Annotated in this window: 61 protein-coding genes and 1 riboswitch (1 of these 62 running past the window's edge); of the genes, 26 read left to right on the forward strand and 35 right to left on the reverse strand. The window is 71.3% G+C overall.

The window, feature by feature from the left end:
* Positions 1-27: 27 nt before the first annotated feature.
* Positions 28-858, reverse strand: a complete 831-nt coding sequence (locus tag ACFV9D_RS04225; protein WP_385140613.1) for an alpha/beta fold hydrolase — start codon at positions 856-858, stop codon at positions 28-30.
* A gap of 115 nt (positions 859-973) precedes the next feature.
* On the opposite strand from ACFV9D_RS04225, the gene sigJ reads away from it, so the two are divergent.
* The gene (sigJ, locus tag ACFV9D_RS04230; protein WP_385140616.1) at positions 974-1858 is read left to right on the forward strand and encodes an RNA polymerase sigma factor SigJ; all 885 of its coding nucleotides are present in this window, start codon (positions 974-976) and stop codon (positions 1856-1858) included.
* Between the two features lie 250 nt (positions 1859-2108).
* Entirely contained in the window at positions 2109-2849 is a 741-nt protein-coding gene (locus ACFV9D_RS04235; RefSeq protein WP_385140619.1) for a GntR family transcriptional regulator, read from the forward strand.
* A gap of 326 nt (positions 2850-3175) precedes the next feature.
* Here ACFV9D_RS04235 and ACFV9D_RS04240 read toward each other — a convergent pair whose 3' ends face one another.
* Complete coding sequence (locus ACFV9D_RS04240; protein WP_385140622.1) at positions 3176-4333, reverse strand: ROK family transcriptional regulator; 1158 nt, start codon at positions 4331-4333, stop codon at positions 3176-3178.
* A 110-nt stretch (positions 4334-4443) separates the two neighbouring features.
* Here ACFV9D_RS04240 and ACFV9D_RS04245 point away from each other — a divergent pair, with 110 nt between their 5' ends.
* Positions 4444-4812, forward strand: a complete 369-nt coding sequence (locus ACFV9D_RS04245) for a hypothetical protein (RefSeq protein ID WP_385140625.1) — start codon at positions 4444-4446, stop codon at positions 4810-4812.
* Positions 4813-4911: 99 nt separating this feature from the next.
* On the opposite strand, the gene mug is transcribed toward ACFV9D_RS04245, so the two are convergent.
* The 7 genes from mug to katG form a co-directional block, all read right to left on the reverse strand.
* The gene (gene mug / locus ACFV9D_RS04250; protein WP_385141524.1) at positions 4912-5472 is read right to left on the reverse strand and encodes a G/U mismatch-specific DNA glycosylase; all 561 of its coding nucleotides are present in this window, start codon (positions 5470-5472) and stop codon (positions 4912-4914) included.
* Positions 5469-6911: an adenylosuccinate lyase gene (purB, locus tag ACFV9D_RS04255; protein ID WP_385140627.1), complete on the reverse strand. Its 1443-nt coding sequence runs from the start codon at positions 6909-6911 to the stop codon at positions 5469-5471. Before purB ends, mug begins: the two co-directional genes overlap by 4 nt.
* A 170-nt stretch (positions 6912-7081) precedes the next feature.
* Positions 7082-7861, reverse strand: coding sequence for an SGNH/GDSL hydrolase family protein (locus ACFV9D_RS04260; RefSeq protein WP_385140629.1), 780 nt, complete (start codon positions 7859-7861; stop codon positions 7082-7084).
* A gap of 91 nt (positions 7862-7952) precedes the next feature.
* Positions 7953-8972, reverse strand: a complete 1020-nt coding sequence (locus tag ACFV9D_RS04265) for a hemolysin family protein (RefSeq protein WP_385140632.1) — start codon at positions 8970-8972, stop codon at positions 7953-7955.
* A complete protein-coding gene (locus tag ACFV9D_RS04270; RefSeq protein WP_385140635.1) occupies positions 8969-10309 on the reverse strand; it encodes a hemolysin family protein in 1341 nt (446 codons plus the stop codon). The genes ACFV9D_RS04265 and ACFV9D_RS04270 overlap by 4 nt, the downstream gene beginning before the upstream one ends.
* Before the next feature lie 142 nt (positions 10310-10451).
* Positions 10452-10889 carry a GNAT family N-acetyltransferase gene (locus ACFV9D_RS04275; protein ID WP_385140637.1) on the reverse strand — a complete coding sequence of 146 codons (438 nt, stop codon included), beginning with the start codon at positions 10887-10889 and terminating at the stop codon, positions 10452-10454.
* Positions 10890-11048: 159 nt separating this feature from the next.
* Complete coding sequence (katG, locus tag ACFV9D_RS04280; protein WP_385140639.1) at positions 11049-13265, reverse strand: catalase/peroxidase HPI; 2217 nt, start codon at positions 13263-13265, stop codon at positions 11049-11051.
* A gap of 230 nt (positions 13266-13495) precedes the next feature.
* Here katG and ACFV9D_RS04285 point away from each other — a divergent pair, with 230 nt between their 5' ends.
* The 3 genes from ACFV9D_RS04285 (at position 13496) to ACFV9D_RS04295 (ending at position 14609) form a co-directional block, all read left to right on the forward strand.
* Positions 13496-13906, forward strand: a complete 411-nt coding sequence (locus ACFV9D_RS04285; RefSeq protein WP_385140642.1) for a Fur family transcriptional regulator — start codon at positions 13496-13498, stop codon at positions 13904-13906.
* 107 nt (positions 13907-14013) lie between these two features.
* On the forward strand, positions 14014-14241 hold the full coding sequence (locus tag ACFV9D_RS04290; protein WP_385140645.1) for an antitoxin: 228 nt from the start codon (positions 14014-14016) through the stop codon (positions 14239-14241).
* Positions 14238-14609 carry a fic family toxin-antitoxin system, toxin component gene (locus ACFV9D_RS04295; protein ID WP_385140648.1) on the forward strand — a complete coding sequence of 124 codons (372 nt, stop codon included), beginning with the start codon at positions 14238-14240 and terminating at the stop codon, positions 14607-14609. The genes ACFV9D_RS04290 and ACFV9D_RS04295 overlap by 4 nt, the downstream gene beginning before the upstream one ends.
* 16 nt (positions 14610-14625) lie before the next feature.
* On the opposite strand, the gene ACFV9D_RS04300 is transcribed toward ACFV9D_RS04295, so the two are convergent.
* From ACFV9D_RS04300 to bioB, 5 genes are all read right to left on the reverse strand, one after another.
* Complete coding sequence (locus ACFV9D_RS04300; protein ID WP_385140650.1) at positions 14626-15291, reverse strand: class I SAM-dependent methyltransferase; 666 nt, start codon at positions 15289-15291, stop codon at positions 14626-14628.
* 84 nt (positions 15292-15375) lie between these two features.
* The gene (locus ACFV9D_RS04305; RefSeq protein WP_385140652.1) at positions 15376-15720 is read right to left on the reverse strand and encodes a VOC family protein; all 345 of its coding nucleotides are present in this window, start codon (positions 15718-15720) and stop codon (positions 15376-15378) included.
* Positions 15721-15738: 18 nt separating this feature from the next.
* Positions 15739-16455 carry a dethiobiotin synthase gene (gene bioD, locus ACFV9D_RS04310; protein WP_385140655.1) on the reverse strand — a complete coding sequence of 239 codons (717 nt, stop codon included), beginning with the start codon at positions 16453-16455 and terminating at the stop codon, positions 15739-15741.
* A gap of 27 nt (positions 16456-16482) precedes the next feature.
* Positions 16483-17763 carry an adenosylmethionine--8-amino-7-oxononanoate transaminase gene (locus ACFV9D_RS04315; RefSeq protein ID WP_385140657.1) on the reverse strand — a complete coding sequence of 427 codons (1281 nt, stop codon included), beginning with the start codon at positions 17761-17763 and terminating at the stop codon, positions 16483-16485.
* Positions 17756-19015 (reverse strand): biotin synthase BioB, encoded by a 1260-nt coding sequence (gene bioB, locus ACFV9D_RS04320; protein WP_385140660.1) that lies wholly within the window; start codon positions 19013-19015, stop codon positions 17756-17758. The genes ACFV9D_RS04315 and bioB overlap by 8 nt, the downstream gene beginning before the upstream one ends.
* Positions 19016-19159: 144 nt before the next feature.
* Between bioB and ACFV9D_RS04325 the strand changes: the two genes are divergently transcribed.
* Both ACFV9D_RS04325 and ACFV9D_RS04330 read left to right on the forward strand, forming a co-directional pair.
* Positions 19160-20326: an 8-amino-7-oxononanoate synthase gene (locus ACFV9D_RS04325; protein WP_385140662.1), complete on the forward strand. Its 1167-nt coding sequence runs from the start codon at positions 19160-19162 to the stop codon at positions 20324-20326.
* Positions 20327-20526: 200 nt separating this feature from the next.
* Positions 20527-20955, forward strand: coding sequence for an ATP-binding protein (locus tag ACFV9D_RS04330; protein WP_385140664.1), 429 nt, complete (start codon positions 20527-20529; stop codon positions 20953-20955).
* Here the strand turns inward: ACFV9D_RS04330 and ACFV9D_RS04335 are convergent.
* The 4 genes from ACFV9D_RS04335 to ACFV9D_RS04350 form a co-directional block, all read right to left on the reverse strand.
* Positions 20952-21377, reverse strand: coding sequence for an ester cyclase (locus ACFV9D_RS04335; protein ID WP_385140667.1), 426 nt, complete (start codon positions 21375-21377; stop codon positions 20952-20954). The genes ACFV9D_RS04330 and ACFV9D_RS04335 overlap by 4 nt on opposite strands.
* A 188-nt stretch (positions 21378-21565) precedes the next feature.
* On the reverse strand, positions 21566-22396 hold the full coding sequence (locus ACFV9D_RS04340) for a DUF5995 family protein (RefSeq protein ID WP_385140670.1): 831 nt from the start codon (positions 22394-22396) through the stop codon (positions 21566-21568).
* Positions 22397-22419: 23 nt separating this feature from the next.
* Positions 22420-23004, reverse strand: coding sequence for a hypothetical protein (locus ACFV9D_RS04345; RefSeq protein ID WP_385140674.1), 585 nt, complete (start codon positions 23002-23004; stop codon positions 22420-22422).
* Positions 23005-23060: 56 nt separating this feature from the next.
* Positions 23061-23966 (reverse strand): LysR family transcriptional regulator, encoded by a 906-nt coding sequence (locus tag ACFV9D_RS04350; protein ID WP_385140677.1) that lies wholly within the window; start codon positions 23964-23966, stop codon positions 23061-23063.
* 72 nt (positions 23967-24038) lie between these two features.
* Between ACFV9D_RS04350 and ACFV9D_RS04355 the strand changes: the two genes are divergently transcribed.
* Positions 24039-24668: a LysE family translocator gene (locus ACFV9D_RS04355; RefSeq protein ID WP_385140680.1), complete on the forward strand. Its 630-nt coding sequence runs from the start codon at positions 24039-24041 to the stop codon at positions 24666-24668.
* A gap of 113 nt (positions 24669-24781) precedes the next feature.
* On the opposite strand, the gene ACFV9D_RS04360 is transcribed toward ACFV9D_RS04355, so the two are convergent.
* From ACFV9D_RS04360 to ACFV9D_RS04370, 3 genes are all read right to left on the reverse strand, one after another.
* Positions 24782-25255, reverse strand: coding sequence for a C40 family peptidase (locus ACFV9D_RS04360; protein WP_385140683.1), 474 nt, complete (start codon positions 25253-25255; stop codon positions 24782-24784).
* 3 nt (positions 25256-25258) lie between these two features.
* Positions 25259-25456: riboswitch (cyclic di-AMP (ydaO/yuaA leader) on the reverse strand.
* 313 nt (positions 25457-25769) lie between these two features.
* Positions 25770-26075 carry a hypothetical protein gene (locus tag ACFV9D_RS04365; protein WP_385140686.1) on the reverse strand — a complete coding sequence of 102 codons (306 nt, stop codon included), beginning with the start codon at positions 26073-26075 and terminating at the stop codon, positions 25770-25772.
* A 7-nt stretch (positions 26076-26082) separates the two neighbouring features.
* On the reverse strand, positions 26083-26706 hold the full coding sequence (locus ACFV9D_RS04370; RefSeq protein ID WP_385140688.1) for an ATP-dependent Clp protease proteolytic subunit: 624 nt from the start codon (positions 26704-26706) through the stop codon (positions 26083-26085).
* Positions 26707-26765: 59 nt separating this feature from the next.
* On the opposite strand from ACFV9D_RS04370, the gene ACFV9D_RS04375 reads away from it, so the two are divergent.
* Entirely contained in the window at positions 26766-27050 is a 285-nt protein-coding gene (locus tag ACFV9D_RS04375; RefSeq protein WP_385140691.1) for a type II toxin-antitoxin system Phd/YefM family antitoxin, read from the forward strand.
* Between the two features lie 57 nt (positions 27051-27107).
* On the opposite strand, the gene ACFV9D_RS04380 is transcribed toward ACFV9D_RS04375, so the two are convergent.
* Positions 27108-28103, reverse strand: coding sequence for an ABC transporter permease (locus ACFV9D_RS04380; RefSeq protein ID WP_385140694.1), 996 nt, complete (start codon positions 28101-28103; stop codon positions 27108-27110).
* 106 nt (positions 28104-28209) lie between these two features.
* Between ACFV9D_RS04380 and ACFV9D_RS04385 the strand changes: the two genes are divergently transcribed.
* From ACFV9D_RS04385 to ACFV9D_RS04420, 8 genes are all read left to right on the forward strand, one after another.
* Complete coding sequence (locus tag ACFV9D_RS04385) at positions 28210-28839, forward strand: TetR/AcrR family transcriptional regulator (RefSeq protein WP_385140695.1); 630 nt, start codon at positions 28210-28212, stop codon at positions 28837-28839.
* 91 nt (positions 28840-28930) lie between these two features.
* Positions 28931-29233, forward strand: a complete 303-nt coding sequence (locus ACFV9D_RS04390; RefSeq protein ID WP_385140698.1) for an urease subunit gamma — start codon at positions 28931-28933, stop codon at positions 29231-29233.
* A 16-nt stretch (positions 29234-29249) separates the two neighbouring features.
* Entirely contained in the window at positions 29250-29627 is a 378-nt protein-coding gene (locus ACFV9D_RS04395; RefSeq protein WP_385140701.1) for an urease subunit beta, read from the forward strand.
* Positions 29620-31341, forward strand: a complete 1722-nt coding sequence (locus ACFV9D_RS04400; RefSeq protein ID WP_385140704.1) for an urease subunit alpha — start codon at positions 29620-29622, stop codon at positions 31339-31341. The genes ACFV9D_RS04395 and ACFV9D_RS04400 overlap by 8 nt, the downstream gene beginning before the upstream one ends.
* On the forward strand, positions 31341-32072 hold the full coding sequence (locus tag ACFV9D_RS04405; protein ID WP_385140707.1) for an urease accessory protein UreF: 732 nt from the start codon (positions 31341-31343) through the stop codon (positions 32070-32072). The genes ACFV9D_RS04400 and ACFV9D_RS04405 overlap by 1 nt, the downstream gene beginning before the upstream one ends.
* Positions 32073-32088: 16 nt before the next feature.
* Positions 32089-32766, forward strand: coding sequence for an urease accessory protein UreG (gene ureG / locus ACFV9D_RS04410; protein ID WP_385140710.1), 678 nt, complete (start codon positions 32089-32091; stop codon positions 32764-32766).
* Entirely contained in the window at positions 32763-33506 is a 744-nt protein-coding gene (locus ACFV9D_RS04415; RefSeq protein ID WP_385140713.1) for an urease accessory protein UreD, read from the forward strand. Before ureG ends, ACFV9D_RS04415 begins: the two co-directional genes overlap by 4 nt.
* Before the next feature lie 132 nt (positions 33507-33638).
* On the forward strand, positions 33639-35216 hold the full coding sequence (locus ACFV9D_RS04420; RefSeq protein WP_385140716.1) for an alpha/beta hydrolase: 1578 nt from the start codon (positions 33639-33641) through the stop codon (positions 35214-35216).
* Between the two features lie 68 nt (positions 35217-35284).
* Here ACFV9D_RS04420 and ACFV9D_RS04425 read toward each other — a convergent pair whose 3' ends face one another.
* Positions 35285-36316, reverse strand: coding sequence for an NAD-dependent epimerase/dehydratase family protein (locus ACFV9D_RS04425; RefSeq protein WP_385140719.1), 1032 nt, complete (start codon positions 36314-36316; stop codon positions 35285-35287).
* A 64-nt stretch (positions 36317-36380) separates the two neighbouring features.
* Positions 36381-37115 (reverse strand): lysophospholipid acyltransferase family protein, encoded by a 735-nt coding sequence (locus tag ACFV9D_RS04430; protein ID WP_385140722.1) that lies wholly within the window; start codon positions 37113-37115, stop codon positions 36381-36383.
* 85 nt (positions 37116-37200) lie between these two features.
* On the opposite strand from ACFV9D_RS04430, the gene ACFV9D_RS04435 reads away from it, so the two are divergent.
* Both ACFV9D_RS04435 and ACFV9D_RS04440 read left to right on the forward strand, forming a co-directional pair.
* Positions 37201-38226, forward strand: a complete 1026-nt coding sequence (locus tag ACFV9D_RS04435; protein WP_385140725.1) for a DUF3048 domain-containing protein — start codon at positions 37201-37203, stop codon at positions 38224-38226.
* Between the two features lie 64 nt (positions 38227-38290).
* Positions 38291-38641, forward strand: a complete 351-nt coding sequence (locus ACFV9D_RS04440; RefSeq protein ID WP_385140728.1) for a PRC-barrel domain containing protein — start codon at positions 38291-38293, stop codon at positions 38639-38641.
* A gap of 10 nt (positions 38642-38651) precedes the next feature.
* Here the strand turns inward: ACFV9D_RS04440 and ACFV9D_RS04445 are convergent, their stop codons facing one another.
* The 5 genes from ACFV9D_RS04445 to ACFV9D_RS04465 all read right to left on the reverse strand — a co-directional run bounded on the left by ACFV9D_RS04445 (position 38652) and on the right by ACFV9D_RS04465 (position 43229).
* A complete protein-coding gene (locus tag ACFV9D_RS04445) occupies positions 38652-38861 on the reverse strand; it encodes a hypothetical protein (RefSeq protein WP_385141559.1) in 210 nt (69 codons plus the stop codon).
* A gap of 114 nt (positions 38862-38975) precedes the next feature.
* Positions 38976-39926, reverse strand: a complete 951-nt coding sequence (locus ACFV9D_RS04450; RefSeq protein ID WP_385140731.1) for a cytochrome c oxidase assembly protein — start codon at positions 39924-39926, stop codon at positions 38976-38978.
* A 104-nt stretch (positions 39927-40030) separates the two neighbouring features.
* On the reverse strand, positions 40031-41056 hold the full coding sequence (locus tag ACFV9D_RS04455) for a 6-phosphofructokinase (RefSeq protein ID WP_385140733.1): 1026 nt from the start codon (positions 41054-41056) through the stop codon (positions 40031-40033).
* Positions 41057-41232: 176 nt separating this feature from the next.
* Positions 41233-41961 carry a type 1 glutamine amidotransferase gene (locus tag ACFV9D_RS04460; protein WP_385140736.1) on the reverse strand — a complete coding sequence of 243 codons (729 nt, stop codon included), beginning with the start codon at positions 41959-41961 and terminating at the stop codon, positions 41233-41235.
* 20 nt (positions 41962-41981) lie between these two features.
* Positions 41982-43229 (reverse strand): MurT ligase domain-containing protein, encoded by a 1248-nt coding sequence (locus ACFV9D_RS04465; RefSeq protein WP_385140739.1) that lies wholly within the window; start codon positions 43227-43229, stop codon positions 41982-41984.
* Between the two features lie 126 nt (positions 43230-43355).
* Here ACFV9D_RS04465 and def point away from each other — a divergent pair, with 126 nt between their 5' ends.
* Positions 43356-43916, forward strand: coding sequence for a peptide deformylase (gene def / locus ACFV9D_RS04470; RefSeq protein WP_385140741.1), 561 nt, complete (start codon positions 43356-43358; stop codon positions 43914-43916).
* Between the two features lie 141 nt (positions 43917-44057).
* On the opposite strand, the gene ACFV9D_RS04475 is transcribed toward def, so the two are convergent.
* Positions 44058-44705 (reverse strand): TetR family transcriptional regulator, encoded by a 648-nt coding sequence (locus ACFV9D_RS04475; RefSeq protein ID WP_385140743.1) that lies wholly within the window; start codon positions 44703-44705, stop codon positions 44058-44060.
* A 163-nt stretch (positions 44706-44868) separates the two neighbouring features.
* Between ACFV9D_RS04475 and ACFV9D_RS04480 the strand changes: the two genes are divergently transcribed.
* Positions 44869-46098: an acyl-CoA dehydrogenase family protein gene (locus tag ACFV9D_RS04480; RefSeq protein WP_385140746.1), complete on the forward strand. Its 1230-nt coding sequence runs from the start codon at positions 44869-44871 to the stop codon at positions 46096-46098.
* 120 nt (positions 46099-46218) lie between these two features.
* Positions 46219-46578 (forward strand): hypothetical protein, encoded by a 360-nt coding sequence (locus ACFV9D_RS04485; RefSeq protein ID WP_385140748.1) that lies wholly within the window; start codon positions 46219-46221, stop codon positions 46576-46578.
* 117 nt (positions 46579-46695) lie between these two features.
* On the opposite strand, the gene ACFV9D_RS04490 is transcribed toward ACFV9D_RS04485, so the two are convergent.
* Positions 46696-47079, reverse strand: a complete 384-nt coding sequence (locus tag ACFV9D_RS04490; RefSeq protein ID WP_385140751.1) for a DUF4232 domain-containing protein — start codon at positions 47077-47079, stop codon at positions 46696-46698.
* Between ACFV9D_RS04490 and ACFV9D_RS04495 the strand changes: the two genes are divergently transcribed.
* The gene (locus ACFV9D_RS04495) at positions 47069-47362 is read left to right on the forward strand and encodes a hypothetical protein (RefSeq protein WP_385140754.1); all 294 of its coding nucleotides are present in this window, start codon (positions 47069-47071) and stop codon (positions 47360-47362) included. The two genes, ACFV9D_RS04490 and ACFV9D_RS04495, sit on opposite strands and share 11 nt — an antisense overlap.
* A gap of 273 nt (positions 47363-47635) precedes the next feature.
* A complete protein-coding gene (locus ACFV9D_RS04500; RefSeq protein WP_385140756.1) occupies positions 47636-49009 on the forward strand; it encodes a cytochrome P450 in 1374 nt (457 codons plus the stop codon).
* Positions 49010-49123: 114 nt separating this feature from the next.
* Here ACFV9D_RS04500 and ACFV9D_RS04505 read toward each other — a convergent pair whose 3' ends face one another.
* Both ACFV9D_RS04505 and ACFV9D_RS04510 read right to left on the reverse strand, forming a co-directional pair.
* On the reverse strand, positions 49124-49912 hold the full coding sequence (locus ACFV9D_RS04505; protein WP_385140758.1) for a putative protein N(5)-glutamine methyltransferase: 789 nt from the start codon (positions 49910-49912) through the stop codon (positions 49124-49126).
* A 192-nt stretch (positions 49913-50104) separates the two neighbouring features.
* Entirely contained in the window at positions 50105-50590 is a 486-nt protein-coding gene (locus ACFV9D_RS04510; RefSeq protein WP_385140761.1) for a glutathione peroxidase, read from the reverse strand.
* A 37-nt stretch (positions 50591-50627) separates the two neighbouring features.
* Between ACFV9D_RS04510 and ACFV9D_RS04515 the strand changes: the two genes are divergently transcribed.
* The gene (locus tag ACFV9D_RS04515) at positions 50628-50840 is read left to right on the forward strand and encodes a DUF6011 domain-containing protein (protein WP_385140764.1); all 213 of its coding nucleotides are present in this window, start codon (positions 50628-50630) and stop codon (positions 50838-50840) included.
* Here the strand turns inward: ACFV9D_RS04515 and ACFV9D_RS04520 are convergent.
* Both ACFV9D_RS04520 and ACFV9D_RS04525 read right to left on the reverse strand, forming a co-directional pair.
* Positions 50837-51700 carry an acyl-CoA thioesterase gene (locus ACFV9D_RS04520; protein ID WP_385140766.1) on the reverse strand — a complete coding sequence of 288 codons (864 nt, stop codon included), beginning with the start codon at positions 51698-51700 and terminating at the stop codon, positions 50837-50839. The genes ACFV9D_RS04515 and ACFV9D_RS04520 overlap by 4 nt on opposite strands.
* 13 nt (positions 51701-51713) lie before the next feature.
* Positions 51714-52859, reverse strand: partial view of a DEAD/DEAH box helicase gene (locus ACFV9D_RS04525; protein WP_385140769.1) — the 3' portion only. Its footprint extends 1428 nt past the window's final position; 1146 of the gene's 2574 nt are visible here — the last part of the coding sequence; its start codon lies beyond the right edge, outside the window; its stop codon occupies positions 51714-51716.

Here is a 52859-nt window from a genome sequence, read left to right on the forward strand (position 1 = left end):
TTCACGAGGGCTCCGCGTGCGGACCGGTCAGCGGCTGCCGTCGAGGATCACCCGCGCGACGAGAGCCGGATCGTCGCTCATGGGGACGTGGCCGCAGCCGGGGAGCCGTACGAGCCGGGCACCGGGCACGGTGTGCTTGGCCCGGACGCCCTGGCGGCGCAGCAGCAGCCGGTCGCGGGTGCCCCACGCGATGGTGACGGGCACCGCGGAGACGTCGTCGCCGAACAGCACGGTCCGGCCGGCCTCCAGCGTCTCCCGGAAGCCGGTGGCCTCGCGCAGCGCGAGCGTCTCGGCGACCACCGCCTCGGGTGAACGGCGCCCGGGACGTGCGTAGATGGTGCTCGTCAGCGCCGTACGCCCGGCGGCGCTGCGGGACAGCCGCTCGATCAGCGGCACGGGCATCGAGAGCGCGGCGGCCCGCATCGCGCGCAGCGTGCCGAAGGCGTATCGGCGTTCGCTCTCCGACCAGAACCCGGCGGGGGAGAGCGCGGTGACCGAGCGGACCCGCTTCTCCCGGCCGAGTTCGAGGGAGAGGAGCCCGCCGAGGGAGTTGCCCGCCACATGCGGTCGTTCGATCCCGAGAGCCTCGCAGAAGGCACCGAGCACCGGAACGACCGTCGACAGGTCGTAGTCGAAGCCGTCCGGCAGCGCGGGTGAGGCGCCGAAACCGGGCAGGTCGACGGCCACGACATCGCGTTCGGCCGCGAGGATGTCGAGGACCGGCTCCCACGCCTGCCAGTGGTGACCGATGCCGTGGAGCAGCAGCAACGGCTCACCCGCACCCCTGCGTTCGTACGTCAGGGACACGGGCCGCGGACCGCGCGGGGATTCGATCGTGAACGAGATCTGCTCGGACATACGCCTGACTCCCTGACTTAGACACCCTGTCAGCAAGGATTACCGCTCAGTAGCCAGGAGTTCAAGGGCCAGGACGGAACTGGACAGACTCCGGCCGGTCGGCTGGGATGGGGGAGTGGCGACCGACACCCTGACCGACGTCTTCGAAGAACACCGGCCGATGCTCATCGGTGTGGCCTACCGCATGCTCGGCCGCGTCGCCGACGCCGAGGACGTGGTCCAAGAGGCCTGGCTGCGCTGGACGTCCGCGGAACGTGAGGACGTCCGCGAGCCGCGCGCGTTCCTCGTACGGATCACCACCCGCCTCGCGCTCGACCGGCTCCGCCAGGTCCAGGCGCGCCGCGAGTCCTACGTCGGGCCCTGGTTGCCCGAACCCGTCGTCACGGACTTCGGGCCGGCCGTCCCCGACACCGCCGAGCGGGCCGTGCTCGCCGACTCCGTCTCGCTCGCCGTGCTCGTCGTCCTCGAATCCCTCTCGCCGCTGGAGCGCGCCGTCTTCGTGCTCCGCGAGGCGTTCGGCTTCCCCTACGGGGAGATCGCCACCGCGCTCGACCGGTCCGAGGCCGCCGTGCGCCAGCTCGCGGGCCGGGCGCGCCGCCATGTCGACGAGGGCAGGCCGCGTTACGACGTCGACCCGGACGAGCGGCGCGACCTCACCGAGCGCTTCCTCGCCGCCGCGGCCGGCGGGGACCTCGACCAACTCCTCGCCCTGCTCGCCCCGGACGTCCGCCTCGTCGGCGACAGCGGCGGCAAGTCCAAGGCGCCGCTGCGGATCATCGAGAGCGCGGACAAGGTCGGCCGCTTCCTCCTGGGGGCGAGCCAGGGTGCGGAGGCCCTCTACGAGTTCCGCTTCCTCGAGGTCAACGGAGCGCCCGGGCTGCTCGCCCTCGTCGACGGCAAGCCCGACGCGGTCTTCCAGGTCGAGGTGCGGGACGGGCGCATCCAGTGCGTCTACATCGTCCGCAACCCGGACAAACTGCACGCCGTGGGTCACGCCTGACCTGCCGACGCCGTCTCCCCTGTGCCCCGCCTCCGGCCCGGAGGCGGGGCGCTTTGCTGCGCAGGGCTCACGGCGGCGCGAACGTCCTGTGAACGATCTACGCCAGAGGGCCGCATTCACGGGCATCCGGGTCAGGATTGGTCTTGACCAAGGGGGAGTGCCGCCTTATGGTCGCAGAGATAGTGCAGGAACCTTTAATAAACAAGGGCGCGGAAAACCGCCGGGGACACGGCGATTGCGGAGGATCAGGGTGGGGACCACGCAGCTGGAATCGGTGCCGGAGCCGAAGTACTGGCACCTCAAGACCGTGATCGGCGAGGCGCTCGACTCCGACTTCGCGGTCGGCGAGATCCTGCCCAACGAGCGCGAGCTTGCCGCGCGCTTCGGCGTCGCCCGTGCCACGCTCCGCCAGGCCCTGGAGCAGCTGGAGCTGGAGGGCCGCCTGCAGCGCCGCCGCGGCGTCGGCACGACCGTCGCCCCGCCCCGCGTCGGGGTGGACGTCTCCACCACGCAGCACGGCTGGCCCGGTGTGGCCGAGGAGACCTGGCAGTCCATGGACTCCGCCTCCGCCGTGGCCCCCGCCGCCGTCGCGCGGCTCCTGGACATCGAGCCCGACGAGCAGGTGCACGTCGTGCGCCGGCTGCGCGTCACGCACGGCCAGCCGGTCGCGGCCGAGCTGCTGTACGTGCCGTCCGGCTCCGTCCCCGAGCTGACCGCGATCGACACCCCGTCCGGCCCGGCCCGCGCCCGCAGCGTGCTGCGCGAACTCCAGCGCCTCGCCCTGGACGGCCAGGACCGCGCCGTGGAGCTCGGCTCGGCCCGCGCCGACGACGCCAAGGAACTGGACCGCCTCCCCGGCGCCCCGGTCCTCGTCGTCACGACCCGCTACCTCTCCGAAGGCCGCACGGCAGCGGTCTCGGTAGCCACGTACCGCGCCGACACCTGCCGCCTGACCTTCGGCGACTCCGGCGACCTGGTGATGGCGTCCTGAGGTAGCCACCCACCGGCTTCCGTACCCGACAGCGAGCCCGTGGGGCGCGCCGCACCTGCGGCCCGCCCCACGGGCTCGCCGCCGTTCCGCCCCGGAGGCGCAGCCGCGCCCGTCGGTTGAGGGAAACCGCCGCCAATGCCACGTCCTCGACCGCGCCGAGGCGGCTACCGTCCCGCCGTCGGGCCCTCGGATTCCGCGCCGCGCGCGGTTACGCGCGCGTCGGCCTGGTGTCGGCTCCGCGCGCAGCGGCCCTTCGGGCGCGGCGCCCCGCTCGGCAGCGGCGGCGCGTTCGCCGGAGGCGCCGCACTCCGCCCAGGAGCCGGCTTTCACCGGCGGGCCGTCACCGTGCCCTCCACCGCGAAGAGTTGTTCCTCCACGTGGTCCAGGGCGAGGCGCAGGGCGCCCGTGCCCACGGCCGCTTCGCCCAGCAGCGACAGGACCACGCGCGGGGGACGCAGGCAGAAGCGGGCCAACTCCTCGCGCAGGGGCTGCAGTACGCCGTCAAGACCCGCCGCCCAGCCGCCGATCACCACCAGTTCCGGGTCGAGCGCGAGGACCAGCGCCGCCACGTCGTGGACCAGGCGCTGGGTGAAACGCTCCACCGCCGCCTCGGCCCGCGCGTCGCCGCCCCGCGCCAGTGCGAAGACCTCCGCGACCGCCTGCTCGTCCAGCGGGTGCAGCGGCTCGTCCGTCGTCGACAGCAGGTGCTCGGGGGTGACCTCCCGGCCGAGCAGATGCAGCGCCCCGATCTCCCCGGCGGCGCCGCCGTAGCCACGGTGCAGCCGGCCCCCGATCAGGGAGCCCGCGCCCGGGCTCAGTCCGGCGAGTACGAAAACGATGTCGTCGGAGTCGGTCGCCGCGCCCTTCCAGTGCTCCGCGACCGCCGCCGCGTTCGCGTCGTTCTCCACCAGCACCGGGCACCGGAACGACCGGCGCAGCCGCTCGCCGAGCGCCAGGCCCGTCCAGCCGGGCAGCGCCGTGCCGAGCCGGACCGTGCCGTCCGCCTCGACGATCCCGGGCGTGCCGACGCCCACCGCCCGGAGATTGGAGCGGGCGACCCCCGCCCTGCGCAGCACATCGGCGACGACCACGCGGACCCGCTCCAGGCGCTCGTCCTCCGGCGCCGTCTCCGAGACCTCGCGGGACCCCGCGCCGATGATCCGGCCGTCCAGCCCCGAGAGCAGCGCGGCGACCCGGTGCGGGCCGATCTCGATGCCCAGCAGATGCCCGGCCTCCGCCCGGAAGCGGAACCTCCGGGCCGGGCGACCCTGGCGCCTGGCCTCGCCCTCCTCGGGCGCCGCCTCGACGACGAGACCTCCGACGATGAGCCCCTCGACCACGCCCTCGACGGTCGGCCGGGACAGCCCCGTGATCCGGGTCAGGTCCGTGAGCGTGAGCGCGTCGGCGCCCCGCAGAGCATGGAGTACCACCGCGGAGTTGATCCGCCGCAGCAGAGACGGATCCCCGCCGGTCAGCCGCCCCACAGTGTGTCCTTCCAGCTCGTACGCGTGTCTGGCGGATGTTACTCAATGGACCGGAGGGCGGCGAGCGCCGCCCGTGTCCGGCTGTCGGAGCCTGCCGGTTTACTGAAACCATGACGCTCGCACAGCACCTCACCGCCCTCGAACTGCTGCGCGCCCGCGCGTTCCCCGCAGAGGGCTACCACCTCACCGAGTTAGCGGTCGAGGACCCCACCGAGGAGCAGGCGGAGGCCGAACGGGAAGCGCTCGCGATCCTCCTCCAGGCCCGCTGGGGCCCACCCCGGCTCGTCGGCCTGTACGGACTGCTCGCCCGTGCCGGCGCGGGCGAGGCGATACCGGAGCCCTGGGCACGCATCTGCACGTCGGTGCCGGACGTCCAGCTCTGGCGCGTGGACGCCCGATGGGTCGTGCTCGGTCTCGCGCCCTGCGGAGAGGGGGAGTTCCGGCTCCTCGCCTGGGCCACCGAGGTCGACCCGCCGTGACCCGTGACCCGTGACCTGTGATCCGTGATCCGTGATCCGTGATCCGTGATCCGTGATCCGTGATCCGTGACCCATGACCTGTGACCGTGATCCGTATGCCTACGGCCGCCGGTCCGGTACCCCCGCCGCCTCGCGAAGCCGTCCGAACTCCTCCGCCATCGACGCCGGCGTCCAGTGCGCGTTCAGTCCGCTCGGGTTGGGCAGCGCCCAGATCCGGGTCTGCCCGATCGTCCGCTCCTGCGGACCGATGACCGCGCGCTTCTCCCCGAACGCCGTCCGGTACGCCGTGATGCCGACCACCGCCAGCCAGCGCGGGCGCAGGCGCTCGACCCGCTCGGTCAACAGCCGGCCGCCCTCCCGGAACTCCTCGTCGCTCAGCTCGTCGGCCCGCGCGGTCGCCCGCGCCACCACGTTCGTGATGCCCAGGCCGTACGAGAGAAGCTCCAACTGCTCCGAGGGCTTCAGCAGCCGCGGGGTGAAGCCGGACCGTTCGAGCACCGGCCAGAAGCGGTTGCCGGGACGTGCGAAGTGGTGGCCCGTCGCCGCCGACATCAGCCCCGGGTTGATCCCGCAGAAGAGGACGGAAAGGCCGCCCGCGACCACGTCGGGGATGACGCGGTCGCGGGCGGCCTGAAGCTCCTGCGGGGTGAACCGGGTCAGAGGATCGACCCGGGGGCGTAGGCGGCGGCCTCCGGGTGCTGCTTGACGATCTCCTCGATACGGGAGACCACGGCGGCGACCTGGTCGGCGGCGGCACCGGTGAACGACAGCTTGTCCGCCATCAGCGCGTCGAGCTGCGCGCGGTCCAGCGGGATCCGCTCGTCGGCGGCCAGCTTGTCGAGCAGCTCGTTGCGCTCGGCGCCCTGCTCGCGCATGGCGAGGGCGGAGGCGACGGCGTTCTCCTTGATGGCCTCGTGGGCGAGCTCACGGCCGACACCGGCGCGGACGGCGCCCATGAGGACCTTGGTGGTCGCCAGGAACGGCAGGTACCGGTCCAGCTCGCGCGCGACGACCGCCGGGAACGCGCCGAACTCGTCGAGCACGGTCAGGAAGGTCTCCAGCAGGCCGTCGAGGGCGAAGAACGCGTCCGGCAGCGCGACCCGGCGGACCACGGAGCAGGAGACGTCGCCCTCGTTCCACTGGTCGCCCGCCAGCTCGCCGGTCATCGAGGCGTAGCCGCGCAGGATGACCATGAGACCGTTGACGCGCTCGCAGGAGCGGGTGTTCATCTTGTGCGGCATCGCGGAGGAGCCGACCTGGCCGGGCTTGAAGCCCTCGGTGACCAGCTCGTGGCCGGCCATCAGGCGGATCGTCTTCGCGACCGAGGACGGCGCGGCGGCCAGCTGCACGAGCCCGGTGACCACGTCGTAGTCGAGCGAGCGCGGGTAGACCTGGCCGACCGAGGTGAAGGCGTGCGCGAAGCCGAGGTGCCCGGCGATGCGCTGCTCCAGGTCCGCCAGCTTGGTCGCGTCGCCGCCGAGCAGGTCGAGCATGTCCTGGGCGGTGCCGACCGGGCCCTTGATGCCGCGCAGCGGGTAGCGCGCGATCAGCTCCTCAAGACGGCCGTAGGCGACGAGCAGTTCGTCGGCGGCCGTGGCGAAACGCTTGCCGAGGGTGGTGGCCTGGGCGGCGACGTTGTGGGAGCGGCCGGCCATGACGAGCTCGGCGTACTCGCCGGACAGCTTGCCGAGGCGGGCCAGGACGGCGACCGTACGGTCACGCATCAGCTCGAGCGAGAGCCGGATCTGCAGCTGCTCGACGTTCTCGGTGAGGTCGCGGGAGGTCATGCCCTTGTGGACGTGCTCGTGACCGGCGAGGGCGTTGAACTCCTCGATCCGGGCCTTCACATCGTGCCGGGTGACCTTCTCGCGCTCGGCGATGGAGCCGAGGTCGACCTGGTCGAGGACGCGCTCGTAGTCGGCCAGGGCCGCGTCCGGGACCTCGATCCCGAGGTCCTTCTGGGCACGCAGCACGGCGAGCCACAGCTGCCGCTCCAGCTTCACCTTCTGCTCGGGGGACCAGAGGACGGCGAGCTCCGCGGAGGCGTAGCGGCCGGCCAGGACATTGGGGATACGGGGCTTCGCAGTCACAGCAGTCACGTGACCAGATTCTACTGGCGGTTTCTGCAGGCCAGCGCCACGGCCCGGTTCGTCTCTTGCTACGAGACGGCCGTCACGCGCGCGTGCGGCAACGGGCGGGCCCGGCCGGCGGCCAGGACCTGTCCGGCGGATCATGGCCGGGGCCGCGACGCCGATCCGCCGGACAGGCCCTACGCCGTCGGCGGCTCGTACGGAAGCAGTTCCGGCCGCTTGGCCGGGCGGCCGTCGCCCGAGGAGCGGCCGGTCAGCCGCCGTCCGATCCACGGGCCGAGGTGTTCCCTTGCGAACCGCGCGTCGCCGAGGCGCCGCGCCGCCCAGCCCGGTCGGAGCGCCGGCGGCAGCGGTGCCTGCCAGTCGTCCTCGGGGGCCAGTCCGAGCGTCTGCCACACGGCCTCGGCCACCCGCCGGTGCCCCTCGTCGGTCAGATGGAGCCGGTCCACGTCCCACATCCGCTGGTCGGCGAGCGCGGGCGCTCCGTACAGGTCGACCACCAGGGCGCCGTGGCGGGCGGCGAGCTCGTCGACGTACCCGAAGAGCTCCTCCATGCGGGGCCGGAAGCGCTCCATGACGGGGCCGTTGCGGCCGGGGCTGCGCATCAGGACCAGCTGCCCGCAGGACGGCGCCAGCGTCTCCACCGCCTGGGTGAGCAGACCCCGCACCCGTCCCATGTCGACCTTGGGCCGCAGCGTGTCGTTCAGGCCGCCGACCAGCGTCACCACGTCCGCCTTCATGGCGGCGGCCCGGTCCACCTGCTCCTCGACGATCTGCCCGATGAGCTTCCCCCGTACCGCGAGGTTCGCGTACCGGAAGTCGGGGGTACGGGCGGCCAGCCGGGTCGCGAGGAGGTCCGCCCAGCCCCGGTAGGTGCCGTCGGGCAGCCGGTCCGACATGCCTTCGGTGAAGCTGTCGCCGACGGCGACAAGACTGGTGTAGGTGGCATTCATTTCCATGGCGGAGCGATCATACCGTGCGGTATGCGGGTGGTGATCCGCCGGAGCCCCGGGGCGCATCGCGCACCCCGGGGCTCCGTGTCCACCGTCGCTACGGCGCCGCGGGCCGTCCGACCAGCTCCCGCAGGACGTCCTCCATGGTGACCAGGCCGGCCAGCTTGCCGTCCTCGTCCAGGACCGCCGCCAGGTGCGTACGGCTGCGGCGCATCGCCGTCAGCACGTCGTCCATCGGCGTGGCCGCCCGGACCCGGGCGATCGGCCGCATGGCCGAGACCGGGAAGGGCAGATCGCGCGGTGTCACGTCCAGGGCGTCCTTCACATGCAGATAGCCCAGGATCCGGCGGCCGGAGTCGACCACCGGGAAGCGGGAGAACCCCGACTCGGCGGACAGCGCCTCCAGCTCCTCGGGCGTCGTGCCGACCGCCGCGTAGACGACCTTCTCCACCGGCATGACCACGTCCCGTACCGGACGGCGGCCCAGTTCGAGGGCGTCGTGCAGTCGCTCCGCCGCACGGTCGTCCAGCAGACCGGCGACGCCCGCGTCGGTCACCATCCTGGCCAGGTCGTCGTCCGAGAACGTGGCCGAGACCTCGTCCTTGACCTCCACGCGCATCAGCTTGAGCAGCGCGTTGGCGAAGGCGTTGATCGTGAAGATCACCGGGCGCAGCGCACGGGTGATCGCCACCAGCGGCGGGCCGAGGACCAGCGCGGTACGCGTCGGCTCCGCCAGCGCGATGTTCTTCGGGACCATCTCGCCGAGCAGCATGTGCAGATAGGTCGCCAGGGCCAGCGCGATCACGAACGAGATCGGGTGCACCAGGCCGTGCGGCACGCCGACCGCGTCGAAGACGGGCTCGAGCAGATGCGCGATGGCGGGCTCGGCGACGATGCCGAGCACCAGGGTGGACAGCGTGATGCCGAGCTGCGCCGCGGCGAGCAGCGCCGAGACGTGCTCGAGACCCCAGATGACGCTGCGCGCCCGCCGGTCCCCGGACTCGGCCGCCGGCTCGATCTGACTGCGGCGTACGGAGATGAGGGCGAACTCCGCGCCGACGAAGAAGGCGTTCACGACCAGGGTCAGGAAGCCGATCAACAGCTGGATCGCGATCATCGGCCCGCCTCCCCGGTCTCCTGGTGCCCCTCGGTGGGCGGCGCGTGCATCAGCACCCGCGCCGCCCGGCGTCCGGAGGCGTCCACCACGTCGAGCTCCCAGCCGGCCAGCTGGACGCTGTCTCCGACGGCGGGGATCCGCCCCAGCGCCGTGGCGAGGACGCCCGCGAGCGTCTCGTACGGCCCGTCCGGCACCCGCAGGCCGATGGCCTCCAGCTGGTCCGTGCGCGCGGCGCCGTCGGCGGACCAGAGCTCGCGCCCGTCCGCGTCCACGCCCGCCCGCGCCAGGTCGGGCGTCTCGTGCGGGTCGTGCTCGTCGCGCACCTCGCCGACGACCTCCTCGACGATGTCCTCCAGCGTCGCGACGCCGGCCGTGCCGCCGTACTCGTCGATGACGACCGCCATCGTCTGCTTGCCCGACAGCCGGTCGAGCAGCCGGTCCACGGTCAGGGTCTCCGGGACGAGCAGCGGCTCGCGCAGCATGTCCCCGATGCGCCGGCGCGGCCGCTCGTCGGCCGGTATCGCCAGGACGTCCTTGATGTGGGCGATGCCCACCACCGCGTCGAGAGTGCCCCGGTAGACGGGGAAGCGGGACAGGCCGGTCGCGCGGGTCGCGTTGGCGACGTCCTCGGCGGTGGCCTGCACCTCCAGGGCCGTGACCTGGACCCGGGGGGTCATCACGTTCTCCGCGGTCAGCTCGGCCAGGTTCAGGGTCCGGACGAACAGCTCGGCGGTGTCCGCCTCCAGAGCGCCCGCCTTGGCGGAGTGGCGGGCCAGAGCCACCAGCTCCTTCGGGGAGCGGGCCGAGGCCAGTTCCTCGGTCGGCTCCATGCCGATCCGGCGCAGGATCCGGTTCGCGGTGTTGTTGAGATGACTGATCAGCGGCTTGAACGCGGCCGTGAAGACCCGCATGGGGGTCGCCACCCGCTTGGCGATGGCCAGCGGCGAGGAGATGGCCCAGTTCTTGGGGACCAGCTCGCCGACGACCATCAGGACGACGGTCGACAGGGCGGTGCCGATGACCAGGGCCGTCGAGGAGGCGACCGAGGAGGAGAGACCGAGGTCCTCCATCGGGCCGCTGATCAGCTTGGCGATCGAGGGTTCGGCGAGCATGCCGACGATCAGGTTGGTGACGGTGATACCGAGCTGCGCGCCGGAGAGCTGGAAGGTGAGCGACTTGACGGCCTTGAGGGCGCTCGCCGCGCCCTTCTCGCCGCGGTCCACGGCCCGTTCGAGTTCGGACCGCTCGACGGTCGTGAGCGAGAACTCGGCCGCGACGAAGGCACCGCAGGCGAGCGAGAGCAGCAGCGCCAGCACGAGCAGAAGCACTTCGATCATCGGTTCACCTCCGTCCCATGATCAGTCACGGGCAGAGGGATCGCTCGGTCGGTACTGGGAGGCTCGCCCATGGGCGGACGCTCACACCTTTCGGTCGTGCGGGATTGGAAACACCCATGGTAAAGGACGGGCAAAGCGGGTCTCACCTGCGTGGGGCGCCCGGCAGCGGCTTGACCCAACGCGTCCACTGCTTCTCGGGGCCGTACTCCGCCGCCCGCCAGGCGTGCTGCCCCAGTTCGTTGTGGTCCAGCACCATGGCGTCCGCGCGTCGCCCTCCGAGCCGTACGAAACGCTCCTCGGCCGCCGCGAGCAGCGCGCCGCCCACGCCCCGACGGCGGTGGTCCGGGTGGACGGCGAGCCGGTAGAGGTGGCAGCGCCAGCCGTCGAAGCCGGCGATCACCGTGCCGGCGAGCTCGTCGCCGCGCTCCGCGAGGATCAGGGCCTCGGGGTCGCGCACGACGAGCCGCTCGATGCCGTCACGGTCGTCGCTGATGCTGGTGCCTTCGGCAGCCACCTTCCAGAAGGCGAGGACGGCGTCGAGGTCGGCCGGCGTGGCGGCCCGGATGCGCAGTTCGGTCATGGACCGCATCCCACCACCGGCCCCGGCCGGCCGTCGACCGTGTTTCGCCATCCGGGCAGGTCGTACCGGCCGTCCTACAGGCAGCCCGTAGGAGGCAGGTCGCACGTCCAGGCCGACCCGTACGGGCCGGCCTGGACGTCACTGCGGGAGGCGTCGTGATCAGACGAGGTCGAAGCGGTCCAGCTCCATGACCTTGTGCCACGCCGCGACGAAGTCCTGCACGAACTTCTGCTTCGCGTCGTCGCTCGCGTAGACCTCGGCGAGCGCACGCAGCTCGGAGTTCGAGCCGAAGACGAGGTCGGCACGGGTGCCGGTCCACTTGACCTCGCCCGAGGCGTCGCGGCCCTCGAACTCGTCCTGCGCCGAGGACGTCGACTTCCACGTCGTGCCCAGGTCGAGCAGGTTGACGAAGAAGTCGTTGGACAGCGTGCCCGGCTTGTTCGTCAGGACGCCGTGCTTGGACTGGGCGTGGTTGGCGCCCAGGACGCGCAGACCACCGACGAGGACCGTCATCTCGGGCGCGCTGAGGGTCAGCAGGTTCGCCTTGTCGAGCAGCAGGTACTCGGCCGGCAGGCGGTTGCCCTTGCCGACGTAGTTGCGGAAGCCGTCGGAGGACGGCTCGAGAGCGGCGAACGACTCGACGTCCGTCTGCTCCTGCGCGGCGTCGACACGGCCCGGCGTGAACGGCACCTCGACGTCGAAGCCGCCGTCCTTGGCCGCCTTCTCGACGGCCGCGGAGCCCGCGAGCACGACGAGGTCGGCCAGCGAGACCTGCTTGCCGCCCGCGGCGTTGAAGGACGCCTGGACACCCTCGAGCGTACGCAGCACCTGCGCCAGCTCGTCGGGGTTGTTGACCTCCCAGTTGCGCTGCGGCTCCAGGCGGATGCGGCCACCGTTGGCGCCGCCGCGCTTGTCGCTGCCGCGGAACGAGGCGGCCGCGGCCCAGGCCGCGGAGACCAGCTGCGCGACCGTGAGGTCCGAGCCGAGGATCTGCTCCTTGAGGGAGGCGATGTCCGCGGCGTCGATCAGCTCGCCCTCGCGAGCCGGCAGCGGGTCCTGCCACAGCAGCACCTCGGCGGGAACCTCCGGGCCGAGGTAGCGCACGGCCGGGCCCATGTCGCGGTGCGTCAGCTTGTACCAGGCGCGCGCGAAGGCGTCCGCGAACTCCTCCGGGTTCTCGTAGAAGCGCCGCGAGATCTGCTCGTAGACCGGGTCGAAGCGCAGCGACAGGTCGGTGGTGAGCATCATCGGGAGGTGCTTCTTCGACGCGTCGTGCGCGTCGGGGATGATCGCCTCGGCGTTCTTCGCCACCCACTGGTGCGCACCGGCCGGGCTCTTCGTGAGCTCGTACTCGTACTCGAAGAGGTGCTTGAAGAAGTCGTGGCCCCACTGCGCGGGCGTGGTGGTCCAGGTGACCTCGAGACCACTGGTGATCGCGTCGGCGCCCTTGCCGGTGCCGTACGAGTTCGCCCAGCCGAGGCCCTGCGCCTCGATCGACGCGGCCTCGGGGTCGGCGCCGACGTTCTCCGCCGGCCCGGCGCCGTGGGTCTTGCCGAAGGTGTGGCCACCGGCGATGAGGGCCACGGTCTCCTCGTCGTTCATCGCCATGCGGCGGAACGTCTCGCGGATGTCGCGGGCCGCGGCGATCGGGTCCGGGGTGCCGTTGGGGCCCTCGGGGTTGACGTAGATGAGGCCCATCTGGACCGCGCCGAGCGGGTTCTCCAGCTCGCGGTCACCGGTGTAGCGCTCGTCGCCGAGCCAGGTGGTCTCGGGGCCCCAGTAGACATCCTCGTCGGGCTCCCACACGTCGGCGCGGCCGCCGGCGAAGCCGAAGGTCTTGAAGCCCATCGTCTCCAGGGCGACGTTGCCGGTGAGGATCATGAGGTCGGCCCAGGAGATGGACTGGCCGTACTTCTGCTTGACCGGCCACAGCAGGCGGCGGGCCTTGTCGAGGTTGCCGTTGTCCGGCCAGCTGTTGAGCGGGGCGAAGCGCTGCTGACCGGCGCCGGCGCCGCCGCGGCCGTCGCTGATGCGGTACGTACCGGCGCTGTGCCAGGCCATACGGATCATGAGCGGGCCGTAGTTGCCGAAGTCGGCGGGCCACCAATCCTGTGAGGTGGTGAGCACCTCGGCGATGTCCCGCTTCACGGCCGCGAGGTCGAGGGCGTTGAACGCCTCGGCGTAGTCGAACTCCTCGCCGAGCGGGTTCGCCACGGCGGGGTTCTTGGCGAGGATCTTCAGGTTGAGCCGCTCCGGCCACCACTGGCGGTTGCCGCCGCCCTGGGTCGGGTGCGCGGCGCGGCCGTGCGCGACCGGGCAACCGCCGGTCTCCTCCGGTACGGGGTCGGTGACGATTGCGTCGTGGTTCTCGGACATGGGAATCCTTCCGGACGGGGCGGATCGCGGAGCTCAGCCGGGGCGGTACCGGTGGGGATCGTGTCGCCCGACCGGTGCCATGTTGTCCCTTGGCTATTGCCGGAAGCGATCCTACGATGGACAGAGTCCAAGTCAAGAAGCGCGCCAATCCCCTACCCGATCGGAAACCCGTGCGCCACTGGTGAACTGCGCGTGTCCCGCCGAAGTCGAAGCTGAATGGGTGAACCGATATGAGTGACCTGCTGGAGCGACTGCGAGGGCGTGGCTGGCGACTGACCTCCCAGCGGCGTGTCGTCGCGGAGGTCCTCGACGGCGACCACGTGCACCTGACCGCCGACGAGGTGCACGTCCGCGCGGCGCAGCGACTGCCCGAGATCTCCCGGGCGACCGTCTACAACACCCTGGGCGAGCTGGTGTCCCTCGGCGAGGTCATCGAGGTCTCCACCGACGGCCGCGCCAAGCGCTACGACCCGAACGCCCACCACCCGCACCAGCACCTGGTCTGCGCCGGCTGCGGCACGATTCGCGACGTCCACCCCACCGGCGATCCGCTGGCCGACCTCCCGGCGGAGGAGCGGTTCGGCTTCGCGGTGTCGCAGGCCGAGGTCACCTACCGAGGGCTCTGCCCTTCCTGCACCTAGGGCCTGTTCGGCGGATCATGGCCGGAGCACGTTCACGGCGAAGCGGAACGGCGATGTCATGGCCGCTCCTCTTGTCGCTGCTAGCGCTCCGGCGCTAGCGTGGTCGTGTGGCCAAGACCCAACTGAACGTACGTGTGGACGAAACCACCGCCGACACCGCGCGCCGGCGGGCGCAACAGCGCGGAGTGAGCGTCAACCGCTACATCGAGGAACTCGTCCAGCAGGACGCGGGGGAATCGGGACGCGCCTTCGTCGAAGCCGCCGCCGACTTCATGAAGCAGTACGAGACCGTGTTCGCCGAGGAGTTCGGCGCGGAGCGTGACCGCACCGCATGAGCCTCACGGTCGACATCTCCTGGCTGCTCATGGTCGCCGAACACCAGACGCCCGGCGACCCCCAGGTCACCGACTGGGGCGCCCTCGTCGCCGCGGTCGGCCGGCACGACGCGGAGATCTTCGGCGTGCCCGTGTACAGCGACCCGCACGCCCGAGCCGCCGCACTGCTCCAACTCCTGCTGCACGTCCCGGCCTTGGAGCACTCCAACGCGATGTTCGCCTCCGCCGTCGCCTACGGCTACCTCGTCGCCAGCGGGCTGAAGGTCGTCACCTCGCCCGAACAGGTCCGCGACCTGGCCCGCCTGGTCAAGGAGGGCAAGGCGGACGTCCGGGCCATCGCCGCCGAGCTGCGCCAGTGGAGCATCTGAGCCGGCCGGTCGCCCCTCAGACGCGACGCGCCGAGCCCAACACGCAGTACGAGGAAGGCAGTCGGCGCCCCTTCTCCGGGACGGTGAAATTGCGGTACGCGATCGGTTCAAAACCCGCCGCCTCGATCGCCGCCAGCGGATCGCGCGCCGTGTGACAGCCGCCGAACAGCAGCGGCCACACCGTGCGGTCCAGCGCACGCTGAGCCCTGGCCATCCTTGGTGTCGGCGCCAACCCGTGCTCGAAGAAACGGAGTTCGCCACCCGGACGGAGCACCCGGTGCAGCTCGGCGAGCGCCCGCGCGACATCCCGTACCGTGCACAGCACCAGAGAGGCCACCGCCGCGTCGAAGGCCTCGCTCTTCACCGGCAGCGCCTCCGCCGCGCCCGGCACCACATCCACCGGCACATCGGCCCGCAGCGCGGCATCGGCCGCCAACCGGCGCAGATGACGCTCCGGTTCGATGGCCACGACCTCGGACACGGCGCCGGGATAGTGCGCGAAGTTCAGCCCGTTCCCCGCGCCGATCTCGATGACCCGACCGGACACACCGGTCAGCAGCTCCGTACGGAGGGCGGCGATGCCGCCCTTCGTATCGGCGGAGACGCTGAACCGCGCGTAGAAGCGGGCGAAGAGGGGATGGTGGACGGCGTCCCGGGGAACCCGGGTGGAACGCGGTGACATCGCGGACCTCCTCAGACGCGCACGGCAGACGCACACGGCGCAGACACGGACGGACGGGAGGATTCTGCCCGCGTACCGCCCTTCTCAGCCCGACACGAAGCAGAACTCGTTGCCCTCGGGGTCACGCATCACCTGAAAGGCCCCTTGTGGGTCGTTGACGATGTCTCCGACACGGGACGCGCCGAGGGTGATCGCCTCGTCGGCGGCCGCGCCGACGTCGGCCGCATGCAGATCCAGATGGACCCGGTTCTTCACGACCTTGCCCTCGGGCACCTGCTGGAAGGCGATCCGCACGAACCCCGGCGGCTCGACGTACGACCAGTCGGGGCTCCGGTCGACCGGAGCCCCGCCGAGAAGTCCGGCCCAGAACCGCACAAGACCCGCCGGATCGCCGCAGTCGAAGACGATCTCCGAAACGTGAGCGCGCATGGATCCAGCTTACGGAGGTCAGGGCCGGGCGCTCGCGGCGAACGCCTCGGCGTCCCAGACCCCGCCGAGCACCGGAGCCAGCCATCCGGCCGCGCCCGCCCGGAACGCGGCCGGGTCCAGCGCGCCCGCACCCTCCGGTACGGCGCCCAGCAGCGGCGCACCCGCCGCCTCCGGCAGATCGGCCAGATTGCAGCGCGCCGCCAGGTCGGGGGCCGTCGGCCAGCTGCCGACCACCACGCCCAACTGCTCGATGCCGCGCGCCGCAAGGGCCTCGGCCGTGAGCGCGGTCGAGTTCAGTGTGCCGAGCCCTGCCGGCGTCACCACCAGGACCGGGGCTCCGAGCAGACGGGCCACATCGGCGAGGGTGCCGCCCTCCTCGTCGAACCGGACGAGAAGGCCGCCCGCTCCCTCCACGAGGACCAGATCGTGCTCGACCGCCAGCTTCGCCGCCGCATCGGCGACCTCTCGCGGTCCGATCGGCGTCATCCCTGCCCGCCGGGCGGACGTGGCCGGGGCCAACGGCTCGGGGAACCGCCCCAGTTCGGCCGACGTCCGCGCCCCGGAGAGCCGGACGACCTCGTCCGCGTCCCCCCGCTCGCCCGGCCCGACACCGGTCTGCGCCGGCTTGAGCACGGCGACCGACCGCCCCTGGCCGGTGGCCACGGCGGCCACGGCCGCGGTCACGACCGTCTTGCCGATCTCCGTCCCCGTACCGCTGACGACGATGATGCCCATCGTGTGTCGAGTCCCTTCCTCGTCCGCTCAGCCCGCCGCCGCCGCGGCGTGGACGCCCGCGCAGATGCGGGCCAGATCCTCGTCGCCGGTCACGAACGGCGGCATCGTGTAGATCAGGTGCCGGAACGGGCGCAGCCACACGCCCGCCCGGACCGCCGCCTGCGTCGCCGCGGCCATGTCGACGTCGTGGTCGAGCTGCACGACGCCGATGGCACCGAGGACGCGCACGTCCCGTACCCCCGGCAGCGCGGCGGTCGCGGCGAGACCGTCCCGGAGTCCCGCCTCGATGCGCTTGACCTCCACCGTCCAGTCCTGGGACAGCAGCAGATCGATCGAGGCGCAGGCCACCGCGGAGGCCAGCGGATTGCCCATGAACGTCGGCCCGTGGGCCAGCACCGGGACCTCGCCGCGCGAGATCCCGTCCGCGACCCGCGTCGTGCAGAGCGTCGCCGCCATCGACAGATACCCGCCGGTCAGCGCCTTGCCCACACACATCACATCGGGGGAGACCCCGGCGTGGTCGGCGGCGAACAGCGCTCCCGTACGGCCGAAGCCGGTCGCGATCTCGTCGAACACGAGCAGCACGTCGTGCGCGTCGCAGGCCTCCCGCAGAACCCGCAGGTACTCGGGCGAGTGGAACCGCATCCCGCCCGCGCCCTGGACCACCGGCTCCACGATCACCGCGGCCAGCTCGTCCGCGTGCCGCCCGATCAGCTCCCGCAGATGCTCCGCGTACGACTCCTCGTACGCGACCGGCGGCGGGTCGGCGAAGAAGTGCTTCGGCAGCGCGCCCGACCACAGGTCGTGCATGCCGCCCTCCGGGTCGCACACCGCCATCGGCTGCCAGGTGTCCCCGTGGTACCCGCCGCGCCAGGTCAGCAGCCGACGCTTCGCGGGCCGTCCCACCGAGCGCCAGTGCTGCAGACACATCTTGATCGCGACCTCGACGGCCACCGAACCGGAGTCGCTCAGGAAGACATGCTGAAGCGGCTCGGGCGTGATCTCCACGAGCCGGGCGGCGAGCCGGACGGCCGGCTCATGGGTCAGCCCGCCGAACATGACATGGCTCATCCGGTCCAGCTGCCCCCGCGCCGCCTCGTTCAGCACCGGGTGGTTGTAGCCGTGGATCGCCGACCACCACGAGGACATGCCGTCGATCAACTCGGCCTGCCCGTGCGCCGGTTCGGCGAGCCTGAGCCGTACCCCGGACGCGGACTCGACGACCAGCGGCTCCGTACGGCCCGGCATGGGGCCGTACGGATGCCAGACGTGCGCCCGGTCCAGGGCCAGCAGCTCCTCGTTACGCATTCGGCGCGAGGTCCGTTCCGGCGCCGCGGCGGCGGACCGCCACCAGGTCGGTACGGGCCCCCGGCAGCTCTGCGGACGAGGCCTCGGCGGGCTCGACCGCCTCCGGCCCATGTCCACCGCACGGACCACAGCCGCCGCCCGCCTCCGCGTGCGAGCCGCACCCGCCGCCGGCCTCCGCGTGCGAGCCGCAGCCCGCCGACTTCTGAGAGCCGCATCCGCCGGCCGCACCCGCCGCGGCGAGCGCGTCCGCCCGGTGCGCGGGCAATGTGGTCGTGCCCGCGCCCTCCACCTCGAAGCCCGCGTCCGCGATCATGTCCAGGTCCGTCTTGCCGGCCTGGCCCTCGCTCGTCAGGTAGTCGCCCAGGAAGATCGAGTTCGCGATGTGCAGCGCGAGCGGCTGCATCGAACGCAGGTGCACCTCGCGGCCGCCCGCGATCCGCACCTCGACGTCCGGACAGACGAATCGGACCATCGCCAGGATCCGCAGGCAGCGCTGCGGGGTCAGGTTCCACTCCTTCGCGAGGGGCGTGCCCTCGAAGGGGATGAGGAAGTTGACCGGCACCGAGTCCGAGTCCAGCTCCCGCAGCGCGTAGACGACGTCGACCAGGTCCTCGTCGCTCTCGCCCATGCCCGCGATCAGACCGGAGCACGCCGACAGACCGGCGGCGTGCGCCTTCTGCACGGTGTCCACCCGGTCCTGGTAGGTGTGGGTGGTCGTGATCTCCCCGTACGTCCCCTCGGACGTGTTCAGGTTGTGGTTGTACGCGTCCGCGCCCGCCTCGCGCAGCCGCTCGGCCTGGCCGTCGGAGAGCAGGCCGAGGCACGCGCAGACCTCGACGCCCTCGTTCTGCTCCTTGATCGCCTCGATCGTCTTTCCGACTCGGTCCACGTCCCGGTCCGTCGGCCCGCGGCCGCTCGCCACCAGACAGACCCGCTTCGCGCCGCCCGCGACACCGGCGGCGGCCGCCTGGGACGCCTCGTCCGGCTTCAGCCAGGTGTACTTCAGGATCCCGGCCGTGGAGCCGAGCCGCTGGGAACAGTACGAGCAGTCCTCCGGGCACAGCCCGGACTTCAGATTCACCAGGTAGTTCAGCTTCACGCGACGCCCGAACCACTGGCGGCGCACCTTGCCGGCCGCGGCCACCACATCGAGCAGTTCGTCGTCGGAGGTCGCCAGCACGGCGAGCGCTTCTTCACGGCTCGGCAGCTCGCGCCGCAGCCCCTTGTCCACCAGCGTGTTCAGCAGGTCCATAAGGGCTGATCCTGGCCTACGGCACGCCCCGCGGCCAAGGAGGATCTGAACAAACGAGCCCGTTTGAGGTGTGTGCATGGCCACACCCTGACCTCGGCCGCGGACGGTTAGGGTCTGTGCGCTGCCTACAAAAGGATCTGCCCCATGCACCGGGACGAGGACACGCGCCGGAGCGCGTTCGACTGGACCGACGCCGAGGCGCGCCGCCGCGAGCGGGCGGGCCTTGTCCGTACGCTCAGGCCCCGCCCCGCCGAAACGGACCTGCTCGACCTGGCGAGCAACGACTACCTCGGACTGACCCGCCGGCCGGAGATCACGGAGGCGGCGGCCGAGGCGGCGCGGCGCTGGGGCGCCGGTGCGACCGGATCGCGCCTCGTCACCGGCACCACCCGGCTGCACACCCGCCTGGAGCGCGAACTCGCCGAGTTCTGCGGCTTCGAGGCGGCCCTCGTCTTCTCCTCCGGCTACACCGCCAACCTCGCCGCGCTCACCGCGCTGAGCAGCCGGGACTCGCTGATCGTCTCCGACGCCGGCAACCACGCCTCGATCGTCGACGGCTGCCGGCTCTCGCGCGCCGAGACGGCCGTCGTCCCGCACACCGACCCCGAGGCGGTACGCAAGACCCTGCGGGCCCACGAGGGCCGACGCGCCCTCGCCGTCACCGACTCCGTCTTCTCCGTGGACGGCGACAAGGCCCCGCTGACCGAACTCGCCGAGGCCTGCCGTGCCCATGGCGCCGCGCTCGTCGTGGACGACGCCCACGGCCTGGGGGTGCTCGGCGACGGCGGCCGGGGCGCCCTGCACGCCGCGGGTCTCGCTGGCGACGAGGACGTCGTCGCGACCCTCACCCTCTCCAAGTCGCTGGGCAGCCAGGGCGGCGCCGTCCTCGGACCCGCCCGGGTCGTCGAGCACCTGGTCAACGCGGCGCGGACGTTCATCTTCGACACCGGACTCGCCCCGGCCGCCGTCGGGGCCGCCCTCGCGAGCCTGCGGCTGATCGGTGCCGAGCCGGGCCTCGCCGAGGGTGCCCGTACCGTCGCCTCCACACTGCACCGGATGCTCACCGATGCCGGACTGACCGCCGCACGCCCTGACGCGGCCGTCGTCTCGGTGCGCGCCCCCTCACCCGAGGCCGCGCTGGGATGGGCGGCCGACTGCCGCGAGCAGGGGCTCGCCGTGGGCTGCTTCCGGCCCCCGTCCGTCCCGGACGGCATCTCGCGGCTGCGGCTCACCGCCCGCGCGGACCTGACGGACGCGCAGATCGACCGGGCGGTGGAGACGATCGTGCGCACCGCGCCACCGGGGCACTGAACGCGGCGCGCACGACCCCGGCCCGTCGAGGCCATGCCGTGTGCGCGGCTCAAATACGGTCTCTCGTAGCAGAGTTCACCGCTTCGAGCGACAAATATGCACATATCTTGGTGGATCGCCACACAGGGCGGCGTGTTCGGTGGCAGTCTGACGCGAAGTGCAATCCGGGCCGGGCCCGGTGGGAAAGGGACAGCGTCGCCATGGCAGACCACCAGGAAGCAACCGTCACTCTGCCGAGCGATCCCGCCTCGGTGTCCGCCGCCCGGAGATATGTCGCCGACGTCCTGACCGGCTGGGGGCTCGCGGAGGCCGACGACACCGCCGACACGGTCCGGCTGATCGTCTCGGAGCTCGCCACCAACGCCGTCCAGCACACCCTCGGCCAGTCACCCACCTTCACCGTCGACGTCCGCCTGGAGCGCGAGGAGCAGCTGCACATCGGCGTCACCGACAGCCACCCCCGCTGGCCCAAGCGGCTTCCGGCGGCGGTGCAGCAGGACAACGGCCGGGGGATGGTCATCATCCGCTTCCTGACGGCGGAGGCGGGCGGCCGACTCTCGGTCACCCCGACCGACGAGGGCGGCAAGACGGTCTGGATCAACCTCCCCTGGACGGCCTCCCCGAACTAGGCGACTGTCGCGCCGTCGATCTGCCGCATGAGACTCATCATGTCCGGAGCGACCCACTCCTCGGCGATCTTGTCGCCCTCGAAGCGGTAGATCTCGATGCTTCGGAAGCTGACCGGCCGGTCCGTCGCCACGACGCCCTGGAAGGTGCCACGATGCGTCCCGCGGAAGTGGACCCGCACCGCCACCTTGTCGTCGACACCGAACATGTCCTCGACATGGATCTGCAGGTCAGGGAATCCGTCCACCATGGACTGAGCCCCCAGCCGCCAGATCTCCCGACCGCGCAGCGGCTCGGGTGCCCCGGGGAGGTTGGCGATGAAGTCTTCCGTCATCATCTCGACACACGCGTCGAGATCGCCGCTCGCCAGCTTCTCGTAGGCGGAGCGCAGGAGGGCCCGCTGCTTCTCGACGGTGGTGTCCATCTCGGTGTCCTCTCTCTGGGGATCGCCCCGACGTGCGCGGCGATCGCTCGGGATCTGCATGGCTCTCAGTAGAAACCCTGCCGCTGCGTCAAGGTCAAGAAGAGCCACACCGAGGGGGCCCCAGGGCCCATGGGTTGACGACGCCGGTCGGCTTGGCAGCGGGCCCGGTCCCTACAGGCTTCGGCCTTCTACGCGATGGGCGTACTCGCTGCGGGCCAGCGCCGGCGGTCGGGAATCAACCTGCGCAGGATCCACAAGCCGGCGCGCAGCTTCCAGTCGCCGGGGGAGCGGATTTCGGAGATGAGCGCGGCGGTGCTCCTGCCGATCGACCGCGACGCTTCCTCGGTCGAATCCGGGTCCAAGAGTCTGTCGCAGTTGAACCAGGCCAAGCCCCGCGCTACCCGGATCCCGTAGTTGGTCAACAGTTCGTCACTACGGGTGAACAGCCTGTCCAAAGAGCTGAGCCCACGAATGTACCTGGACGAAAGGTCGTCCTGGACCCCGTCGATACAGGACGCCAGCATGTCGTTCATGCGGTGGAAGTCCGCGATGTGGCTGCGGTCGTCCGTGGACGTCGCCATGCGCCGCAATGCTTCCGGCAAGTCGTATGACATGTGCGCCATCATGGAAAAGAGCACGTCTTCCAGCATGTAGGAGTGCCGGAAACTCGAAGCGGCGAAGACATCTCGCCATGGTTGAGGGATGGAGTCCGGCAGATCACTGGGCTGAACTTCGCCTACGGAGCCACTGGCTCGTCCTGCCAGCCATTCGTCGATGCTGTCCATCGCGCTGAAGTAGGCCGATGCGAGCGTCTCGCACAGCTCGGCGACCCACGGCGGGTCGTTGAACACGGGGGTGCCTGTATCCAAGCCTGTGGCGAGCGTCGTCGTGAGGCGGTAGTAGGTGTAGGCGAACGCGGCCCGGTGATCCTGCGTGGTGTCGTACTGCCTGACCCGGTCGGCAAGCAGTCCGGCGACCAGGGTGACCTTTTCGGCGGGGAGCATGGACTCGGCGGTCATCGGGAGTATGTTCCTGCCGCCCGCTAAGCCGGCGCGCCGACTCGGCGGGTGTCCTCGGTCGCCGTGCCCCAGTCGCACACCAATTCCGCGAGGAGGCTCTGGCGGTCGGTTGCGACCTGATAGTTCGCGATCCAAGGGGTTCCGAGCAACGGCATGCGGTAGGTCGCGGCCATCCCTTCGTCGCGAATTTCCGCAGAGTAGGTGAAGGCCCGCGTGAGCAGGCCCGGCACAGGGCCGAGCCGCTCCTTTGCGCGCACAGTGACTCCAGTTCCGTTGCTCTCCAGTACGTACTGCTCGTCCAAGAGGTACAGGGTCACGCCGAACTTGGAGATCCTGAGCACATTGTCGGCCTGACCGAACTCGCCCTCGTTCGGCTTCGCCACGATCGTCGACTCCTGCCGAGGCGCACCGGTGAGCCGCTCGACGATGTGCATGGCGGTCGCGAGCAGCTTGTTCGTCAACCCGATGCGGCTGCGCATGAGACGACGCCAAGAGGTGACGCGGAAGGTGGCTTTTCCCTGCCAGGTGCCGGTCCCGATGTCGAAGTAATAGACGTGATTGGGCGCGTTCGTGCGGTGTCGAGGGATGCCCTCGGGCTCCATTGTCACGTTGCGTAGCATATCATCACGCCCTGTGAGCGATGGCTCTGGGCGACTCACAGGCCCTAGGCCCTGCCGAACCCGCCCCGCAGCAGTGCCCGCAGCGACCGCGCCGCCGGGCCCGACTCCTCGCCGCGGTGCGCCACCGAGATCGTCCGGTGGAACGACGTCGGTTCCAACGCCCGTACGCCCAGCGGCGACGACGCCATCGTGGCCACCATCTCCGGCACGACGGCCACCCCGAGACCCGCGCTGACCAGCGCGCACACCAGCGCGTAGCCCGGCGTCCGGCAGACGACCGAGGGGGTCGCGCCGGCCCGGGCGAGCGCACCCTCCACACCCCGCCTCGGCGGATGGTCCGGTGCGCTGCTGATCAATGGCTGGCCGGCCAGCTCCGCGATCGGCAGCCGGCCCGAACCTCCCGCCAGGACATGGCCCGGGGCCGTGACCAGGACCAACTCCTCGACCAGCAGGGGTTCGAGCACGACCCCCGGCGGCAGCGGGGCGGGCTCCGCGGGCTCGTAGGTGTGGGTGAGCGCCAGATCGACCTCGCCCTCGGCCACGGCGACCACCCCGCCGGGCGGCTCGTACTCGGCGACCGTCAGCTCCACGTCCGGATGGGCCCGGCGGAACGCGCTCAGGACCGGTGGCAGCAGATGGATGCCCACGGTCGTGAAGGTGCCGACCCGGAGCTGCCCGCCGGAGAGCCCGCTGAGCTGCGCCAGTTCATGACGCGCCCGCTCCATCTCGTCCAGGACCCGGCGGGCCCGGGCGGCGAGCAGCTCACCCGCGGGCGTCAGCCGTGCGCCGCGGTGATGCCGGACGAGCAGCGCGGCACCCGCCTCCCGTTCGAGTTTGGCGAGCTGCTGCGAGAGCGCGGGCGGGGTGTAGCCGAGCCGGGCGGCGGCCCGGGTGATCGAGCCGTCCTCGGCGACCGCCACCAGTGCCGCGAGCCGCACGAGATCCTGCATTAAGGATTCCTTTGGGCAGACCCAGAAGATTGCATCTACACACTAAAGGCTCGAGGCGGGCACGCTGGGGTCATGGACGGACAGCTGATCGCCTTCATCGGGGTCGCGGCGGGCATGGTGGCCATGCCGGGCGCGGACTTCACGGTCGTCGTACGGAGCGCGCTCGCCTCGCGGCGGGCCGGGGTGGCCAGCGCCGTCGGCGTGGCGGGCGGGCTCCTGGTGCACACCGCCCTCGCGGTGGCGGGGCTCGCGGCCGTACTGATCGCCGTGCCGGTGCTCTACCGCGTCCTGCAGATCGCCGGCGGCGCGTACGTGCTGTACCTCGGCGTGCAGGCGCTGCGCGGCGCGCTGCGGACGACCGCCGGCACGCCCGTGGACACCGCGGGCGAGCGGGCCGTCGGGCGGGCCCTGCGCCAGGGATTCCTGGCCAATGTGCTCAACCCGAAGGCACCGGTGCTGTTTCTGAGTCTGCTGCCGCAGTTCGTGCCGGACGGCGTCGCGGTCGTGCCGCGCACGCTGCTCCTGGCGTCGATCGTGGTGCTGCTGGCCCTGCTGTGGTTCCCGCTGGTGGCGGTCCTGGTGGACCGGCTCGGTCACTGGCTGCGGCGTCCGCGGACGGCCAGGACCGTGCAGGGGGTGACGGGCGGCGCGCTCGCCGCCCTCGGGCTGACCCTGCTCTCGGCGCCCCTCGCGGGGAATTGAGGCCGCTGCGTGAGGGTGCGGCGGCGCCACCGCACCCCCCCGTGACGGCACTCGTCAGCTGGTCAGCTGCTCAGCTGCTCAGCTGCTCAGCAGGCCGGCCGGTCGGGCGGTCATCAGACCCGTCCGTAATAGACCTTGGACGACCAGATCTTGTCGAGCTTCACCCAGGAACCCGTCTTGGGCGAGTGCCAGATCTTGTTGTTCCCGGCGTAGATGCCCACGTGGTAGACCCTTCCACCCGAGTGGAAGAAGACCAGGTCCCCCTGCTTCCTGCTGGAGGCGGAGATGTGCCGGGTCTTGTTGTACTGCTGCTGCGCGGTACGTGGCAGCGACTTGCCCGCCTTCTTGTACGAGTAGAGCGTGAGCCCCGAGCAGTCGAACCGAGTGGGTCCGGACGCTCCGTACTTGTAGGGCGATCCCTTCTTCGAGGCCGCGATACCGAGCGCCTTGCCGGCGTACGTGGTCGCGGCCTGGGCCTCCGACGCGGCGCCCGGCGCCAGCATCGTGCCGCCGACGGCGGCGAGGGTGAGAGCCGAGACGGCTCCGGCCCGGGACAGCAGGGACGGGACATGAATCTGCGCAGTCATGCGCAACCCTTCGTCAGCCGCCTGTGAAGGATGACCTGTCGGGTTCGGACTGGCGAAGTTGCCCGGCCGCGGCTGCGGCTTCACCCCGAGGAACGGCCCCACTGGCCGGCCGTCCCGTACTGCTCGGGTCCTCCACTCCTGCCGATCCACTCCTGTCGACCAGACATCCGGGACAGCGGCAGGACTCGGCGTCCGCCCGGACCGCCCCGCCGCGGTGGCGGGGGCTTGTCGTCGTCAGGGATCTTGACCCGAACTTGGTCGAAAACCGAGTTGAAACGGCGATATGTGAGGCTCCTCACGACTGATCCATTCGGGTGGACAGACAGGTTTCGTGATCTTCGGAGGTTTGGCTGATGAGCTCCGTACCAGGGGTGGAACGCCCGATTCCGCCAGATGTGTACACCTGTTGCGCAACTCACCCCGCACATAAGTCGATTCGTCGACTACGCCGAACGGGGGAGGATTTCCGTGGCCGCGATGCCCCAAGTGGACCTCGACACGACACGCCGAACTGTCAACTCGCCGGTGGTTCGGGGACGGTGACCCGCTCCGTGCGGCGCCCCCCGTCCAACACCCGCAGCGCGCGGGCCAATGTCTCCGCGTGCACCTCGCTCTCGCCGCGTACATGCATCGCCGTCAGCGCGTCGCGCAGGGCGGTCGCCCGTCCCACCAGGGCCTGAGCCGCTCTGAGTGCCCCATAAGTATGCGATGTCCTGGATGGATTGATGCGACCGAGGAGGTCGACGACTTCGAGATAGGCGTCGACGAACTCGCCCTCGGCGCGTGTCAGGGCGGGCAGCGGCGGCAGCTCGGGCACCATCCCCGGCTCACCTCGCCCCGGCGCCACCGGACGCCCCGCGGTTCTGGATCACGTGATCCACCAGGCCGTACGCGGTGGCGCCCGGTGCGTCGAGCACGGTGATGCGGTCGATGTCGGCGTCGATCCGCTCGCGGCTCTGTCCGGTGTGGGTGACCAGCATCCCGGCCACCATCGCGCGCAGCCGGAGCAATTCCCGTGCCTGGATGTCGAGATCGCTGGGCTGCCCCTGCAACGGCTCGTCCATCGTGGGCTGCTGGAGCACGACCCGGGCGCCGGGCAGCGCGAGCCGTTTCCCGGGCGCGCCGGCCGCGAGCAGCACGGCGGCGGTCGAGGCCGCCTGACCGAGGCAGGTGGTCTCCACATCACAGGTGACGACCTGCATCGTGTCGTAGATCGCGGACATGGCGCTGAGCGAGCCGCCGGGGGAGTTGATGTAGAGCGAGATGTCCCGGTCCGGGTCGGCGTACTCCAGGTGCAGGAGCTGGGCGATGACGTCGTTGGCCGAGGTCTCGTCGATCGGTGTGCCGAGGAAGACGATCCGCTCCTCCAGCAGCTTGGAGTACGGGTCGAGGGTCCGGCTGCCGTAGCTGGTGCGCTCGGTGAATTCGGGAAGGACGTAGCGGGCTTCCATGGGAGACTCCTCGCTCTCTTTCAAAATGTACAGGACGTACATTCCGTAAGATGAGGAGCATGGCTTACGAGATTCCGGTGACGCAAGCACGCGCAGAGCTCGCCGACCTGATCAACCGCGTGGTGTACGGCAACGAGCGCGTCGTCGTGACCCGGCACGGCAAGCCGCTCGTGGCGCTGGTCTCCGCCGCTGACCTGGAGAAACTCGAAGCGGATCACGAAACCGCCGAGGATTCGGTGGTCAGCTCCGTCTCCTCCGTCAGCACCCTCACGTCCGCTCCGGGTGAACAGGGACGCTTCGGCATCGCGGCGCGTCATCGCGACCCGGGTACCACCGGCGCATGAGAAAGCCGCGTGCCCCCGTCCGCTAGAGCGGGGGCACGCGGCCGTACGCGAACGGCGTCAGCCCACCGGAGTCGGCGCCGGTCCGGGGGCAGGGGCGGTCGCAGGCGCGGCCGCCGTCCGGTCGCGCCGCCCGCCGAGCACGAGAGCCGTCAGGCCGACGAGCGCCCACACCCCGAGGATCAGCAGCGGCGCGCCCGCGCCGGCGCCGTCGAAGAAGGCGACCGAGCGCAGCGCCGAACCGCCCGCGCCCGGCGGCAGCAACTGACCGAGCGCACCCACCGGGGCCGGCAGCAGCTCGGGCGCGCTCGTCACGCCCGAGAACGGGTTGCCGAGCAGGACCATCAGCACCGCCCCCAGGCCGAGGCCCGGCTTGCCGAGCAGCGCGGCGAGCCCCGCGAGCGTCGAGCCGATGGCGAGGACCATCAGCGCGAGGACGCCGGCCTCCGTCCACCAGGCGCCGGTGAGCGCACCGAGCCAGCTGTGGGCGAGCGAGGCGCCGACGATCCCGGCGAGCGCGGCCGCGCCCGCCAGGGCGAGGGCCGCCCGGCCGCGGCGCAGGCCGAGGACCGTCACCACGATGCCGGAGGCCACGCCGGCCAGGATCAGGGGGAACAGGCTCGCCCCGAACGCGCTGCCGCGAGGATCGCCCGCCGGCGCCGGGACGACGTCGGTCACCTTGAGCTGGGTGCCGGCTGGGGCCTGGGCGGTGACGGCCTCGCGCAGCAGCCCGGCGACGACCGGGCTCGCGGCGGAGGCGGTCAGCAGTTCGGGGCCTCGCGGTGTGACGATCACCGCGCCGTATACGACCCGGTCCTCGATCGCGGTACGGGCGGCGGCCTCGGAGTCGTAGTGGTGGACCTCGAAGGCCCCGTCGCGCTCGGTGAGGCGCTGCTCCAAGGGGGCGGTGGCGGTCGCGGGTCCCGCGACGCCGATGGGCAGGTCGCGGGGGGCGATCCGGGCGGCGGGCCAGGCGAAGGCCCACAGGGCCAGGGCCACGACGACCGGGATCAGCACCATCACCGCGAGGGTCTTGCGGGTGGCGGTGGCAGACATGACGCTCTCGATTCAAAGAGAAGGATCGTTCGTTTTACGCGGTGGGCTCACTGTCTCTCCGGCGTGGGCGCTTGTCAAGAATGAATGTTCGTTTTACATTTCGGCCATGGCTCGTGTCTCCCAGGAACACCTCGACGCCCGCCGCCGTCAGATCCTCGACGGGGCCGCGCGCTGCTTCGCCCGCAACGGCTTCCACGCCACGTCGATGGCGGACGTGCTGACCGAGGTGGGTCTGTCCGCCGGCGCCGTCTACCGCTACTTCCGCGGCAAGAACGAGCTGATCGCGGCCATCGCGGCGGAGGCGTTCGACGGGATACGAGGCGCCTTCGACGAGGCCTCGCGGAGCACTCCGCCGCCCACCCCCGACGTCCTGCTCGGCTCGGTCCTCCGGCTCTTCCTTGAGGAGCGGATCCCGGGCGCGGACCGCCGGGCCTTCGCGCGGCTCATCCTCCAGGTCTGGTCCGAGACCCTGCGCGACGAGGAGCTGTTCCGGACCCTCTACGGGGGCTTCAACGGCATGCGCGAGGTCTGGACGAACCTCGTCGAGGCCTATCGGGCCAACGGTCTGATGCACGCCGACGTCCCCGCCGACCACGTGGCCCGGACGATGATCGCCGTCGCCCAGGGCTTCATCGCCCAGCAGGCCCTCTTCGGAGACGTCGAGGTCCGCGTCCTCGAGGACGGGCTGCAGGCGCTGATGTCGATGACGCCGAACAACTCGGGTCGTTCGGCGTAACGCGGCGTAACAAGTCCGAAACTCCGCACAACTAGCCTGCCGGTCCACCCGGTCCGTCCGGCCGGGCGCGAGGACTTGTGAGGTGGGACGCGTGCAACTGACCCCGCACGAGCAGGAACGCCTGCTCATTCATGTGGCGGCCGATGTGGCCGAGAAGCGCAGAGCACGCGGAGTGAAGCTCAACCACCCCGAGGCCGTCGCCCTGATCACCACCCACATCCTGGAAGGCGCCCGCGACGGCCGTACCGTCGCGGAGCTCATGGCCTCCGGCCGCAAGGTCCTCACCCGCGACGAGGTCATGCCCGGGATCCCCGAGATGATCCACGACGTCCAGGTCGAGGCGACCTTCCCCGACGGCACCAAGCTCGTCACCGTCCATGACCCGATCGTGTGAGGGGGGAGCGCCGCCGATGATTCCCGGAGAGATCCTTTTCGGTGACGGTCCCGTCGCCCTCAACGAGGGACGGCCCGTCACCCGCCTCACCGTGCTCAACGCCGCCGACCGGCCCGTCCAGATCGGCTCCCACTACCACTTCGCCGAGGCCAACCCCGCGCTGGACTTCGACCGCGCCGCCGCGCGCGGCCGCCGTCTCCACATCGCCGCGGGCACCGCCGTGCGCTTCGAGCCCGGCATCCCCGTCGAGGTCGAACTCGTACCGCTGGCCGGCCGGCGGGTCGTCCCCGGCCTGCGTGGCGAGACCGCGGGACCGCTCGACGCGACCGTCGGCACCCCCGACGCGAACGACACGAACGACGCCCGCGATGCGAACGGAGCCGACCGTGCCTGAGCTGCACCGTGCCGTGTACGCCGACCTGTTCGGCCCGACCACCGGCGACCGCATCCGGCTCGCCGACACCGATCTCGTCGTCGAGATCGAGGAGGACCGCTCCGGCGGGCCCGGCCGCGCGGGCGACGAAGCCGTCTTCGGCGGCGGCAAGGTCATCCGCGAGTCGATGGGCCAGGCCCGCACGACCCGGGCCGAGGGCGCGCCCGACACCGTGATCACCGGCGCCGTCGTCATCGACCACTGGGGTGTGGTCAAGGCCGACATCGGCATCCGCGACGGCCGGATCACCGGCATCGGCAAGGCCGGCAACCCCGACACCATGGACGGCGTCCACCCGGACCTGGTCATCGGCCCCGAGACCGAAGTCATCGTGGGCAACGGCCGGATCGTCACCGCGGGCGGCATCGACGCCCACGTCCACTTCATCGCGCCGACGATCATCGACGAGGCCCTCGCCTCCGGCATCACCACCCTCGTCGGCGGCGGCACCGGCCCCGCCGAGGGCACCAAGGCCACCACCATCACCCCCGGCCCCTGGCACCTCGCCCGGATGTTCGCGGCGCTGGAGAACTCCCCGGTCAACATCGGTCTGCTCGGCAAGGGCAACACGATGTCCCGCGAGGCCATGCACTCCCAACTGCGGGGCGGCGCCCTCGGGTTCAAGATCCACGAGGACTGGGGGGCGACCCCTGCCGCCATCGACGCGTGCCTGACCGTCTGCGAGGAGACCGGCGCCCAACTCGCCATCCACACGGACACCTTGAACGAGGCGGGATTCGTCGGCGACACCCTCGCCGCCATCGCCGGGCGCACCGTCCACGCGTACCACACCGAGGGCGCGGGCGGCGGACACGCACCGGACATCATCACCGTGGTGTCCGAGCCGTACGTCCTGCCCAGCTCCACCAACCCGACCCGGCCGCACACCGTCAACACCATCGAGGAACACCTCGACATGCTGATGGTGTGCCACCACCTGAACCCGGCCGTCCCGGAGGACCTGGCCTTCGCCGAATCCCGGATCCGGCCGTCGACCATCGCCGCCGAGGACCATCTGCACGACCTCGGCGCCATCTCGATCATCTCCTCCGACTCGCAGGCCATGGGGCGCATCGGCGAGGTGATCATGCGGACCTGGCAGACCGCCCACGTGATGAAGAAGCACCGCGGCGCCCTGCCGGGGGACGGCCGGGCGGACAACCACCGCGCCCGTCGCTATGTCGCCAAGTACACGATCAACCCGGCGGTGGCCCAGGGGCTCGACCACGAGATCGGCTCGGTCGAGTCCGGCAAGCTCGCCGACCTGGTGCTGTGGGAGCCCGCGTTCTTCGGCGTGAAGCCGCTGCTCGTCCTGAAGGGCGGCCAGATCGCCTACGCCCAGATGGGCGACGCCAACGCGTCCATCCCCACGCCCCAGCCGATCCTGCCCCGGCCGATGTTCGGGGCCCTCGGCAAGGCGCCGGCAGCCAACTCCCTGAACTTCGTGTCCCAGGCGGCGATCGAGGACGACCTCCCCGAACGGCTCGGCCTGGACAAGAAGTTCGTCGCCATCAAGAACACCCGTCGGGTCACCAAGGCGGACATGCGGGAGAACAGCGCCCTGCCCCGGGTCGAAGTCGACGCCGACTCGTTCACGGTGTCCATCGACGGCGAGGCGATCGAACCCGCCCCCGCCGCCGAACTGCCCATGGCCCAGCGCTACTTCCTGTTCTGATGAAGTCGCCGACCACACCACGCGCCCATGCCGCCGACCGGTCGGGCGACGGTCCGACCGCGTCCTTCGGCAGCCGGGCCGCCCTCCTCGTGCTCGCCGACGGGCGCTTCCCCGCCGGTGGGCACGCCCACTCCGGCGGGGCCGAGGCCGCCGTCAAGGCCGGCCGGATCACGGACGCGGCGAGCCTCGCCGCGTTCTGCCGGGGCCGGCTGCACACCAGCGGACTCACCGCGGCGGCCCTCGCCGCCGCGGCCGCGCTCGGCCACGACCCGTACGCGCTCGACGCCGCCGCCGACGCCCGCACCCCCTCGCCCGCCTTGCGCACCGCCGCCCGGAAGCTCGGCCGGCAGATGATGCGGGCGGCCCGGGCCACCTGGCCCTGCCCCGAGCTCGACGCGCTCGCCGCCGCGTTTCCGCGCGGCGCTCACCAGCCGATCGTCCTCGGCGTCGCCGCCCGCGCCGCGAGCCTCGGCCCCGAGGACGTCGCGCACTGCGTCGCGTACGAGACCGTCAGCGGCCCGGCCACCGCGGCCGTACGCCTCCTCAGCCTCGACCCCTTCCAGGCGACCGCCGTCCTCGCCCGGCTCGCCCCCGCCATGGACCGGGTCGCCGAGGAAGCAGCCGCGGCCGCCCGGCAGGGTGTCGACGCCCTGCCCGCCGCCTCCGCACCCCTCCTCGACATCGCCGCCGAACAGCACGCGACCTGGCCCGTGCGTCTCTTCGCCTCCTGACCCCTGGAGACACCCCATGCATCTCGACCACTCCCACGACCACATCGGCGCCGTCTCCGCCGACGCCCACCGCCCCGACGGGACCCGGCGGGCGCTGCGGATCGGCCTCGGCGGGCCCGTCGGCTCCGGCAAGACCGCCACCGTCGCCGCGCTCTGCCGGGCCCTGCGCGACCAGCTCTCGATCGCCGTCGTCACCAACGACATCTACACCCGCGAAGACGCCGAGTTCCTGCTCCGCAACGCCGTCCTGCCCCCCGAGCGCATCCAGGCCGTCGAGACCGGCGCGTGCCCGCACACCGCCATCCGCGACGACATCTCCGCCAACCTCGAAGCCGTCGAGGAGTTGGAGGACACCGTGGGCCCGCTCGATCTGATCCTGGTCGAGTCCGGCGGCGACAACCTCACCGCCACCTTCTCCAAGGGCCTCGTCGACGCCCAGATCTTCGTCATCGACGTCGCGGGCGGCGACGACATCCCCCGCAAGGGCGGCCCCGGCGTCACCACCGCCGACCTGCTCGTCGTCAACAAGACCGACCTCGCCCCCTACGTCGGCTCCGACCTGGAGCGCATGGCCCGCGACGCGAAGGAACAGCGCGGCGACCTGCCCGTCGCGTTCACCTCGCTCACCGGCGCACACGGAGTCGCCCCCGTGTCCGACTGGGTCCGCGAGCGGCTCGCCGCCTGGTCCGCATGAGCCTGCGCGCCACCGCCCGGATCGTCGCCGACGCCGACGGCGGACTCCCGCTCCTGGAGAGCGACGGCCCCCTGGCCCTCCGCCGCACCCGGACCACCGGCCCGTACACGCGCGTCACCGTCGTCGGCGCGATGAGCGCGCCGCTCGGCGGCGACCGGCTCGCGATCGAGGCGGAGGTACGGGACGGGGCGCGACTCCTGGTCGACTCGGCCGCCGCGACCGTGGCCCTCCCCGGCCGCGCCGCCGAGCCCGCCACGTACGACATCGGGCTCACCGTCGGCGACGGCGCCGTGCTGCGCTGGCTGCCCGAACCGCTCGTCTCCGCGCACGGCTCCGACCTGCGGATGCGGACCACCGTCGAACTCGCCGCCACCGCACGGCTCGTGCTCCGCGAGGAACAGATCCTCGGCCGCCACGGCGAGGGCACCGGCACGCTCGTCACCCGCCTCACCGTCCGCCGCGCCGGACGGCCCCTGCTCGACCAGGAGGTGGCGTACGGACCCGGTGCCCCTGGTGGCTGGGACGGCGGCGCGGTCCTCGCCGGGCATCGCGCGACCGGTCAACTCCTCGTCGTCGACCCCGAGTTCGAGGACAAGCCGGTGGAGTCCCGGCTGCTCACCGGAAACGCCGTCCTCTCCCCGCTCGCCGGGCCCGCCGCCCTCGTCACCGTCGTCGCCGAGGACGCCCTCCGACTGCGCCGCACCCTCGACGAAGCGCTGAACATCCTCGCGCCGTCCTGAGTTCACCGCTCAGCGGTACACCGGTCTCCGGTTATTGGTTCGGCAAAGAAACACCAGTGCGACCTTTCGCCGCGCACCCCACTGACGAAAGGATCCCCCGGACAGACCGACATCCACAGGGGGAGCAACCACGTGAGACGCACGGCAGTGCTCGGCTCGGCCGGCACTCTGATAGCGGGCACGCTCATGGCGGGCGCACTGGCAGCGCCGACCGCCACCGCCGACAGCCGCCACCGGCCGGACGCCGAGGCGCGCGGCGTCGCCCTGGCTGCCGAGCGGGCGGCGAAGCAGGGCATCGACTGGCAGGACTGCCCTGCCGATTGGGGCCTGGAGAAGCCCATCACCTGCGGCTGGGTCACCGTCCCGGTCGACTACAGCAAGCCGAACGGCAAGCAGATCAAGATCGCCGTCGACCGTATCGGCGCCACCGGCAAGCCCGCCGAACGCCAGGGCGCGCTGCTCTACAACCCCGGCGGCCCCGGCGGCTCCGGCCTGCGCTTCCCGCGCCGGGTCACCACCAAGAACACGATCTGGGCGGGCGCCGCCAAGGCGTACGACTTCGTCGGCTTCGACCCGCGCGGCGTCGGCCACTCGGCGCCCATCTCCTGCGTCGACCCGGCCGAGTTCGTCAAGGGCCCCAAGCTCGACCCGGTCCCCGACAGCGAGGCCGACAAGCTCGCCCAGCGCAAGCTCGCCGCCGAGTACGCCGCGGGCTGCGCCGAGAAGAGCGGCGACATCCTGCCGTACATCAACACCCTCAACACCGCCCGCGACCTCGACGTCATCCGGGCCGCGCTCGGCGAGAAGAAGCTCAACTTCGTCGGCGTCTCCTACGGCACCTACCTCGGCGCCGTCTACGGCACCCTCTTCCCGTCGCACGTCCGCCGCATGGTCCTCGACAGCGTCGTGAACCCGTCGACGCGCAAGATCTGGTACGAGGTCAACCTCGACCAGGACATCGCCTTCGAGGGCCGGCTCAAGGACTGGATGACCTGGGTCGCCCAGCACGACGCCACCTTCCACCTCGGCGACACCTACGCCGAGGTCCGGCAGCAGTGGGAGACCCTGCGCGCCGACGCCAAGAAGAACCCCCTCGGCGGCAAGGTCGGCCCGGCCGAGCTCATCGGCTTCTTCCAGAACGCGCCGTACTACGACTCCATGTGGGTGCCGGTCGCCAAGGCATGGAGCGCGTACGCCGCCGGTGACCCGCAGCCGCTGATCGACTCGGCGGCCTCCGACCCCACCGACACGGCCGGCAACGCCGCCTCCGAGAACGGCAACGCGGTCTACACCGCCGTGGAGTGCGCCGACGCCCCCTGGCCGACCAGCTGGAAGAAGTGGGACCGCGACAACAGCCGGCTCCACGAGCGGTACCCGTTCATGACCTGGTCCAACGCCTGGATGAACCTGCCCTGCGCCACCTGGTCCACCCCGCGCCAGCGCCCGACCGAGGTGCGGACCGGCAAGGGCCTGCCGCCGGTGCTCATCACCCAGGCCGAGCGCGACGCGGCCACGCCGTACGCCGGAGCGGTCGAGCTGCACAAGCGGTTCAAGGGCTCGCGCCTCATCACGGAGAAGGACGCCGGCTCGCACGGCATCACCAACCTCACCAACCCGTGCCTGAACACGCGGGTCGAGGCCTACCTGCTGACGGGCAAGCTCGACAGCCGGGACGTGACGTGCGAGCCGCACGCCACGCCCCAGCCGTAGTCACCCGGCCGTAGGCACCGGATGACGGGGGAGGGGCGGGCCGCCGGACGGCCCGCCCCTCTCGTCCGTCAACGCGAGGTGAGCCAGGCGTCCTCGGCCGCGTAGTCGAAGAAGTCCACCCCGTACTTCGCCAGCCCGGGGAACACCTCCCGCCACTCCCGATCCGCCAGCCGCCGCGACAGATCCTCGACCGTCGCCGGCAGGGACTCGGCGTACGAGACCACGGCCCGGTACCCGAGCTCCCGTTCCGCCGCACTCATGTCGTAGACGACAGGGTGGGCCCCCGTCCACGGAGTGAGCCCCACCGTGCCCTCCGGCGCCCCCTCGACCGGCACCGTCTCGCTCGACACCCCCATCACCGCGTCGATCGCCGCACCGATCTCCGCGACCGTCGGGGCCTCGGGATCGCCCCCGTTGAGTACCCGGGTCCCCGGCTGCGCCGCCGCGAGCCGGACCAGTTCCCCGAGATTGTCCACGTGCACCGGGTGGAACCGGGACGCGCCCTCGTATGCGAGGAGGCGCACCGGCCGCCCGTCGAGCGCGCGCTTGACGAACCACAGCTCGCGCGGACCCGGGCAGAAAGGCCCGTGGATCGCGCCCGCCCGCAGCACCGTCGTCGGCAGCGCCTCGCCCACCCCGAGCAGCTCGCGCTCCAGCGCCACCTTCCGCGTCCCGTACGTCCCCTCGCCCGGTGCGACCGTCCGCCACGACTCCGGAATCGGCAGCGGGTAGCGGGGGAAGCCGTCCGGCTCGTCCTGGGTGTCGAAGCTGCGGCCCCGATCGTCTTCGTACACCGCGCCGCTGGAGACCACCACCGCCGACCCGATCCGGTCGGCGAGCCCGGTCAACTGCCGTCCGTGCACGCCGTCGTAGGCGACGATGTCCACGAGTACGTCACAACCGTCGCCCAACGCCGCGGCGAGCGCGCCCTCCTCGTTCCGGTCCACCGCCACCGAACGGACCTCCGTCGGCCACGTCCCGTCCCGGCCCCCGCGGCGCGAGGCCGCCGTCACCTCCCAGCCGTCCGCGACGAGCGCCCGCACGGCCGCCCGCCCCACCTGTCCTGTCGCTCCGAGTACGAGTGCGTTTCCCTTTGCCATGCGCGTGACGCTACGGCGGCCGCAGTCGCCGCCCCAGGGCCTTTCGCCGTGCGCGGATCCGCCGTCAGCGTCCTCGGCGCGGGAACTTTCGCGGAGCCCTGGCGTTCGCCGCCTTCGCCCGCTCCTCCTCCGCCGCCTTCACCTTGGCCGCGTAGTCGTCGACGTACTCCTGCCCGGACAGCGCCAGGATCTCGTACATGATCTCGTCCGTCACCGCACGGACCGCGGCCTTCTGGCCCTCCATGCCGGCGTACCGCGAGAAGTCCAGGGGCGCGCCGAACCGGATGGTGACCCGCCTGACCCTGGGCACGACCTGGCCGGGCGGCTGGATCTCGAAGGTCCCCACCATCGCGCACGGGATCACGGGCACCCCGGCCGTGATCGCCATGACCGCGACGCCGACCTTGCCCTTGTAGAGCCGCCCGTCGTGCGAACGGGTGCCCTCGGGATAGATCCCGAGCAGCTCGCCCTTGGCCAGCACCCCGAGCCCTTCGCGGATCGCCGCCTGCCCGGCCTCCTTGCCGGAGCGGTCGACCGGGATCTGCCCGGCGCTGCGGAAGAACGCCGCGGTCAGCCGGCCCTTGAGCCCCGGCCCGGTGAAGTACTCCTGCTTGGCGAGAAACGTGATCCGCCGCTTCAGCACGACGGGCATCAGGAAGTGGTCGGAGAACGACAGGTGATTTCCGGCGACGATCGCCGCGCCCTCCTCCGGGATGTGTTCGAGGCCCTCGATACGAGGCCGGAAGAGCAGCCTCAGCAACGGCCCGAGCAGAACGTACTTCAGCACCTGGTAGAACACCGGCGGCCCCCGTCTCGGTAGAGCGTTGGTTATTTGTAACCACTCGGGCGACCCTGGTCCACACTGGAGACGGAGAGTGGACCTGATGGCTGCCGCACGCCGACGCACATCGCGACGAATACGGCCCGGCGCAGCCGTCACCGTGCTTCTGTGCGCGGTGATGACCGCCGGGCTCTACGGATGCGCCGACTCCGACACCCCCGAGCCGACCCCGACCCCCACCCCGACGCCCGCGCCGACCACCCCAGCCCCCTCTCAGGAGCAGCGGTCGCCCTTCACCGGACTGCCGGCCCGCCCCGCCCCCGTTCTCGCCGTGAAGATCGACAATGTGCCGCCGGCCCGCCCGCACACCGGACTCGGCGCGGCCGACCTGGTCTACGTCGAGCAGGTGGAGGGCGGCCAGACCCGGCTGCTCGCCGTCTACTCCACCGAGCTCCCCGAACGGATCGGACCCGTACGGAGCGCCCGCGAGTCCGACATCGAGCTGCTGCGCCAGTTCGGCCGGCCCGCGCTCGCCTACTCCGGCTCGTCGTCCGCCCTGAAACCGCTGCTGAAGGACGCCCCGCTGTACGCGCTGCCGCCCGAGGACGCCCCCGGCGCCTATCTGCGCGACCGCGGCCGGCCCGCTCCCCACAACCTGTACCTGCTGCCCGGGCGGGCGCTCGCCGCCGCGCCGAAGGCCGAGGACGCCAAGGACATCGGCTTCCGGTTCGGACCCGCCCCCGCGGGCGGCGAGCCGGTCAACGAGCGCACGGTGCGCTTCCCGGCCTCCCGCTACACCTTCACCTGGTCCGCGGCGGAGAAGGGCTGGCGGGTGGCGATGGACGGGCGGGCGGCGGTCAGCACCGACTCCGGCCCCCTGAAGGCGGCGACCGTCGTCGTGCAGTACGTGAACATCCGCTCCTCGCGGTTCCACGACGTCCTGGGCAGCGTCTCCCCGTACACCGAGACGGTCGGCAGCGGCACCGCCCTCGTCCTGCGCGACGGCCGGGCCCACGAGGCCCGCTGGAGCCGGCCGGCCGCCGAGGACGGCACCGCCTTCACGACCCCGTCCGGCGCACCCCTGAACTTCGCACCCGGTCGGACCTGGGTCGTTCTCGCCCCGCGATGACATCCCGCGGATAGCACCGGCCGTACCGGGTAATCGCTCCTCACGACCAGGGAGGAGGCACGCCATGGGAGCCGACCTGTGGGGATACCCCGAGACGTCGGGCCATGTGCCCGGAACGCGGCTCATCGGATACGGCGTCGAGGCCACCGACGGCTCGATCGGCAAGATCGACAAACACACGGAGGACGTCGGACGGTCCTATCTCGTCGTGGACACCGGACCGTGGATCCTGGGCCGCCGCGTGCTGCTGCCCGCGGGCCTGGTCTCCCGTGTCGACATGGAGAACGAGACCGTCCATGTGTCCTGCACGAAGGACCAGGTCAAGGACTCACCGGACTTCGAGAGCGGGCAGCACGAGGACGACGGCGACTTCATCAAGCTCGTCGAGTACTACTACAGCAACCGGCACATGTGAGCCCGCGAGCTCAGGGCTGGGGGCCGGGCCTGCCCGGCCTGCGCCGACGTGCCCCGGCGGGCGCGGAGCTGTCCGCGGCCGCCATGCCGATCGTGACGACGCCGAGCACCACCCAGCCGAACCAGAGCCAGCCGCTGCTGCCGAGCGCCACCGTGTACGCCGTCGTCAGCACCAGCGCCGCCACGGTGATCACGCACATCGCCTTCGTGGGACCGGACATCTGTCCGCCCTCCTCCCGACGGGGCCGCCACGTTCATCGTGACCCCTGAGACGGGCGAAGCGCTACTCCCGCGTCACTTCCGCGTCCCGGCGCCCACTTCCCGCGGGCCCCGGCCTACTGCCCGCGCGTCTGGAGCGAGGCGAGATACGCGTTGTACGCCTCCAGCTCCTTGTCCCCGTCGCGGTCGGCGGCCCGGTCCTTGCGGACGGCCTGCCGCTGCTCGGAGTGGTACCACTGGTATACCAGCGCGATCAGCACCAGCACGGAGGGGATCTCGCTGAACGCCCAGGCGATGCCGCCCGCCGCGTTCTGGTCGGTGAGCGCGTCGATCCCCAGCGAGGCCGGCGGGTTCTCGTACGCCTTGATCATCGGCTCGGTCGCCATCATCAACGCGATGCCGAAGAAGGCGTGGAACGGCATGCCGGCGAAGAGCTCCAGCATCCGCATCACGTATCCCGGGCGGTGCGGGCCGGGGTCGACGCCCATGATCGGCCAGAAGAAGACCAGACCGACGGCGAGGAAGTGCACCATCATCGCGATGTGCCCGATCTTCGAGCCCATGAGGGTGTCGAAGAGCGGGGTGAAGTAGAAGCCGTACAGGCTCGCGATGAAGAGCGGGATCGTGAATGCGGGATGCGTGACGATCCGCATGTAGCGGCTGTGCAGCAGCATCAGGAGCAGCTCGCGCGGACCCTTGTCGCCCCGGGGCGCGACCGGCAGTGCCCGCAGCGCCAGCGTCACCGGAGCACCGAGCAGGAGCAGGATCGGCGAGAGCATCGAGATGACCATGTGCTGCACCATGTGCACGCTGAACATGACCATGCCGTAGTCGTTCAGCTTGGTGCACATCATCAGCGCGATCGTCAGCACGCCCACGGCGAAGAAGACCGTCCGGCTGACCGGCCAGGAGTCACCGCGCCCGCGCAGCCGCGCCACACCCCACCCGTACAGCGCGAGGCCCACGACGCAGCCGATGAGGAAGAACGGGTCCGGCGAGAACTCCAGTCCGCGTCCCAGCGTGAACGGCGGCAGATCCATGGTCGTGCCGTGCCCGCTGTGATCCATCTGTGTACTCCTGGAGCCCGATTCGCGCTTGTTGTCCGCACCAGACTAGAACCGCCCCCGTTCGCGGCTGCGACCGGGGGCGGTTCGTGGTGTCGGTACGGCGGTCAGAGCACGCACTCGGCCTCGGCGTAGCGCTCGGCCGGGACCGTCTTGAGGGTCTCCACGGCCTGGGCCAGCGGGACCATCGTGATCTCTGTGCCGCGCAGCGCGGTCAGCATCCCGAACTCGCCGCGGTGCGCCGCCTCCACCGCGTGCCAGCCGAAGCGGGTCGCGAGGACACGGTCGTACGCGGTCGGGGTGCCGCCGCGCTGGACGTGACCGAGTATCACCGGCCGGGCCTCCTTGCCGAGGCGCCGCTCCAGCTCCACCGAGAGCTGGTTGGCGACCCCGGTGAAGCGCTCGTGGCCGTACTGGTCCTTGGCGCCGACCTCGAAGCTCATCGAGCCCTCGCGCGGCTTGGCGCCCTCGGCGACCACCACGATCGCGAAGCGCTTGCCGGCCTCGAAGCGCTCGCCGACCCGGGCGGTCAGCTCGTCGATGTCGAAGGGGCGCTCGGGCACGACGATCGCGTGCGCGCCGGCGGCCATGCCGGAGTGCAGGGCGATCCAGCCGGTGTGCCGGCCCATGACCTCGACGATGAGCACGCGCTGGTGCGACTCGGCAGTGGTCTTCAGCCGGTCCAGGGCCTCGGTCGCCACGCCGACGGCGGTGTCGAACCCGAAGGTGACGTCGGTCGAGGCGATGTCGTTGTCGATCGTCTTCGGCACGCCGACGATCGGCAGCCCGGCCTGGGAGAGCAGGTTGGCGGCCTTCAGCGTGCCCTCGCCGCCGATCGGGATGATCGCGTCGAGGCCGAGCTCGGCGACATGGCCCCGGGCGCGCTCGACGCCGTCGACCAGATGCGCGGGCTGGACCCGCGAGGAGCCGAGGATGGTGCCGCCGCGGGCCAGGATGCCGGCGACCGCGTCAAGGTCGAGCTTGCGGTAGTCGCACTCCAGGAGGCCCTTCCAGCCGTCGTGGAAGCCGATGACCTCGTCGCCGTGGTCGACGACGGCGCGGTGCACGACGGAACGGATGACGGCGTTCAGACCGGGGCAGTCGCCTCCGGAGGTGAGCACACCAATGCGCATAGCCCAAATACCTTTGCAACGTGGGCCGACTCCCGGACCACGTCGTCCGGTTGGATCCCCGCCACCCTATCGGTGCCGGGTGGCGGGGCCGAACCGGATGTCCGCAGATTGGACACCGTATTTACTTACGAATCCAATGGGCGTAGGGGTGCTCAGACGTGCAGCTCGCCGGACGGTCAGGCGGGCTGGGTCGCCGCCGCGATGCGCTCGGCGCGCAGCGCCTCGTACCACCGGTCGTCGGTCGGCGGCAGCGCGTTCACGTCGAGGGCCAGCTTCAGGAGCAGGTCCGCGATCTGCGGGTTGCGGGCCATGACCGGGCCGTGCATGTACGTACCGAAGACGGTGTCGTTGTACGCGCCCTCGGTGCCGTCGCCGGTGCCGTTGCCCCTGCCCAGGATCGTGCGGGCGAACGGACGGGCCGTCGGGCCGAGATGGGTGATGCCCTGGTGGTTCTCGAACCCGGTGAGCTGGGGCAGGCCGAGCCGCGGGTCGATGTCCGCGAGGACGTCGCCGACGCAGCGCTCGCCCTCGCCACGGGTGGAGATCACGTCGATCAGGCCGAGGCCCGGCTCGCGCTCGCCGAGGTCGTTGATGAACTCGTGGCCCAGGATCTGGTACCCGGCGCAGACCGAGAAGATGATCGCGCCGTTGGACGCGGCGCGCTCGAGGCCGCCGTCGCGGCGCAGCCGCTCGGCCGCGAGCCGCTGCGGCCGGTCCTCGCCGCCGCCGATCAGATAGATGTCGCCGGAGGTCGGCACCGGCTGGTCGCTGCGGACGTCGACGCGCTGGACGTCCAGACCGCGCTGGCGGGCGCGGCGCTCGACGACGAGGGCGTTGCCCTGGTCGCCGTACGTGCTGAGCAGGTCCGGGTAGACCCAGACCAGGCGCAGGCTGCTCTCACTCATGCTGCAAAGTCCTCTACGGGTCAGTTGCCGACGCGGCGGCGGACGTCCTGGAAGGCGGTGTAGTTGGCGATCAGTTCGATCTGCCCGGGCGGGGCCATCTGGACCGCCTCGTCGATCGTCTCGCACACGCGGAAGTCCACGCCCGCGACCTCGAGCCGGACCGCCAGGTCCAGCTTGCGGTCGCCGATCACCATGATCGGGTGGCCGGCGAGGCGTCCGTAGTCCACGTCCCACAGCCAGGAGGTGTCCGTGCCGTCGGCGCCGCGCGCGTTGACCGAGAGGATCACCGGGGCCGGCGGCTGGTCGATGAGGGAAAACGTTTCGAGCCAGCCCGCCGGGTTCTTCGCGAGCAGCAGGCGCAGCTCACGGCCCTGGAAGGAGACCACGTCGTAGCGGCCGGCCACGGCCTGCACCTGGTACATGCGCTCCAGGGCGACCTGCGGCGGCACGCCGAAGACGGCGGCGACGGCGGCGGAGGTCGCAGCGTTGGCCTTGTTCGCGCGGCCGGGCAGCTGGAGGTGGATCGGCCAGGCCGAACCGTGCGGGTCGAGCACGTGGTCGCCGTTGAGCGCCCAACTCGGAGCCGGGCGACGGAAACCGCACTCGCCGCAGAACCAGTCGTCGCCCGGACGCTGCATCACACCGCCGCAGGCGGGGCACGACCAGGCGTCGTCCTTCCACTCCTGGCCGACGGCGACCCACACGACGTTGGGGGAGGAGGAGGCGGCCCACACGATCAGCGGGTCGTCGGCGTTGGCGATGACCACGGCCTTGGTACCGCTCAGACCCTCGCGCCACTTCTCGGCGAGCATCCGGGTCTCGGCGGCGCGGTCGAGCTGGTCGCGGGAGAGGTTGAGCAGCGCGATCGCCTTGGGCGTGGTGTCCCGGGCGACTCCGGCGAGGTACTTCTCGTCGACCTCGATCACGCCGTACTTGGCGTCCGAGCCGCCGGCCAGCGCCGAGGTGATGCCCGCGGGCATGTTGGCACCCAGCGCGTTGGAGACGACCGGGCCGCTGGCCCGCAGCGCCTCGGCGATCAGCCGGGTCGTGGTGGTCTTGCCGTTGGTCGCGGACACCAGGACGACGTCCAGATGCTGCGCGAGCCGACCCAGGAGGTCCGGGTCGAGCTTCAGCGCCACCTTGCCGCCGATCACCGATCCACTGCCGCGTCCCGCTGCGCGCGACACCGCGGCCGCGGCCTTGCCCGCCGTCACGGCCAGCTTGGCGCGCGGCGACAGCGGCTCTGGATTACCGGGGTGTCCTGACATCGTTCTTGTTCCTCCTTGCGTCGGTCCGCGCTCAGCCTATCGAGATCCGGCCAGGGACCCGAACCGCGGCACCACCGGGACCCTCGCCGAAACGTCGAGGTCACAGCGGACCGTACCCTTACGCCCATGCGAAACCGGCCGATCCCCGGCAGTTCCGGCCACGTCCGAGCCATGACCCTGCTCGGCGATCCGGTGCTGCACGCCCCCTGTGAACCCGTCAGCGACTTCGGGCCCGAGCTCGCCCGGCTGGTCGAGGACATGTTCGCCACGATGTACGCCGCGAACGGCGTGGGCCTCGCGGCGAACCAGGTGGGGGTCGGGCTTCGGGTCTTCGTCTACGACTGCCCGGACGACGAGGAGGTGCGCCACCTGGGGCACCTGGTGAACCCGCGGCTCGTGGAGGCGGACGGGGACGTGATCCGGGGGCCGGAGGGCTGCCTGTCCCTGCCGGGCCTGGAGGCCCCGACGCCCCGCTTCGACCGCGCGGTGGTCGAGGGCGTCCGCCTGGACGGCACGCCGGCCCGCGTCGAGGGCACGGGCTTCTTCGCCCGCTGCCTCCAGCACGAGTGCGACCACCTGGAGGGCGGCGTCTACGCGGACCACGTGACCGGGTGGCGCAGGTCACGCCTGATACGAGCGATCAAGAAGGAGCCGTGGGGGGCCGGGGTGGACGCGCTGGAGGGCTGAGCGCTTCCCGCCCTCGGGGCGCCGGGGGCGTACGGCCCTGAACCGGCGCCGCGGTCGTGGGTTGTGCCCACCCGTTCCTCCCCCTAGGACTTCGTCCTGGGGGGACCCCCAGCGGAACGAATGCCCACAACGGAACGCTTCTCAGAACCCAGGCGCCCCGGCGCGGTCGCCCGCCTCCGCCAGCCGCCCCCACAGCAGGTCCGCCAGCGCCCGCACCAACTCGCTGCGCGAGCACGGCCGTTCGCCGAGCCACCAGTCGCCCGCCGCGTGCATCATGCCCACGATCCCGTGACCCCAGATCCGCGCCTGCGCCTCGCCGCCCGGGCCGAGGTCGATCCGTTCCGCGATGACCTGGCCGAGCTCCTCGCCCATCCGCCGCAGCACCGGCGCCGAGTGGCGGCCCACGTCGAAACCCTGCTCGGTCTGGTGCGTCTCCTCGGCCGGGTGCATCAGGAAGCGGTAGACCTGCGGCATCGCCTCGATCGAGGCGAGATAGGTGTCGAGCGTGGACTCGACCCGCCGGCGCCGGTCGGCCGGTGCGTCGAGCGCCGCCCGCAGCGCGGAGAGCAGGGCATCGGTGTGTCGGGTCGCGAGGGCCCGGTACAGACCGCCCTTGTCGCCGAAGTGCCGGTAGAGGATCGGCTTGGTGATCCCCGCCTCCGCGGCGATCGCGTTCATCGAGGCCTTGGGCCCGTCCCGGAGCACCACCCGGTCCGCCGCCTCCAACAGTTCGCGGCGCCGCTGATCGGCCGGCGACTGTTGGTCGGTGGTCCGGTGTGTGGTCTCCATAGCGTGTCTCCCCGCCCGTGCGAATTCCGTGAGGCTGTCGCAACGTAACACCCGACCGGCACTCGGTGCCGCGTCGCCGACGGCGCTCCATCGCAGGTTGACAGCGCCTACCGGCGAGTAACAGACTGCTGTTACCGCAAGTAACGCACTGCTGGGAGGGAACATGGCCGAGTTCACGCTCGAACTCAACGACGACCAGAAGCAGGTCCGTGACTGGCTGCACGGATTCGCCGAGGACGTGATGCGCCCCGCCGCCGCCGAGTGGGACGAGCGTGAGGAGACTCCCTGGCCGATCATCCAGGAAGCCGCCAAGATCGGCATCTACTCTCTCGATTTCTACGCCCAGCAGTTCTTCGACCCGACCGGTCTCGGCATCCCGATGGCGATGGAGGAGCTCTTCTGGGGCGACGCGGGCATCGCCCTCTCCATCGTCGGCACCGGTCTCGCCGCCGTCGGCGTCCTCGCCAACGGCACCGAGGAGCAGATCGGCACCTGGATCCCGCAGATGTACGGCGACGTCGACGACGTCAAGGTGGCCGCGTTCTGCTCCTCCGAGCCCGACGCCGGCTCCGACGTCGCCTCGATGCGTACCCGGGCGGTCTACGACGAGGCCAAGGACGAGTGGGTCCTCAACGGCACCAAGACCTGGGCGACCAACGGCGGCATCGCCAACGTCCACGTCGTCGTCGCGGTCGTCGACCCCGAGATCGGCTCCAAGGGGCACGCCTCCTTCATCGTGCCGCCGAACACCCCCGGCCTCTCCCAGGGTCAGAAGTTCCAGAAGCACGGCATCCGCGCCTCGCACACCGCCGAGGTCGTCCTGGAGAACGTCCGCGTTCCCGGCCACTGCCTCCTCGGCGGCAAGGAGAAGCTGGACGAGCGTCTCGCCCGGGCCCGCGAGAAGGCGAAGGCGGGCGGGGGAGAGCGCGTGAAGAACGCGGCCATGGCCACCTTCGAGGCCTCCCGCCCCGCCGTCGGCGCCATGGCCGTCGGCACCGCCCGCGCCGCGTACGAGGTCGCCCTCGACTACGCCAAGATCCGCGAGCAGTTCGGTCGTCCGATCATCGACAACCAGGGCATCGCCTTCCAGCTCGCGGACATGCGCACCCAGATCGACGCCGCCCGGCTCCTGGTCTGGCGCGCCTCCTGGATGGCGACCGCCGGCAAGCCGTTCACCTCGGCCGAGGGCTCGATGTCCAAGCTGTACGCGAGCGAGGTCGCCAAGAAGGTCACCGGCCAGGCCATCCAGATCCTCGGCGGCAACGGCTTCACCCGCGAGTACCCGGTGGAGCGCATGCACCGCGACGCGGCGATCTACACCATCTTCGAGGGCACCAGCGAGATCCAGCGCCTGGTCATCGCCCGCACGCTCTCCGGGATGCCGATCCGCTGACGGTCCCACCCCGATCGGTTTTGTGCGCCCACCAATCTCGAACGCGCGTTCGTGGTGGGCGGGTTCCGGCCTTATGATCTTGGCCGAAGCAGTCGAAACCGTTCATCCCTGGGGGGAAACATGAACCTGCGCAAGAAGGTCGCCACCACTGTCGGGGCCGCTGCCCTGGCCTTCGCCGGAGTGCTCGGATCCGCCGGTCAGTCGTTCGCCGCATCGAACGGCCAGCAGATCCACTTCCACGACACCAGCGGCGCCGTCTACTCCGTCCGCATTCAGGGGTTCAACCAGAACGGCGATGTGGCGTCGGGGTGCTTCGCCACCCCGGGCAGGGACACCTGGATCGGCGGCTGGTGGTGGAAGGGCGAGGTCACCGTCACGTTCTACAAGAACAACTCCTGCTCCTTCGCCACGTACTACGGGGAGACGAACGCGTGGGTGCCCACCTCGCAGAGCGGTGACTGGACGACCGTCTATTCCTGAGTCCGGGGCATCGAGCCCTGCGACAGCAATCACTCGGCTCGGCCTTGTGCGACGGACCGCCGGATTCTCCGGCGGTCCGTTTCGTCACGGGAGGCCCCGTGACGTCAGCATGCCGCGTCACAGGCTGAGGGCGTTCTCGGCATTGCTCACCCAGGCCGTGACCGAGTTCCGGGACGGCGAGACGTACAGGCCGGGGGTCGATGCCCTGAGCGGCACCTGCTCGAGGTCGGACGCGGTGTTCATGGTCATCGCGATCGAGCCGACGGTCCGGCCCGTTCCGTCGTTCGCGCCGCCCATGAGCCCCGCGTACGCCGACTCTCCGGGCTCGAGCCGGATGTCGGTGCCGGGGTGCGTCTCCGGACGCTCTGTCGCGGCGCCGTCCAGGTCGCCGAAGGTCACGATCGGATAGTCCAGCACCCTGCACGGCTTACCGCTCTTGTTGGTGATCTTGAGCAGGTAGCTGCTGGTGGTGCGCTCCGCGAGGTCCGCGGTGAACCTCACGTCGTACGTGCTGCACGGGAAGACCGCGAAGTCGGGGTCGGACGGGCCCCCGTCCGGCGAGCCCGACGGGGTCGACGGCTTCGACGGCTTCGAAGGCTTCGGCGGTGTCGAGGAGGGCGTGGCCGACGGAGCGGCCGGCGTGGACGGGGGCGAGGCCGACGGGCTCGCCGGCCGTGAGGGTGTCGCCCCGGGCGGGACTTCCTCGGGCCCGCAGGCCGTGAGAGTCAGGGCGAACAGAGCGGCGACGACGCCGACGGTTCTACGGGCGCCAGGACGGATGTGATGGGTCATCGGTTCTCCCCCGAGCCAGCAGCGCGAGTGCGCTGTTCAGGGCTCAAGCGTCTCGCCGAATCTTCACGATTCGGTGACTGCGGATTCCCGAATCCACCACGGAGTTCACACCACGCAGAACTCGTTGCCCTCCGGGTCCTGGAGCAGCGCCACTGGCAACGGGCCAACAGGCTTGATTCGGCCTGGTGTTCGCCCCCGGCTATCGGTGAGTCGAACGGTGGGGGAGAATCACCGGGCCGGTGACGATCAAGGGGGCAACGCACACATGGCAACCACCAGCGCGATACCGGGCCCGGCAGGGCTTCCGCTGCTCGGCTCGATGTTCGACCTCAAGAACGACTCGCTCGGCACCTTCCTGAACGCCCAGCGCGCACACGGGGACGTCGTCCGCATCACCGCCGGACCGCCCGGGGTGCGCGCGACCGTCTACGGGGTGTTCTCCGCCGAAGGCGCCCAGCAGGTCCTCGCCACGGAGTCCACCAACTTCCGCAAGGACAACGCCTTCTACCAGGAAGTGCGCGAGTCCTTCGGCAACGGACTGCTGACCAGCCAGGACGAGGACTACCTGCGCCAGCGCAGGCTCGTCCAGCCGCTCTTCACCCGCCGCCGCGTCGACAGCTACGCCGAGGCCGTCGCCGCCGAGGTGCAAGGCGTCACCGCGCACTGGCGCACCGCGACGGACTCCACCGTCGACGTCCTCGACGAGATGACCCGACTCGCCCTCCGCGCCGTCGCCCGCATCCTCTTCGGCACGGACGTCGAGGCGGCCGTGGAGATCGTCGAGCGCGCCTTCCCGGTCATGGGCGAATACGTCCTGCGCCGCGGCTTCTCGCCCCTCAACATCCCCCGCGACTGGCCCACCCCCGGCAACCGCCGAGCCGCCGCCGCGCACGAGGAGCTGTACGCCGTCTGCGACCGGATCATCGCCGAGCGACGGGCCGCCGGCCGGAACGCCGGCGACGGCGACGGGCAGGACCTGCTCTCCCTCCTCGCCGAGGCCGAGAGCGCCGAGGACGGCAGCTTCGACGCCTCCGAACTGCGCGAGCAGGTCCTCGTCTTCCTGCTCGCCGGACACGAGACGACCGCCACCTCCCTCGGCTTCGCCCTCCACCTGCTCGCCCTCCACCCGGAGCAGCGCAAGCGGGCCCACGAGGAGGTCGACCGCGTCCTGGCCGGCCGTACCCCCGGCGCCGCCGACCTCGACGCCCTGCCCTACCTCACCCAGGTACTCAAGGAGGCCATGCGGCTCTTCCCGGCCGCACCGGCCATCGGCCGCCGCTCGGTCGCCGCCACCGAGATCGGCGGCCACACCATCCCCGCCGGCGCCGATGTGATCGTCGCCCCCTGGGTCACCCACCGCCACCCCTCGTACTGGGAGGACCCGGAGCGCTTCGACCCCGAGCGCTTCACGCCCGAGGCGGAGGCGAGCCGCCCCCGCTACGCCTGGTTCCCCTTCGGAGGCGGCCCGCGCGCCTGCATCGGCCAGCACTTCTCGATGCTGGAGTCCGTGATCGCGCTGGCGATGATCCTTCAGGAGTACGACCTCGAGGCGATCGACACCGAGGTGCCGGTCAGCGCCGCGATCACCCTCCGGGTGACCGGCCCGGCGCGCTGCCGGGTCCGGCCCCGAACCACCTGACAACGGGCGGGCCGGTGTGCCGGGCCGCCCGGTCCCGGCCGCTTGGGTCCCGGCCGGAGCGACCGGGACCGACCCGGGCCGCGCCTGCCCGCCAGCCCGGCCGGCCCGCCCGCGTCAGCGCCGTGTCGCGACGACGACCGTCGCGTACAGCTCGTCCGATGTGACCAGCCGCGGCGTCAGGCCGTGCCCGGATACCGCCTCGACGGCCCGGCCGGCCTGACGCTCGCTCGTCTCGACCAGCAGCTGCCCGCCCGGCGCGAGCCAGTCGGCGGCCTCGGCCGCCACCCTGCGCAGCACGTCGAGGCCGTCCGAGCCACCGTCGAGCGCGATCAGCGGCTCGTGCTCGCGCGCCTCGGGCGGCAGCAGCCCGACCTCCTCGGTCGGTACGTACGGCACATTGGCGACCAGCACCTCGACCCGGCCGCGCAGCGCGGCCGGCAGCGGGGCGAAGAGGTCACCCTCGAAGACCCGGCCGCCGCGCGGCTCGACATTGCGCCGCGCGCAGCGCACGGCGGCGGGTTCGATGTCCGAGGCGTACACCTCGGCGCCCTCCACAGCCGAGAGCAGCACCGCCCCCGCAGCGCCTGAGCCGCAGCACAGATCGACGCAGACGGCGCCTGGCCGGGCCAGGCCCACGGCCTGCTCGACGAGGAACTCCGTCCGCCGCCGGGGCACGAACACCCCCGGGTCGACGGCGATCCTCAGCCCGGCGAAGGCCGCCCAGCCCACGACGTGCTCGATGGGCAGACCGGCCGCACGTCGCTCGACCATCGTGTCGAGTTCGCCGGGGCTGTGGGCGGTGGAGAAGAGAAGCTCCGCCTCGTCCTCGGCGAACACGCACCCTGCGGCGCGAAGTCGGGAGACGGTCGTGGAGCGGAGGGAGAAAGAGGGGTCGATCGACATGGAAACCTTCCGGGAAGCCGAGGGGCGCTCCCGTGGTCACCTCTGTCGGGCTGACCACACGGTCGTCGAGGGGGAGCACCCTGCCTGCATGGCGTTGATGGGTCCCACCTCCTCGGTCGTGCGCTGAACTGCAAGAACCGCACACACGTTACATGATCGACACCGTGTGGATCAGCCGGCAGAGCCGTCGGCTCAGGCGGACAGCTGCGCCTCGATCGCCGCGACGACCTCGGGGGCCTCGGGCTCGGTGCGGGGGCGGAAGCGGGTGATCTGCCCGTCCTTGCCGATCAGGAACTTCTCGAAGTTCCACTGGACGTCCCCGGACTCGCCCTCGGCGTCGGCGACCTTCGTCAGCTCCGTGTAGAGCGGGTGACGGGCCTCGCCGTTCACATCCGTCTTCTCCAGGAGCGGGAACGTCACGCCGTACGTCGCCGAGCAGAAGGTCTGGATCTCGTCCGCGTTGCCCGGCTCCTGGCCCAGGAACTGGTTGCAGGGCACACCGAGCACGGTGAAGCCCTTCTCCCCGTACTCCTTCTGCAGCCGCTCCAGACCCGCGTACTGCGGCGTCAGACCGCACTTGGAGGCCACGTTGACGACCAGGACGGCCTGGTCGCGGTAGTCGGCCAGCGAGATCGGGTCGCCCGACAGCGTGCGCAGGGGGATGTCGTACAGACTCATGGAGAGCTCCTCGTCGAGACTAGGGTGTGATCACACCATGAGTGATGAACCACTGACAATCGACATCGATTCCGCACCGGAGGCCACGCGCCGGCCCGTGCGGTGCCGGCTGTGCGGCCGGCCCCTGACCGGCGCGGAGTCCCGCCGCACCCGCCTCGGCCCCTCCTGCGACGCCAAGCTCCACCCGCCGGGCCCGGACATCCGCACCCGCCGCCACGAGGTCGACCAGGACACGCTCCCGGGAACCTAGAGCTTCCGGAACAGCCCCTCCTGGACCACGGAGACGAGCAGCCGGCCCTCGCGGTCGTAGATCCGGCCGCGGGCCAGACCCCGGCCGCCCGTCGCGATCGGGGACTCCTGGTCGTAGAGGAACCACTCGTCCGCCCGGAAGGGGCGGTGGAACCACATCGCGTGGTCCAGCGAGGCCATGTCGAAGCCCCGCGGACCCCACAGCGGCTCGATCGGGATCCGTACCGCGTCCAGGAGCGTCATGTCGGACGCGTACGTCAGCGCGCAGGTGTGCACCAGCGGATCGTCCCCGAGCGGGCCCACCGCCCGCATCCACACCGCGCTGCGCGGGTCCGCGCCCTTGACCTCGTCCTTCGTCCAGCGCAGCCGGTCCACGTAGCGGATGTCGAACGGCTGGCGCCGGGCCATGCGCTCCAGGGCCTCCGGCAGCACGCCCAGGTGGTCGCGGATCTCGTCCGCGAGCCTCGGCAGCGTCTCCGGGTCCGTCATGTGCCGCGGCGGCAGCTGGTGCTCGATGCCGGCCTCCTCCGGCAGGTGGAAGGAGGCGGTCAGATTGAAGATCGTCCGCCCCTGCTGGATCGCGGTGACCCGGCGGGTGGTGAACGACCGCCCGTCCCGCACCCGCTCCACCTGGTAGACGATCGGGACGCCCGGCCTGCCCGGCCGCAGGAAGTAGGAGTGCAGCGAGTGCACGGGCCGGTCGCCCTCCGTGGTGCGCCCGGCCGCCACCAGGGCCTGGCCGGCGACCTGCCCGCCGAAGACCCGTTGCAGCGACTCCTGCGGGCTCTGGCCACGGAAGATGTTGACCTCGATCTGCTCCAGATCGAGCAGGTCGACGAGTCTCTCGGCGGGGTTGGTCACCTCTGCGCTCCTTCTACAGCTGTCCGACGGACGTCACGCGGACGACCGCCCGGCCCTCCTCGTCGGAGGCCGCGAGATCCACCTCCGCGCTGATGCCCCAGTCATGGTCGCCGTTCGGGTCGGCGAAGGTCTGGCGGACGCGCCACAGCCCGTGCGCAGCGTCCTCCTCGATCGACAGGAGCTTCGGTCCGCGCGCGTCCGGACCCGTCCCCAGGTCCTCGTACTCGTCCCAGTACGCGTCCATCGCCTCGCCCCAGGCGTCCGCGTCCCAGCCGGACTCGGCGTCCAGCTCGCCCAGCGCGTCCACGTTGTCCAGGGCCGCCAGCTCCACCCGGCGGAACATCGCGTTGCGCACCAGGACCCGGAAGGCCCGGGCGTTCGCGGTGACCGGCTTGACCTGGTCGGCCTTCTCCTGCGCCTCCTCGGCCGTCTCGACCTCCGGGTTCGCCAGCTGCTCCCACTCGTCGAGCAGCGAGGAGTCCACCTGGCGCACCATCTCGCCCAGCCACTCGATCAGGTCCTCGAGGTCCTCGGTCTTCAGATCGTCCGGGATCGTGTGGTCCAGCGCCTTGTACGCGCTGGCGAGATAGCGGAGCACGATGCCCTCGGTCCGCGCCAACTCGTACCAGGAGGTGAACTCGGTGAAGGACAGCGCCCGTTCGTACATGTCACGGATGACGGACTTCGGCGAGACCGGGTGGTCGCCCACCCACGGGTGGGACTTCCGGTACACCTCGTACGCGTGCCAGAGCAGCTCCTCCAGCGGCTTCGGGTACGAGATCTCCTGGAGCCGCTCCATGCGCTCCTCGTACTCGACGCCGTCCGCCTTCATCTGCCCGACCGCCTCGCCGCGCGCCTTGTTCTGCATGGCGGCCAGGATCTGGCGCGGGTCGTCGAGGGTCGACTCGACGACCGACACCATGTCCAGGGCATAGGACGGGGACTCCGGGTCGAGCAGGTCGAACGCGGCGAGCGCGAACGTCGACAGCGGCTGGTTGAGCGCGAAGTCCTGCTGGAGGTCGACCGTGAGCCGGATCGTGCGGCCCTCGGCGTCCGGCTTGTCCAGCTGCTCCACCACACCGCCGTCGAGCAGCGAACGGTAGATCGCGATGGCCCGGCGGATGTGCCGCAGCTGCGCCTTGCGCGGCTCGTGGTTGTC

Source organism: Streptomyces sp. NPDC059875 (assembly GCF_042731085.1).
Lineage (GTDB): Bacteria > Actinomycetota > Actinomycetes > Streptomycetales > Streptomycetaceae > Streptomyces.

What these genes read in the sequence shown, in the direction of transcription:
- ACFV9D_RS04225 (WP_385140613.1), bottom strand. Translation starts at nt 858, where the DNA reads ATGTCCGAGCAGATCTCGTTCACGATCGAATCCCCGCGCGGTCCGCGG.
- ACFV9D_RS04245 (WP_385140625.1), top strand. Translation starts at nt 4,444, where the DNA reads ATGACGCTCGCACAGCACCTCACCGCCCTCGAACTGCTGCGCGCCCGC.
- ACFV9D_RS04260 (WP_385140629.1), bottom strand. Translation starts at nt 7,861, where the DNA reads ATGGAAATGAATGCCACCTACACCAGTCTTGTCGCCGTCGGCGACAGC.
- ACFV9D_RS04265 (WP_385140632.1), bottom strand. Translation starts at nt 8,972, where the DNA reads ATGATCGCGATCCAGCTGTTGATCGGCTTCCTGACCCTGGTCGTGAAC.
- ACFV9D_RS04270 (WP_385140635.1), bottom strand. Translation starts at nt 10,309, where the DNA reads ATGATCGAAGTGCTTCTGCTCGTGCTGGCGCTGCTGCTCTCGCTCGCC.
- ACFV9D_RS04275 (WP_385140637.1), bottom strand. Translation starts at nt 10,889, where the DNA reads ATGACCGAACTGCGCATCCGGGCCGCCACGCCGGCCGACCTCGACGCC.
- katG (WP_385140639.1), bottom strand. Translation starts at nt 13,265, where the DNA reads ATGTCCGAGAACCACGACGCAATCGTCACCGACCCCGTACCGGAGGAG.
- ACFV9D_RS04285 (WP_385140642.1), top strand. Translation starts at nt 13,496, where the DNA reads ATGAGTGACCTGCTGGAGCGACTGCGAGGGCGTGGCTGGCGACTGACC.
- ACFV9D_RS04295 (WP_385140648.1), top strand. Translation starts at nt 14,238, where the DNA reads ATGAGCCTCACGGTCGACATCTCCTGGCTGCTCATGGTCGCCGAACAC.
- ACFV9D_RS04300 (WP_385140650.1), bottom strand. Translation starts at nt 15,291, where the DNA reads ATGTCACCGCGTTCCACCCGGGTTCCCCGGGACGCCGTCCACCATCCC.
- ACFV9D_RS04305 (WP_385140652.1), bottom strand. Translation starts at nt 15,720, where the DNA reads ATGCGCGCTCACGTTTCGGAGATCGTCTTCGACTGCGGCGATCCGGCG.
- bioD (WP_385140655.1), bottom strand. Translation starts at nt 16,455, where the DNA reads ATGGGCATCATCGTCGTCAGCGGTACGGGGACGGAGATCGGCAAGACG.
- ACFV9D_RS04315 (WP_385140657.1), bottom strand. Translation starts at nt 17,763, where the DNA reads ATGCGTAACGAGGAGCTGCTGGCCCTGGACCGGGCGCACGTCTGGCAT.
- bioB (WP_385140660.1), bottom strand. Translation starts at nt 19,015, where the DNA reads ATGGACCTGCTGAACACGCTGGTGGACAAGGGGCTGCGGCGCGAGCTG.
- ACFV9D_RS04325 (WP_385140662.1), top strand. Translation starts at nt 19,160, where the DNA reads ATGCACCGGGACGAGGACACGCGCCGGAGCGCGTTCGACTGGACCGAC.
- ACFV9D_RS04330 (WP_385140664.1), top strand. Translation starts at nt 20,527, where the DNA reads ATGGCAGACCACCAGGAAGCAACCGTCACTCTGCCGAGCGATCCCGCC.
- ACFV9D_RS04335 (WP_385140667.1), bottom strand. Translation starts at nt 21,377, where the DNA reads ATGGACACCACCGTCGAGAAGCAGCGGGCCCTCCTGCGCTCCGCCTAC.
- ACFV9D_RS04340 (WP_385140670.1), bottom strand. Translation starts at nt 22,396, where the DNA reads ATGACCGCCGAGTCCATGCTCCCCGCCGAAAAGGTCACCCTGGTCGCC.
- ACFV9D_RS04350 (WP_385140677.1), bottom strand. Translation starts at nt 23,966, where the DNA reads ATGCAGGATCTCGTGCGGCTCGCGGCACTGGTGGCGGTCGCCGAGGAC.
- ACFV9D_RS04355 (WP_385140680.1), top strand. Translation starts at nt 24,039, where the DNA reads ATGGACGGACAGCTGATCGCCTTCATCGGGGTCGCGGCGGGCATGGTG.
- ACFV9D_RS04360 (WP_385140683.1), bottom strand. Translation starts at nt 25,255, where the DNA reads ATGACTGCGCAGATTCATGTCCCGTCCCTGCTGTCCCGGGCCGGAGCC.
- ACFV9D_RS04365 (WP_385140686.1), bottom strand. Translation starts at nt 26,075, where the DNA reads ATGGTGCCCGAGCTGCCGCCGCTGCCCGCCCTGACACGCGCCGAGGGC.
- ACFV9D_RS04370 (WP_385140688.1), bottom strand. Translation starts at nt 26,706, where the DNA reads ATGGAAGCCCGCTACGTCCTTCCCGAATTCACCGAGCGCACCAGCTAC.
- ACFV9D_RS04375 (WP_385140691.1), top strand. Translation starts at nt 26,766, where the DNA reads ATGGCTTACGAGATTCCGGTGACGCAAGCACGCGCAGAGCTCGCCGAC.
- ACFV9D_RS04380 (WP_385140694.1), bottom strand. Translation starts at nt 28,103, where the DNA reads ATGTCTGCCACCGCCACCCGCAAGACCCTCGCGGTGATGGTGCTGATC.
- ACFV9D_RS04385 (WP_385140695.1), top strand. Translation starts at nt 28,210, where the DNA reads ATGGCTCGTGTCTCCCAGGAACACCTCGACGCCCGCCGCCGTCAGATC.
- ACFV9D_RS04395 (WP_385140701.1), top strand. Translation starts at nt 29,250, where the DNA reads ATGATTCCCGGAGAGATCCTTTTCGGTGACGGTCCCGTCGCCCTCAAC.
- ACFV9D_RS04405 (WP_385140707.1), top strand. Translation starts at nt 31,341, where the DNA reads ATGAAGTCGCCGACCACACCACGCGCCCATGCCGCCGACCGGTCGGGC.
- ureG (WP_385140710.1), top strand. Translation starts at nt 32,089, where the DNA reads ATGCATCTCGACCACTCCCACGACCACATCGGCGCCGTCTCCGCCGAC.
- ACFV9D_RS04415 (WP_385140713.1), top strand. Translation starts at nt 32,763, where the DNA reads ATGAGCCTGCGCGCCACCGCCCGGATCGTCGCCGACGCCGACGGCGGA.
- ACFV9D_RS04425 (WP_385140719.1), bottom strand. Translation starts at nt 36,316, where the DNA reads ATGGCAAAGGGAAACGCACTCGTACTCGGAGCGACAGGACAGGTGGGG.
- ACFV9D_RS04435 (WP_385140725.1), top strand. Translation starts at nt 37,201, where the DNA reads ATGGCTGCCGCACGCCGACGCACATCGCGACGAATACGGCCCGGCGCA.
- ACFV9D_RS04440 (WP_385140728.1), top strand. Translation starts at nt 38,291, where the DNA reads ATGGGAGCCGACCTGTGGGGATACCCCGAGACGTCGGGCCATGTGCCC.
- ACFV9D_RS04445 (WP_385141559.1), bottom strand. Translation starts at nt 38,861, where the DNA reads ATGTCCGGTCCCACGAAGGCGATGTGCGTGATCACCGTGGCGGCGCTG.
- ACFV9D_RS04450 (WP_385140731.1), bottom strand. Translation starts at nt 39,926, where the DNA reads ATGGATCACAGCGGGCACGGCACGACCATGGATCTGCCGCCGTTCACG.
- ACFV9D_RS04455 (WP_385140733.1), bottom strand. Translation starts at nt 41,056, where the DNA reads ATGCGCATTGGTGTGCTCACCTCCGGAGGCGACTGCCCCGGTCTGAAC.
- ACFV9D_RS04460 (WP_385140736.1), bottom strand. Translation starts at nt 41,961, where the DNA reads ATGAGTGAGAGCAGCCTGCGCCTGGTCTGGGTCTACCCGGACCTGCTC.
- ACFV9D_RS04465 (WP_385140739.1), bottom strand. Translation starts at nt 43,229, where the DNA reads ATGTCAGGACACCCCGGTAATCCAGAGCCGCTGTCGCCGCGCGCCAAG.
- def (WP_385140741.1), top strand. Translation starts at nt 43,356, where the DNA reads ATGCGAAACCGGCCGATCCCCGGCAGTTCCGGCCACGTCCGAGCCATG.
- ACFV9D_RS04475 (WP_385140743.1), bottom strand. Translation starts at nt 44,705, where the DNA reads ATGGAGACCACACACCGGACCACCGACCAACAGTCGCCGGCCGATCAG.
- ACFV9D_RS04480 (WP_385140746.1), top strand. Translation starts at nt 44,869, where the DNA reads ATGGCCGAGTTCACGCTCGAACTCAACGACGACCAGAAGCAGGTCCGT.
- ACFV9D_RS04485 (WP_385140748.1), top strand. Translation starts at nt 46,219, where the DNA reads ATGAACCTGCGCAAGAAGGTCGCCACCACTGTCGGGGCCGCTGCCCTG.
- ACFV9D_RS04500 (WP_385140756.1), top strand. Translation starts at nt 47,636, where the DNA reads ATGGCAACCACCAGCGCGATACCGGGCCCGGCAGGGCTTCCGCTGCTC.
- ACFV9D_RS04505 (WP_385140758.1), bottom strand. Translation starts at nt 49,912, where the DNA reads ATGTCGATCGACCCCTCTTTCTCCCTCCGCTCCACGACCGTCTCCCGA.
- ACFV9D_RS04510 (WP_385140761.1), bottom strand. Translation starts at nt 50,590, where the DNA reads ATGAGTCTGTACGACATCCCCCTGCGCACGCTGTCGGGCGACCCGATC.
- ACFV9D_RS04515 (WP_385140764.1), top strand. Translation starts at nt 50,628, where the DNA reads ATGAGTGATGAACCACTGACAATCGACATCGATTCCGCACCGGAGGCC.